Below are 57,671 nucleotides of genomic sequence, written 5' to 3'. Positions count from 1 at the left end.
CCGTCTTGGCCGGGTCCCGCTCGGTGATCGGGTCGACGATCTCGTCGATCGCCTTGAGCAGGTCGGCGTCGAGCTTCACCCCGGCCGCCGCGACGTTGCCGTGCACCTGGTCGGGGCGGGAGGCACCGATGATCGCGGAGGAGACGTTCGGGTTCTGCAACACCCAGGCGATGGCGAGCTGCGGCATGGTCAGCCCGGCCTGCTCGGCGAGGGGCTTGAGCCGCTGGACCCGGGTCAGCACGTCGTCGTCGAGCCACCGGGCGATGAAACCCGCGCCGGACTTCTCGTCGGTGGCCCGGGAACCGGCCGGTGGCGGCTGCCCCGGCAGGTACTTGCCGGACAGGACCCCCTGGGCCATCGGGGACCAGACGATCTGGCCGAGCCCCAGCTCCTCGCTGGTCGGAATGACCTCGGCCTCGATGACCCGCCAGAGCATCGAGTACTGCGGCTGGCTGGAGACCAGCGGTACGCGCAGCTCCTGGGCGAGCTGGTGGGCCTGGCGGATCTGCGAGGCCTTCCACTCGGAGACGCCGATGTAGTGGGCCTTGCCGGAGTGGACCACGTCGGCGAACGCCGACATCGTCTCCTCCAGCGGGGTGTGGTAGTCGTACCGGTGGGCCTGGTAGAGGTCCACGTAGTCGGTCTGGAGTCGACGCAGCGACCCGTTGATGGACTCCATGATGTGTTTGCGGGACAGCCCTCGGTCGTTGCGGCCGGGACCGGTGGGCCAGTAGACCTTCGTGAAGATCTCCAGCCCCTCACGGCGCTCACCGGACAGCGCCCGGCCGAGGACCTCCTCGGCCCGGGTGCCGGCGTACACGTCGGCGGTGTCGAAGGTGGTGATGCCGGTGTCCAGGGCGGCCCGCACACAGGCGAGTGCCGCCTCCTCCTCGACCTGGGAACCGTGGGTGATCCAGTTCCCGTACGAGATCTCGCTGACCATCAGGCCCGAGCGGCCAAGGTGTCGGAATTCCATGCCTGCGACCCTAGTCCCGGTCGGGCCGACCTTCGACCCACAGCGGCGTCACCCGTTCCGGCGACCGGTGCGGTGACGCGGCGAGCGGATGCCTCGGTGCCTGTCGTAGGACCGGCGACGGCGCTGTTCAGAGCACCGGTGAGGCGTCGGCGAGCAGTTCGTCGATCGCGGCAACCACCCCGGCCTGGTCCCGGTGGGTCGGTGGGATCAACAGCTCCCCCCGCCGGTCCAGCGCCCCCCACCGTTCACCGTCACCGACCAGGAAGGCGACCGGGTGGATGGCCAGCACCGGATGGGCCGGGGTGAGGACCATCCCGCCGTCGCGGTCCAGTACCCCACGTCGGCCACCGACCACCACCACTGCCAGCCCCTCGTCGCTGAACCCGTCGATCCGACGACCGTCGGCGAAGGTGGTGTCGAACCCGTCCAGCCGGGTCGGCACCACCAGCTCGCCCTCGGTGTCGACGGCTCCCCAGCCGTTGCCCATCCGTACGATCGCCCGTCCGGCCCGGAACGGGCGGATCTCGTCGAAGCCGTGCGCCACCACCACCTCGCCGTCCGGGTCGACGGCCATCCAGGAACTCGCACCGTCGGTCGACACCCAGGCCAGCCCGTCACCGAACGGACGGACGTACGGCCAGGTGGATTCCAGTCGGGGCGTGCCGGAGGGGTCGAGAAGCGTCCACCCCACCGAGTCGGGTCGCCGCGCCCAGGCCAGCCCCTCGTGGAACGGCTGCGCGACGGCGTACTCGGGGTCGATGGCGAACTCGCCGTCCGGGGCGGCGTACCCCCACCGTTCCCGGTCGCCGTCCTGGGCGGGCACCGGGACGCGGGGCTGTTGCAGCAGCTCGTCCCGATCACGCGGGTACGGCCCGAAGTCGTTCTCCTCGGCCCGACGGGCGACCGCGTCCAGGGCCTGACCGATCCGGGCGGTCATCCCGTCGTCGCCGTCGCCGCGCAGGTCCAGTGCCCGCTCGAAGTGGTGGCACGCCTCGATCAGCCGCCCCTGGTCGTAACAGGACCGCCCGGCGTGCTCGTGCAGGGCCGCCCGCAGCCGGTCCGGCAGCTCCGGGGAGTCCGCCTCGGCAAGCAGCCTGTCGGCCTCACCGAACTCGCCCCGCCATCGCAGCACGTTCGCCAGCCGGGCCTGGACCAGGGCGGTCCGACGCAGCTCTCCGGTGGCCTCGGCGTACGTCAACGCCAGTCGCCCGTCGTCGAGGGCGTCGTCGAGGTCACCGAGCAGCCGGGCGGTGACCGCCCGCAGACTGAGCAGTCGGGTACGGGTCCGGTTGTCCAACGTCGTACCGAGTTTCGCGGTGATCTGCCGCCGGATCGTCCACAGCTCGGCCGGGTCGTGCACCACCTCGCGGAGGGTCTCCCCGTCGAGTTCCCAGCGGTATCCGCGCAGCGCCGCCTCGGGGTCGGCGTCGGTGGCACCGGACCGTTGCGCAGGTACGGCCGCCGCGTCCTCGCGGCTCTCGTCGGCACCGGGCCTCCCGGGTGGCTCCGCCGACCCGGGGGCGGGCGGACCGGAGACCGGCGAGGGCGACGACACCGGCGGCCCCGAAACCGGTGCCGGTGGTGCGGAGACCGGTGCTGGTGGTGCGGAGACCGGTCTCGGTGGCCCGGAGATCGGTGCCGGTGGTCCGGAGGTCGGTGCTGGTGGTGCGGAGACCGGTGCCGGTGGTCCGGAGGTCGGTGCTGGTGGTCCGGAGACCGGTGCCGGTGGCGCGGAGGTCGGTCTCGGTGGTCCGGAGACCGGTGCCGGTGGTCCGGAGACCGACGCGGGTGGCGCGGAGACCGGTGCCGGTGGGGTGACGAGCGGTGGGCCGGAGGTCGGCCTCGGCGGTGCGGAGATCGGCGGTCCCGAGATCGGCGCTGGTGGTCCCGAGACCGGTGCCGGTGGTGCGGAGACCGGTGCCGACGACGCGGGAGTCGGTTGGTCGGCCGGGTCGGGGCCGACGGCAGGTGGGACCGAGACGGGGTGGTGGTCCGTCGGCTCGGACCGGTCGCCCCCGGACGGCGGGGACGACTCGGGGGTCGGTTCCGGCGGAGTCGGCCTCTTGGGACGGAACCAGGCGTCCGCGCCACTGACCGAGGGACGGGTCGGTGCCGGGGCGGCGGCCCTCCGGTCGTCTGGGGCGGTCGTCTTCGGTGGGGCGGCGTCGGCGGGCGGGGTCTCCGGTTCGGCGTCCGCGTTCCCGGTGTCGCTCTGCCCCCGTCCCGTCCCGGTCGTCCCTGAAGCCCCGGTCGTACCGGTCGTCCCGGTCCCTTCGGGCGCCCCGGTCGCCCCGGTCGCCCCGGTCGCCCCGGTCGCCCCGGTCGCCCCGGTCGCCCCGGCAGTCTCCGTCGTCCCGGAGGCTCTGGTCGTCCCGGACGTCTCGGTGGTCTCGGAGGCCCTGTCCGTTCCGGGAGTCCTAGCCGTTTCGGTCGCCTTGTCGGGACCGGTCGTCCCGGATGGCCCGTCTGCCCCGGCGGACACTGTGGTCTCGTCCGTCGACACCGACGGTGCCGGGTCCGACGGGCGACGGTACTGCTCGTAGGGGTCGTCGTCCCGGACCGTCTCGCCGTCCCGGACCGTCTCGCCGGAGTCGGGGCGGGTGGTCCGGTCCGGGCCGACGGTCACCGTGGGGGACACGACCGGCGGTGCCTGTGCCGGTACGCCCGTCCGCGCCGACCGGGACTCGTCGGTCACCGTCTGGTCGTGCGCCGGGACCGGCTCCGGTCCGGCCGGCTCCGGCGCGGGCACCACCGGCGGACGGGGTGGAACGGGCGGGCGCGGCGGTACGGGCGGCCCTGAGGTGGGGCGCTCACGCGGCGGTACGGGCGGGCGTTGCGGGGCCTGCTCGGCGGGTTCGAGCGGGGGCACCAGCCGTAGCCGGGGTCCCGCATCGGCGGGCACCGGTGGCCGGGTCGGCTCGCTCGACCGGTGTGGCTCGCGCCGGTCCGCCGGAACGGGTGGATGCTCCTGCCGCTGCTCCTGCTGCCACGCGGGTCGGTTGGGGTCGCCCGGCGGGCGCTGGTCGGGTCGGCGTCCCTCGTCCGGGCGGATCGGGCCGGGCTCCGGCCAGGGCAGCCGGTCGTCGCGCCGGGGGGCCTGATGTGCTGCGGCCTGACGGTACGGCTCCGGACGTCGCCGACCCGGCTGCTGGTCAGGACGGAACGGACCCGGCTGCTGGTCGGGGTGCTGGTCGGGTCGGGTCGGCCCCGGCTGCTGGTCGGGGCGGAACGGACCGGGCTGGCCACCGCCGACCCGACGGTCCGTACGGTCCCGGTCGCCGGGGTGGTTCCGCCGGTCGTCCGGGGTCCGCCGGTCGTCGGCGTCCCACCTGTCGGCTCGGCCCCGTCGGTCGTCGACGTCCTCCTGACCGGCGTACTCCCAGCTGTCCTGGTCGTCCCAGAGGTCGGGGTCCCGCTGGATGCTGTGGTCCCAGGGGCTCTCGGGACCCACCGGGCGGGGTACGTCGCTGCGGTCGAGCCGGTGCGGGTGGGCCGCCGGACCGTCCTGGGGGTGAGGACTCCAGTGGTGCGGCGGCAGCACGTTGTCGCCGCCCGACCGATCGGGCCGACGGGCGCGGTCGTGCTCCGCCGGGGGCCGTTCGGGGCGGGCCGGTGGCCTGGCGTACCCGTGCCCGGCCCGGCCGTTACCGGCAGCGGGACGCTCGTACCCGGGACCGGGCCGGTCGTCGCTCGCGGCGGGGCGCTCGTAACCGGAGCCGGGTCGCTCCTGACCGGGGGCGGGGCCTTCGTGTGTGGAGGGGGGCCGCTCGCCCGGGGCGGGGCGTTCGTATCCGGCGGGGGGCCGCCCGTAGACGTTTGCCGGTCGTTCGGGGCCGGGCCGCCCGAAGTCGGCGGCCGGGCGGTCACGGCCCGGGCCGGGCCGGTCGGGGTGAGCGCCGGGCCGGGACCCGCGCCGCTCGTCCGGTTCGGGCACCCAGCCCGGCTCCGGCCTCGGTGCCGGTGAGACGGGGCCGTCGTCGTAGTTGCGGCGTCCGCCTCGGGGTGCGGGTGAGACGGGGCCGTCGTGGTGGTCCCGGCGTCCGCCTCGGGGTGCGGGTGAGACGGGGCCGTCGTGGTGGTCCCGGCGTCCGCCCCGAGGCGCGGGGGAGACGGGTCGGGACGCGGGGGAGACCGGACGGGGAGCGGGTGAGACGGGGCGGCCGTACTCGGGTCGTTCCGGGCGGCCGTACCACTCCTGTTCCCGGTTACGGTCCTGGTCCGAGCGGCGGTCCGGGGCCGGGCCCCGGCCGTGGTCGGGTCGGTGCCCGGGATCGGTCCGCGAGGTGTCCCACGCCGGTCCAGCCGGTCGGCGACCGTTCCGCTCGGGTCCGCCGCGTCGGTGCCCCTCGTCGGGTCGACGGAGGTCGTCGGGGTGCCGCCGGTCGGGTTCGCCGTCTCCGCGCCGTCGTCCCGCCTCCGGCGGGGGTGTCCGACCCCGCTGTCCGGTCGGTTCGGCGTGCGGTCGGCGGTACATGTCCTCGTACCACCGGTCGTCGCGGGGAGCGGGACGGCCGTCCCAGGACGACGCCGCCGGCTCCTCGGGCTCCTCCTCGTCCCAGACGTAGCCGACCCGGTACGACCCGTCGGACTTGGTCGGGGCCAGGGGTGGCACCTCGGCCCGCCCCCGGACGGCAGCCCGGCCGGTGGGCGGGGGAGCGTACTGCATGCCGATGTCGCCCGGGTAGCGCTGACCGGGGAACTGCGGCTGCCACTCGTTGGTCGGGGCGACCTTCCAGGACGGCTCGGCCGGGTCGCGCCACCGGTCGTAGTCACCGCGACTCATCGGCAGGCCCCGTCGCCGCCCGCGTGGCGCGTCCCGGTGGCGGGCTCGTATCGCTCGCTCACGGCGGTGTCACCTCGTCGGAGTATCGTCGCGCTGGGCGGCCGCACCCAACCGGTCATGTCACGCGTCCGGTGCGGAATGGCTGCGCATGGAGGGTAGCGGCGTGGGCTCGGTCACCGCCACTGTGACGTCGCTGACGGGCCCAAACGTTATCCTACGGATCCGGACATTCACCGCGATAGTCGGATCGTGTTTCCGGCGATACTCGACAAACTGCCCCGTCGCCGGGGGATCCCGGCACTCCGCGCCCCGATCGCCGACGCGGACCGTAGTCGCCCCGCTCCGCCCTCCGTCGGGCAGCCCGGATCCCAGGAGGCCGACCGGAGCCCATGGGTCCACAGGCCGACCGGAGACCACCGGCCGACCGGAACCGGCGACCCCGGTGGGGTGGGTCAGACGGGGTCGCCGAGGTTGACCCGGGGTTCGGGGGCACGCATCCGGCGGAAGGTGATCGACCGCATGATGGCGTACAGGTAGAGCGAGCCCAGCCGCTGTTGCGTCCGGGGGAAGCGCTCCCGGACCAGCTTCTTGATCTTGCGCGAGATCAGGATCGAGTCGATCACCACGCCGAGGGCGAGCGCCCCCCACAGCAGGTTCGAGACCAGCCGGACGACCGCCGGCATCGCCGCGTTCGACCCGATCAGCACGATCAGAGCTCCACCGAAGAACCAGGTGCCGACGGTACGACGGGAGTCGACGACGTTCCGGGCGAGCAGCCGCTCCGGACCCCGGTCGCGGGGGCCACCCTCACGGCGGAACTCGGCGGCGGCCTCGGCGCGTACCTGCCGGCGACGCTGCTTCGCCTCCTCCTTCGTCAGCGGCGGCCCCGCCCCACCGGGACGGCGGGCCGCGCCGGGGCGCTTCGGCGTCTCCCGCCCCTTCCCCGGGGTGTGACTACGAGCATGGGTGACTGGCGTCTCGTCGGCCGGCGCGGAGGCGGCGGACTCGTCGACGACGTCGGTGGACTTGCGGCGGAAGAGCGACGGCACGCGGCAAGGGTAGCCAAACGTCCGCGCCCGGTGCACATCGCGGTGCACCGGGCGCGGACGCGGGTCGGTCGGTGGTCTCCTCCCGGTGACGTACGAGGTCACCCGGGTCGGGAGGGCAGCGGGTCAGGGACGCTCGACGTGGGCACCGAGGTCCGACAACTTCGCCTCGAAGTCCTCGTACCCCCGGTTGATCAGGTCGACGCCGTAGACCCGGGAGGTGCCCTCGGCGGCGAGCGCGGCGATCAGGTGGCTGAACCCGGCCCGCAGGTCCGGGATGACCAGGTCGGCGGCGTGCAGCTTGCTCGGACCGGCGATGACCGCCGAGTGCTTGAAGTTGCGTCGGCCGAACCGGCACGGGGTGCCGCCCAGGCAGTCCCGGTAGACCTGGATGTTCGCGCCCATGGTGTTGAGCGCCTCGGTGTAGCCCAGCCGCTGCTCGTACACCGTCTCGTGGACGATCGACAGGCCCCGGGCCTGGGTCAGGGCGACCACCAGGGGCTGCTGCCAGTCGGTCATGAAACCGGGGTGGACGTCGGTCTCCAGGGCCACCGACTTCAGCTCCCCGCCCGGGTGCCAGAACCGGATGCCGCCCTCCTGGCCGGGCTGCCCCAGCCGAGGCGGACGGACGTCGGTGACCTCGTACTCGCCCCCGACCGAGCGGAAGATGTTGAGGAAGGTCATCATGTCGGCCTGTTGCGCGCCGAGGACCTCGACGTGTCCCCGGGTGGCCAGCGCCGCCGCCGCCCAACTGGCCGCCTCGATCCGGTCCGGGATAGGCCGGTGGTTGTAGCCGTGCAGCTTCGGCACACCCTGGATCTCGATGACCCGGTCGGTGTGCACCTTGATGATCGCGCCCATCTTCTGCAGGATGCAGATCAGGTCGATGATCTCCGGTTCCACCGCCGCGTTGCGCAGCTCGGTGACGCCCTCGGCCATCACCGCGGTCAGCAGCACCTGCTCGGTGGCGCCGACGCTCGGGTACGGCAGGGAGAACTTGGTGCCGTGCAGGCCGTTCGGCGCGGACAGGTGCAGCCCCTCGGGCCGCTTCTCGACGGTCGCCCCGAACTCCCGCAGCGCCTGCAGGTGGAAGTCGATCGGACGGGGGCCGATGTGGCAGCCGCCCAGGTCCGGGATGAAGGCGTGGCCCAGCCGGTGCAGCAGCGGGCCGCAGAACAGGATCGGGATCCGGCTCGACCCGGCGTGCACGTTGATCTGGTCGGTGCTGGCGCTCTCGACGTAGGCCGGGTCGAAGACCAGCTCGCCGTCCTCGTCGCCGTCGGTCACCTTGACCCCGTGCAGGCCGAGCAGCCCGCGGACCACCTCGACGTCCCGGATCCGAGGCACGTCGTACAGCCGGCTGGGGGTGTCACCCAGCAGGGCGGCGACCATCGCCTTGGAAACCAGGTTCTTCGCGCCGCGCACGCGGATCCGCCCTTGCAGCGGACTTCCTCCGTGTACGACCAGGACGTCGTCGGTCAACGCAACCTCCAGCGCGTCGGTGCTGCCGTGTTGGATCGGGCCTGCGATGGACATCGCTACCCCGGTAACGCGGCCACGTCAAAAGAAGCCGCCTCGTTTCGTCGCACCCGGCAGCATAGCCCTCGGTGACCACGATGAGTCGGTCACACCGCCTGGGACGGCATGAATGGGTGAAACAGGTGTGTTAACGTACTGGTTCGATCACTCAGGGTTGTGACCCTGCGGGCGGGGGTGCAGGCGCGGGCGGGGGTACAGGTGCTCCGCCCGGCAGGGCGAGCATCTGGTCCAACGCCACCCGGGCGTGGTGCGCGGTGTCCGGGTCGACGGTGATCTGGTTGACCACCCGCCCCGCGACCAGCTCCTCCAGCGCCCAGACCAGGTGCGGAAGGTCGATCCGGTTCATCGTCGAGCAGTAGCAGACCGCGCGGTCCAGGAACATGACCTGCTTGTCCGGGTGGGCCAGCGCCAGACGGCGTACCAGGTTCAGTTCGGTCCCCACCGCCCACGCCGAACCGGCCGGGGCGGCCTCGATCGCCTTGATGATGTATTCGGTGGAACCGACCTGGTCGGCGGCGTTCACCACCTCGTGCCGGCACTCCGGGTGGACCAGGACGTTCACCCCCGGCACCCGGCGCCGGACGTCCTCGACGCTGTCGAGGGTGAAGCGACCGTGCACCGAGCAGTGCCCGCGCCACAGGATCATCTTCGCGTCCCGGACCTGCTGGGGGGTCAGCCCGCCGCCCGGCTTGTGCGGGTCGTAGAGCACGCAGTCGTCGAGCGACAGCCCCATCTCCAACACGGCGGTGTTGCGACCCAGGTGCTGGTCGGGCAGGAACAGGACCTTCTCGCCCTGCTGGTACGCCCACTCCAGGGCGCGCTGCGCGTTGGACGAGGTGCAGACCAGGCCGCCGTTACGCCCGACGAAGCCCTTGATGTCCGCCGAGGAGTTCATGTAGGTGACGGGCACCGTCGAATCGGCCACACCCAGGTCGGTCAGGACGTCCCAGGCCTTCTCGACCTGCGACAGCACCGCCATGTCCGCCATCGAACACCCGGCCGCCAGGTCGGGCAGGACCACCCGCTGCGCGTCGGTGGTGAGGATGTCGGCGCTCTCGGCCATGAAGTGGACGCCGCAGAAGACGATGTACTCCGCGTCGGGGCGGGCCGCCGCCTCCCGGGCCAGCTTGAACGAGTCGCCGGTGACGTCGGCGAACTGGATCACCTCGTCGCGCTGGTAGTGGTGGCCGAGCACGAAGACCTTCGTGCCCAGGGCCGCCTTCGCGGCCGTCGCCCGGGCCACCAGATCGGGGTCGCTCGGGGCGGGTAGCTCACCGGGACACTCCACGCCACGCTCGGTGGCAGGGTCGCTGCCTCGGCCGAGAAGCAGCAGGGCAGTCGCTGTGTTCGAGGGTTCCACCCAGGTCGAAGTCACCAGCCCATGGTCGCACAGCGGGGCCGCCGTGGAAGTTCCACCAGTGTGTCCTGTCACACTCATCGGCATGCGCGTGCTGCTCTGTCCGGACAAGTTCGCCGGCACCCTGCCGGCCCAGGAGGTGGCCGCTGCGGTCGCCGACGGCTGGCGGGAGGTGACCGACGGTGACGAGCTGCTGATCCGACCCCTGGCCGACGGGGGGCCGGGGTTCGTCGCGGTCCTCGCCGAGGCGCTCGGCGGGCGGCGGATCGCGGTGTCGACCGTCGACCCCCTGGGCCGCCCGGCAGCCGGTGAGTTCCTTCTCACCCCCGACGGTTCGACGGCGTACCTGGAGAGCGCCCAGGCGTGCGGGTTGCACCTGCTGACCGTCGAGGAACGCGACCCCAAGGCCACCACCTCGTACGGGCTCGGCCTGCTGATCGCCGCCGCCGTGGAGAGCGGGGCACGGACGGTGGTGATCGGGCTGGGCGGGTCGGCCACCAACGACGCCGGCGCGGGCATGCTCACCGCCCTGGGCGCGACCCCGCTGGACGAGACCGGCCTCGCCCTGCCGTACGGGGGTGCCGCGCTGGCCGCCGCCGTGGCCCTGGACGGTACGCCCCGACTGCGCGGGGTCCGGTTGGTCGCCGCCACCGACGTGGACAACCCCCTGCTCGGGCTGCACGGTGCCAGCAACGTTTACGGCCCGCAGAAGGGGGCCTCCCGTGCCGACGTCCTGCTCCTCGACGCCGCACTGGAGCGCTTCGCGGGCGTACTGGAGCGGGATCTTCCGGGCTGTCCGGCACAGCTCGGGCTCCAGCCCGGCGGCGGTGCGGCGGGTGGCCTGGGGGCGGCCGTACTCGCCCTCGGTGGGCACTGCGAATCCGGCATCGGGCTGGTCACCGGGGCGATCGGGCTCGACGCCGCACTCGACGAGTGCGACCTGGTGATCACCGGGGAGGGCTCGTTCGACCACCAGTCCCTGCGCGGGAAGGTCGTCGCCGGGGTGGCCGGTGCCGCCCGGGACCGGGGGGTCCCCTGCGTGGTGGTCGCCGGTCGGGTCAGCACCGGACGTCGGGAGTCCGCCTCGGCCGGGGTGACCGACGCGTACAGCCTGGTGGAGCACTTCGGCGGGGAGGAGCGCGGCGGCGTCGAGGCGGCCATGGGGCGACCCGCGCAGGGCCTGCGTGAGCTGGGTGCCCGCCTGGCCCGCCAGTGGAGTCGGTGAGCTGCGCCACCGGTCCCCGGACGGTTGTACGTCACGACGGTGACGTCAGCGGGGAGCGGCCTACAATTGCTGTCGGACCGCAGTGGGAATCACTGGACCGGCGGCTGACGTTGGCCAGGACGACCACACCTACGCGTGCAGGGAGAATTCCACGTGACCACGCCAGCGCAGACCGAGTCGACCGAGGCCACGGCCCCGGTATCCGTCGTCCTCACCGACGCCGCGGCGCAGAAGGTCAAGGCCCTGATCGAGCAGGACGAGAGCGGCAATGACCTGCGGCTGCGGGTGGCGGTGCAGCCCGGCGGCTGCTCCGGCCTGCGATACCAGCTCTTCTTCGACGAGCGTTCCCTCGACGGCGACGTCGTCAGCGACTTCGGTGGCGTCGAGGTCGTCGTCGACCGGATGAGCGCCCCCTACCTGGCCGGCGCGACGATCGACTTCGCCGACCGGATCGACGCCCAGGGCTTCACCATCGACAACCCCAACGCGGGCAACTCCTGCGCCTGCGGCGACTCGTTCAGCTGAGTCGACGCCTCCCGCGACACCAGGGCCGACGTCCGTACGGACGTCGGCCCTGGTCGCGTCCGTGGCCCGGATCTGGACGCCGACGACTCCCGACCGGGGGAGGGTGGACGATCCGGCGACCCTCGACCGGCCCGCGAGACGGGCCGGTAGGCTGACCCGGCCGTGCCGCCGAACCCGAGGGTTGACATGAAGATCGCCGTTACCGGCTCGATCGCCACCGACCACCTGATGAGCTTCCCCGGTCGCTTCGCCGACCAGTTCATCGCGGACCAACTCGACAAGGTGTCACTCTCCTTCCTCGTCGACGACCTGGTCCTGCGCCGGGGCGGGGTCGCCGCGAACATCGCCTTCGGGATGGGGCAGCTCGGGCTGCGCCCGGTCCTGCTCGGCGCGGTCGGCGCCGACTTCGCCGACTACCGCTCCTGGCTGGAGCGGCACGGCGTGGACTGCGAGTCGGTGCACATCAGCGAGATCGCCCACACGGCCCGCTTCGTCTGCACCACCGACACCGACATGTGCCAGATCGCCTCCTTCTACGCCGGGGCGATGGCCGAGGCCCGCAACATCGAGCTGGCCCCGGTCGCCGACCGCCTCGGCGGACTGGACCTGGTCCTGGTCGGTGCCAACGACCCGGAGGCGATGCTGCGGCACTCCACCGAGTGCCGGGAGCGGGGGTACGCCTTCGTCGCCGACCCCTCCCAGCAGCTCGCCCGGATGGAGGGCGAGGACGTGGTCGGGCTGATCGAAGGCGCCGACTACCTGATGACCAACGACTACGAGAAGTCCCTGCTGCAGAGCAAGGCCGGGCTGACCGACGACCAGCTCCTCGAACAGGTCAAGATCCGGGTCACCACGCTGGGCAAGCGCGGGGTGGAGATCGTCGGGCGGGACATCGACCCGATCCACGTACCGATCGCCAAGGAGTCCCGCGTCATGGACCCCACCGGCGTCGGCGACGGGTTCCGCGCCGGTTTCTTCGCCGCCCTCTCCTGGGATCTGGGGCTGGAGCGCAGCGCCCAGGTGGGTTCGCTGCTGGCCACCCTGGTCCTGGAGACCGTCGGCACCCAGGAGTACCAGGTCCGCCCGGACCTGTTCGTCAAGCGTCTCGCCGAGTCCTACGGTGACGCCGCCGCCGACGAGGTCCGCGCCCACCTCCTCGGCTGACCCGCCGCCGTCAGCTGCCCGCTGCCCGCTGCCCGCTGCCCGCTGCCAGCTTTCAGCTGCCCGCTGCCCGCTCTTGCTCGGCTGCCCTTTCTGCTCGGCTGCCCCGCCGCAGCCCACCCGCAGGAGATCCTGGGATCAGGTGGCCCCTTTTGGGGGGGCCGATGTGTTCCAAGATCTCCTGTCGCGGGGGAGGAAGCCGCTCAGCGCGGGTGGGGCACGGCGTGGACGAAGGCCGCCCACTGGCGCGGTGCGAAGGTCAGGCTCGGGCCCGACCGGTCCTTGCTGTCACGGACCGCCACCGGGTCGGGCAGGTACGCGCACCCGACGCAGTCGCCGTTGTTGGTGCTGCGGCTACTGGTGAACCACTGGGCGGTGGCGAGGTCAGGGTGTCCACGGCGGCCTCCGGGGTCATGCGCCGGCGGCGTACTCCCGGATCAACGCGTGCGACTCGGCGGGTGAGAGAGCGACCTGGCGCAGGTTGTCGGAGACCATGCTATGGGTCCGGACCCCGTCCGCATCCTGCACGTACGTCGCCCCGTCGAGCAGTTCGGTGTAGGCGATCGGCGGGACGTGGGCGAAGTCCAGGACGACGAATTTGCCCACCGGCGTCGCCGGATGGGACCTGTCCTGCGGTCGGAGCACCTGGACGGTGACGTTCGGCAGTTCCGACATGGCCGCGAGGTGACGCAGCTGACCCCGCCGGGTCTCGTCCCCGTTGACCCGCAGCTGCACCCCCCGGGTCTTGTCCCCGTTGACCCGCAGCCGCAGCGCCGCCTCACCGATCACCGCGTGCAGGGTCAACGGCTCGTCGTCGGTGAGCCGCCTCGCCCGGGCCTGCCGGAAGGAGACGAACCGTTCGGCGTGGTCGGGGCGGACGAAGCCGGTGCCCAGGGTCAGCGCCTGGGCGTACTCCTCGGTCTGGAGCAGTCCCGGGATCACCATGGACTCGAAGACGAACGCCTCGTCGGCCAGCCCCTCCAGTCCGACGTACGTCCTGAACCAGTCCGGCATGACGTTGGCCCAGGGTGCCCACCAGCTCCGTGCGTCGGGCGCCCGGCCAGTGCGGTGAGTCGGTCGACCGCGGACTGATCGGCACCACAGGAGTGCAGGACCGCCGCGATGTCCTCGGGGAACTGCTGGTACCGGCCCATCTCCATGTGCCCGAGCTTCGGTTGGCCGAGGCCGGTGCGTCGGGCGAATTCACTCAACGACATCGGCACGTCGCGTCTACGACTGCACCCCCTCGACGGTGATGTCTTCGCCTGGGGGCTGGCGTTCGACGACCACACCCTCCTGTGCGGGGACGACCGCCGGTCGACAGGCACTTCCACCCACCCCGAGCAGGCCGTACGTCTGTTCGCCCGGGCCGGTCGACGGCTCCGCCTGCTCTGGCTGGACTGAACCGCTCCCCGGCCTGCGTCGCTCCCCGGCCTGCCCGGCGTTGCCCGTGGTGAGAGGGGTGCCCCTCTCTACCGTAGGCGTTAACAGGGGGCCCTTCCTTGCGCTTCAGTGGGTGCGGCGGACGTCGTAGGCGGGGCCGTCGGGGCCGGTGACGGTGCCGAGGAACTCCTGGCCGCGCATCCGACACCAGGCGGGGAGGTCCACCGCGGCGGCCGGGTCGTCGGCGAGGACCCGGACGACTGTGCCCACCGGCAGGTCGGGGAGTCGACGGGCGACAGCGATCACCGGCAGCGGGCAGCGCTGGCCACGACAGTCGAGCAGTTCGGCCGGGATCGTCACAGCCCCGTCACCCCGGCCTCGGCCCGCAGGTCGGCCACGATCCCCGGCAGTTCGGCCAGGAACCGGTCCACCTCGGCCTCGGTGGTCTCCCGGTGCAGGCTGACCCGGACGTTGCCGTGCGACAGCACCCCCATCGCCTCCAGGACGTGCGACGGGCGCAGCGTCGAGGAGGTGCACGAGGAACCCGAGGAAACGGCAAAGCCCCGCCGGTCCAGGGCGTGCAGCAGCGCCTCCCCGTCGACGTACAGGCAGGAGAAGGTGACCAGGTGGGGGAGACGGTCGGTGGGGTCGCCGACCACCTCGACGTCGGGCACCTCGGCGGCGACCCGGGTCCGGATCCGGTCCACCAGCGGGGTCAGCCGGGCGGCCTGTGCCGCCGCGTCGCCCGTCACCGCCCGCAGGCTCGCCGCCGCCGCCACCACCGTCGGGAGGTTCACCGTCCCCGGGGCCCGCCCCGACTCCCGTTCGTCGGTGGGCCAGGGCGACTCCCAGCGGGTCCCCTTGCGGACCACCAGCAGCCCGACCCCGGCCGGTCCGCCCCACTTGTGGGCGCTGGCGGTCAGGATCGACCAGCCCGTCGGGACGGGTACCCGACCCACCAGTTGGGCGGCGTCGACGTGGAGGGGGACGTCGGCGGCGGCGCACTCGGCCCCCGCCGCCTCGACCGGCTGGACGGTGCCCACCTCGTGGCTCGCCCCGATCAGCGTCGCCAACGCCACCCCCGGCGCGGCGACCGCCGTCGACCAGGCGTCGCGGTCCAGTCGACCCCACCGGTCCACGGGTACGCCGACCGCCTCGCCGCCGTCTGCCACGTGCCGCTGCGCGGCATGCAGGACGGCCGAGTGTTCGATCGTCGAGTGCACCAGGACCCGGCCGACCCGGTGCCGTCCACGCAGGCCCCCGAGGACGGCGGCGTGGGCTGCGGTCGTACCGCTGGGGGTGAAGGAGAGCTCGTCGGGTCGGACCCCCAGGGTCTGCGCGGTGGCCTCCCGGGCGGCGTCGAGGAGTTGCCGGGCCCGGCGGGCCTGGGTGTAGAGCCGGGCCGGGTCGGCCCAACCGTCGTCCAGGGCGGCCAGCAGCGCCTGTCGGGCGACCGGATGCAGGGGTGCGGCGGTGGCCGTGTCCAGGTAGACCGGGGGAGCGCTCACAGGAGGCCACGCTACCGGGCGGAGCCGCCACAAGATCCCCCGACGGGACGGACAACCACCCCCAAGACCGTCCAGTCCCGCTTGGTCGAGTAATCTGCGACCGTCGGTGACGCCTTTGCCGCAGGTGTTCGAGGGGTTCAACCCGCCGCGGCGCGCTAGGGAGGCAGGACCAGGTGGTCGCAGGGAATTCGGAGGTACGGCCCGTGGCCGTGCGGCACGACGCTTCTCCGGGAGCCGGTCGACGGCGTGGTGCTGGCCGGGTCGCGGGGCTCGGTCTCGGCGCGGTGGCGCTGCTGACCACGCTCACCGGCTGCGACGTCGGTGCGGCGTTCGGCGGCTTCGGCTGGCCGCAGGGGGGTATCACCCCCGAGTCGCAGCGGATGTACGACCTCTGGATCGCCTCCTGCATCGCGGCGCTCGCCGTCGGTGTCTTCGTGTGGGGCCTGATCTTCTGGTGCGTCGTGCGCTACCGCAAGCGGGGCAACACCCTGCCGGTGCAGACCCGGTACAACCTGCCGATGGAGTTCCTCTACACCATCGCGCCGATCCTGATCGTCTCGGTGCTCTTCTACTACACCGCGATCGTGCAGACCGACGTGAACCGTGAGTCGGAGAACCCCGACGTCACAGTCGAGGTCGTCGCCTTCAAGTGGAACTGGCAGTTCAACTACCGCGACGGTCAGGGCGTCGAGGCCAACACCGTGGCGTCGACGCTGGGCACCAGCGAGGTCATCCCGGTGCTGGTCCTGCCGACGCAGCGTTCGATCCGCTTCGAGGAGACCAGCCGCGACGTCATCCACTCGTTCTGGGTGCCGGAGATGCTGTTCAAGCGGGACGTCTTCCCGGGTAACGTCCGGAACACGTTCGAGGTCTCCGAGCTGCGCACCGAGGGGGCGTACGTCGGTCGTTGCGCCGAGCTGTGCGGCAGCTACCACGCCTTCATGAACTTCGAGCTGCGGGTGGTCTCGCCGGAGCGTTACGACCAGTTCCTCGCCGCGAAGCAGGACGGCTCGTCGACGCAGGAGGCCCTCCAGGCCATCGGCGAGGAGCCGTACGCCGTCACCACCCGGCCGTTCGAAACCCGCCGTACGACGAGCAACTTCAACCCGGACAACGCGCCGGCCGGCTCGGGAAGCTGAGGGGTCAACCGATGAAGACCGAGTGGCGGATCTTCCTGATCATCGCCGCCTTCCTGGCCGGCACCGCCGTTCTCTACGGTGCCTGGACGGCGGGGGACGGCGGTGAGGTCGAGTGGATCGGTACCACGGCCCTCACCCTGTCCTTCCTGCTCTGCTCGATGTGCGGCGGCTTCTTCTGGTTCGTGTCCCGCCGTATCGATCTGCGGCCCGAGGACCGGCCCGACGGTGAGATCGCCGACGGCGCCGGGGAGATCGGCTTCTTCAGCCCGGGCAGCTACTGGCCGTTCGCGATCGCCCTGTGCACCTCGATCACCGGCCTGGGTCTGGTGTTCTGGCAGCTCTGGCTGGTCGGCACGGGTCTGGTCGCGGTGACCCTGGCGACCGCCGCGATGCTCTTCGAGTACTACAGCGGCACCCGGCGCACCGCCGAGCACTGAGTCGGCGTCGCCCGAAGCCCGCCCCCCGGTCCGTCCGGTGGCGGGCTTCGGCGTGTGTGCGTCGTGTGGCAGAGGCCCCGGGGCGTCGGACGGGCCGGGCGCAAGGACATGGCCGGACCTGTCGTCGGGTCGCGTCGGAGTGGCCTGGTCAGGCGCGCAAGGACCGGGCGGGGGAGGAGAGCCGGGTCAGGCGGAGGGGGCGAACTCGACCCACCGGTCGAGGACCTTGGCGGCGGCCCCGGAGTCGATCGCCTCGGCGGCCCGGGTCAGCCCGGCGCGCAGCACCTCCACGAGGTCCCCGTCGAGGGGACCCTGGGTGGCCAACGCCACCGCCGTGTTGACCAGGACGGCGTCGCGGACCGGCCCCGGCTCCCCGGCGAGGAGCCGCCGGGCCACGTCGGCGTTGTAGGCGGCGTCGGCACCCCGCAGGTCACCGGGGGTGCAGCGGGGTACCCCGAGGTCGACGGCGTCGAGGAGGGCCTCCCGGACGGTGCCGTTCTGGGCGACCCAGATCCGGGTGGGAGCGGCGGTGGTGAACTCGTCGAGCCCGTCCTCGCCCCGCATCACCACGGCGGAGTCCCCCCGGGCGGCGAAGACACCTGCCATCACCGGGGCCATCCGCCTGTCGAAACAGCCCACCGCGCCGGAGCGGGGGCGGGCCGGGTTCGTCAGGGGACCGAGGAAGTTGAAGGCGGTGGGTACGCCCAACTCCCGGCGCACCGGACCGGCGTGCCGCATCCCCGGGTGGAACCGGGGGGCGAAGCAGAACCCGATTCCGACCTCGGTGACGCAGCGGGCCACCTGCTCGGGGTCGAGGTCCAGCGGAACCCCGAGGAATTCGAGCAGGTCGGCGGTGCCGCAGGAGGAGGAGGCGGCCCGGTTGCCGTGCTTGACCACGCGTACCCCAGCCCCGGCCACCACCAGGGCGGTCATCGTGGAAATGTTGACGGTGTGGGCGAGGTCACCGCCGGTGCCCACCACGTCGAGGGCGGTGGCCCGGACCTCCTCGGGGAGGTCGACGGGAACGGACCGGGTGAGCATCGCCTCGACCAGTCCGCCCAACTCCGCCGAGGTCTCACCCTTGGCGCGCAGCGCCACGGCGAAGCCGGCGATCTGGGCCGGGGCCGCACCGCCGGACATGATCTCGTCCATCGCCCAGGCGGTGTCGGCGGTGGCGAGTTCTTCGCCCCGCAGCAGCGCGGCGATCAGGTGCGACCAGGTCCGTTCGCCCATGGTGGGCCTCCCGAGCGGGCGTGAGGTGCGTGTGGTGGCTGGTGCCGGCCGCCGGTCGGGCGGTCCGGGGGAGTCCGGCGACGCCTGCCGGTACCGGACCGGCCGGGCGTCGCCGTGGGGCGACTCAGGCCGGGGCGTAGGTGCGCAACAGTTGGGCGACGGTGGCGCCGGTGGTCACCGGGTCGAGCGGGTGCACCAGGGTCGCCTCGACCTCGGCGTACGCCGCGAGCCATCGGTCCGCCGCCCGGGCGATCACCAGGCAGACCGGGGGGGAGTCGTCCCGGTCGTCCTTGACCTGACGGGCCACCCCGATCCCGCCGGCCGGGGAGGCCTCCCCGTCGAGCAGCAGCAGGTGGATCTCGTAGGTGTCGACCAGACGGATGCACTCGTCGAACGTGGCGGCCTCGATGAACTCGACCTGGAGGTCGGCCGCGGGCCGGGTGCCGACGGCCAGCCGCATCTGGTCACGGATCTTCTGGTCGTCGCTGTAGAGCAGGACGGTGTAAAGACGATCGCTCATCGCTGGCTGGCTCCCACCTCGTAGCTGCCCGCCGATCGTACCGGTCGCGGTGACCGGCATCGCCCCCCGCCCGGGTGCGGGCGGGTCAGCCCGCCGTCGGCGCGGTCGGTTCCCCGGCCCTGGCTCCGGCGGGTCGCCCGACCTCCGATCCGGCGTCCGCCCCGACCTGCGCCCCGACCTCCGACCCGGGGTCGGTCCCGGTCGGGGCCTCGGGGGACGTCGCGGCGGGTCCCGGCGGGGGTTCCTGCGCCGCCGCCCGGGCCTCCTGTCTGTCGAGTTCCCGGTCGACGCGGCGGGCCTCCCGCTCGGACTGGCGTACCCACTGGACCACCAGGACCGCGAGCATCGTCACACTGACGAACTCGCCGCCGGCCCAGAGGATCCCCCCGGCCAGCACCTGGTCCTCCCACGGGTCGGCCCAGGAGAGGTTGAGGGAGGAGTACCAGTCGCCGCCGAAGAGGGTGCTGCTCTGCATCACTGTGAGGCCGAGCACCGTGTGGAACGGCACCGACAGCAGCATCAACAGCGCCCGACCGGGGTACGGCCACCGGGTGGGCATCGGGTCGAGGCCGAGCAGCGGCCAGAAGAACACGCAGCCGGTCATGATGAAGTGGGCGTGCGTCAACTCGTGCGCCCAGGTGTGCTCCAGCGTGTACCGGTACAGGTCGGTGAAGTAGAGCACGAACGGGTTGACCACGAAGATGGCGAACGCCACCAGTGGATAGCTGTAGACCTTGGCCACCCGGCTGTGCAGCACCGCCAACAGGCGTCGACGGGGGGCCAGCGGAAGGGTCCGCAGGGCCAGGGTGACCGGCGCACCCAGGGCCAGGAAGATCGGCGCGATCATGGACAGCACCATGTGCTGGACCATGTGCACCGACAGCAGGACCGTGTCGTAGGCGTGCAGCCCGCTGACGGTCACCGAGGCGATGCCGCCCAGGCCGGGGCCGATGAAGAAGACGGTCCGGGCCACCGGCCACCTGTCGCCCCGCATTCGCAGGCGGTACACCCCGTAGAGGTAGATCCCGGCGGCGAGGACCAGGCCGAGGGCCAGCCAGCTGTCCAGCCGGGTCTCGGTGAACACGGCCGTGACGGAGAACGGGGGCGGGCCGGGATCGGCGGGCGCGGCCGTCAGCTCCGGGGTGGCGGCGGCTGCCGAACTCGCCGGACCGACGGCCAGGGTCGACACGGCCTGTCGGGCGGCGGTGAGGATCGGATCGACGTGCAGCACGCTTTTCAGGCTAGGCCAGGCGAACCGGACGCCCCCCGGCGGGCCTCCAACGGCACGTCAGAGGGACAGGAGGGCGACCCCGCTGATCGCCGATCCCGGTCACGGGCAATAATGACCGCGTGACTGCGGCCCCAGCCATTGACAAGAGCCGGATCCACTCTCTGACGCGCCCCAACATGGTCAGCGTCGGCACGATCGTCTGGCTCTCCAGCGAACTCATGTTCTTCGCGGCGCTCTTCGCGATGTACTTCTCCATCCGCGCGGCGGCGCCCGAGCAGTGGGCGCAACACACGCCCGAGCTCAACATCCCGTACGCGACGACCTTCACGACGATCCTGGTGCTCTCCTCGATCACGTGTCAGATCGGCGTGTTCGCGGCGGAGCGGGGTGACGTGCACGCCCTCCGGCGCTGGTTCACGATCACCTTCGTGATGGGGTTGATCTTCCTCATCGGCCAGGTGAACGAGTACGTGACCCTGGTCAGCCACGGCATCAAGATCAACGCAGACGGGTACGGGTCGGTCTTCTACCTGACCACCGGCTTCCACGGACTGCACGTCGCCGGTGGCCTGGTCGCCTTCCTCATATTCATGGTCCGGACCACCATGGGCCGGTTCACCCCGGCCCAGGCCACCTCCGCGATCGTCGTGTCGTACTACTGGCACTTCGTGGACGTGGTGTGGATCGGGCTGTACGGCATGATCTACTGGCTGCAGTGATCTTGGCGCGGTCGTCGCGTGCCGCGCCGCTGCTCCCCTCCCGAAGCAAGGTCCCACCGGTTAAGGACACAGGTCATGACTTCTGACAACGACCGCCGAGGCGGTCTGCTCGCGCGGCTGCGCCGCGGGCGGTCCGCAGCGCCCAGCAGGGGTCGCCGACGGCTGGGCGCCGCAGTCCGGCTGATCGCCGCCCTGACCCTGGCCGGCGGCGCGTACACGCTCTTCGCCCCCGGCGTGCAGGCGCAGGAGAACCCGCCGCTGACCGGCGCCGCAGCCGAGGGCAAGGCGCTGTTCGACGTGAGCTGTGTGACCTGCCACGGGCGTAACGCGCAGGGCGTCGAGGACCGCGGACCGAGCCTGATCGGGGTGGGTGCCGCCTCGGTCGACTTCCAGGTCAGCAGCGGTCGGATGCCGATGGCCCGCCAGGAGGCCCAGGCGGGACGCAAGCCCCCGGTCTTCACCGACGAGCAGACCCGTCAGCTCGCCCAGTACGTCCAGGAGCTCGGCGGCGGTCCGGTCGTCCCCGAGGGTGACCTCTCCCGCGGTGCCGACCTGGCCGTCGGCGGAGAGCTGTACCGGATCAACTGCTCCCAGTGCCACGCCTTCTCCGGCGGCGGCGGGGCGCTCTCCTCGGGCAAGTACGCGCCGAGCCTGATGCCGGCCAGCGACCGACAGATCTACGCCGCGATGCTCAGCGGCCCGCAGAACATGCCGGTCTTCGGTGACAACCAGCTCTCGCCGCAGGAGAAGGCGGACATCATCGCCTACATCCAGCAGAGCCTGCAGAACACCCAGGACCCGGGTGGCTTCAACCTCGGGCGGTACGGGCCGTCCACCGAGGGTGTGGCCATCTTCCTGGTCGGGATCGTGGCGCTGGTCTTCGCCGCGCTGTGGATTGCAGGGAAGTCGTGATCAAGCAGATTCGTGGTGGCACTGCCGAGGTGCCGGCTGCCGGCACCGGCCGTAGGGAGGTGACTGCGTGAGCGCCCAGACCCAGACCTCGGCGCCGGGTGAACAGTTCGACGTGAACGACCCCGAGGCGACCCGGTTCGACATCCTGCGGGAGGGCGCTCGTCGGGACGACATCGAGATCGTCCACTACGAGCCGCAGTACGCCCCGGGGAGCAAGGCCGAGCGTCGACTGGTACGCGTCGTCGTCGGTCTCTTCCTGCTCACCGGCCTGGCCGCGACCGCCTTCCTGGCGATCTACATCTGGTGGCCCTGGGAGTACAGCCTGAGCCAGGGCGGGGACAGGTTCTACACCCCGCTGCTCGGGGTGACCCTGGGCGTCGCACTGCTCGCGCTCGGGTTCGGCATCCTCACCTGGGGCAAGAAGCTGCTGCCCAAGGAGGTGTCGATCCAGGACCGGCACGAGGGCGTGTACTCCGAGGAGGACCGCCGGATCACCGGCGAGACGATGCTCTACATGGCCGACGAGCTGGGGGTGCGCCGCCGTCCGCTGCTGGGCATCTCGCTGCTGGCCGGGCTGGCCCCGGTGGCGGCCGTCGCCGCCGCCCCGATCGTCGGTGGTCTGATCAAGGACCCGCACAAGAGCGGCCAGCTCACCACCACCGGGTTCGCCCCGGCCGACGGCGAACTGATCCGGTTGATCCGGGAGGACGGCCGTCCGCTGCGTCCGGCCGACATCAGCGCCGGTGGTCAGATCACCGTCTTCCCGGGGGTCAGCCACGGGGTGAGCAACCAGTACGCGAACTCGCCGACCCTGCTGATCCACCTCCGTGAGGAGGACGCGATCAAGTCGCGGGAGGCCAACGACCAGGTCGGCCACAACGACTACATGTGGGGCAACTACGTCGCCTTCTCCAAGATCTGCACGCACGCCGGCTGCCCCGCCAGCCTGTACGAGCAGCAGACCAACAGGCTGCTCTGCCCGTGCCACCAGTCACAGTTCCTGATCACTGACAACGCCAAGCCTATCTTCGGCCCGGCAAGTCGGCGGTTGCCGCAGTTGCCGATCACGGTCGACTCCGAAGGCTTCTTCGTCGCGAAGTCCGACTTCACCGAGATCGTCGGCCCGGACTTCTGGGAGCGTCCATGAAGCGTCGTAAGCTAGACGTCGCCGCGGTACCGGGCAAGGCTGCCCGGGAGCTGGACGACCGGTTCCAGGCAGCGACCCCGCTGCGGAAGCTGCTGAACAAGGTCTTCCCCGACCACTGGTCCTTCCTGCTCGGTGAGATCGCGCTCTTCTCGTTCGTCATCCTCCTGCTCACCGGCGTCTTCCTGACGTTCTTCTACGAGCCGGGGATGACGGAGGTGATCTACAACGGCAGCTACGCGCCGCTGCGTGGCACCCCGATGACTGCGGCGTACGCCTCGACCCTGGACATCTCGTTCGACGTCCGGGGCGGTCTGATCATGCGTCAGATGCACCACTGGGCGGCGCTGCTGTTCATGGCGTCGATCATCGTGCACATGATGCGGGTCTTCTTCACCGGCGCGTTCCGTAAGCCGCGGGAGACCAACTGGATCATCGGTTCGCTGCTGTTCTGGGTCGGGTTCCTGGCCGGCTTCACCGGCTACTCCCTGCCGGACGACGGCCTCTCCGGCACCGGCCTGCGGATCGCCTCGGCGATCATGCTCTCCATCCCGGTGGTCGGCACCTGGGTCACCTCGTCGGTCTTCGACGGGGACTTCCCGGGGACCATCATCATGAGCCGGTTCTTCATCGCCCACGTGCTGCTCATCCCGGGTCTGCTGGTGGCGTTGATCAGCGTCCACCTCGGGCTGGTGTTCAAGCAGAAGCACACCCAGTGGCCCGGTCCCGGCCGGACCAACAACAACGTGGTCGGCGAGCGGATGTTCCCCCGGTACGCGATCAAGCAGGGCGGCTTCTTCATGGTCGTCTTCGGCGTGGTCGCCATGATGGGTGGTCTGTTCCAGATCAACCCGCTCTGGTACTTCGGCCCGTACGAGGCGTGGGTGGTCTCGGCGGCCAGCCAGCCCGACTTCTACGTGATGTTCCTGGACGGGTCGACCCGGTTGATGCCGGCCTGGGAGCTGCACATCCCGATCGGCGACGGATACGTCATCCCACCGCTGTTCTGGCCCACCGTGGTGCTACCGGGGATCCTTGTCGCCCTGTCCCTGCTGTATCCGTTCCTGGAAGCCAGGCAGACCAAGGACTACCGCAGCCACAACCTGCTCCAGCGGCCCCGGGACGTTCCGGCCCGCAGCGGTCTCGGCGCGATGGCCCTGACGTTCTACATCATCCTGACGCTCTCCGGGGCGAACGACGTCATCGCCGACAAGTTCCACATCAGCCTGAACGCGATGACCTGGATCGGCCGGGCGGGTCTGCTCCTGCTCCCGCCGTTGGCGTACTACCTGACCTACCGGATCTGTCTGGGTCTGCAACAGCACGACCGGGAGGTTCTGGCGCACGGTGTGGAGACCGGCATCATCCGGCGGCTGCCGGACGGTCGGTTCGAGGAGGTGCACCAGCCGCTCAGCATGGGCCAGGACGGCCACGGCGAGTTGGACTACGCCGGCTGGGTGGTGCCGAAGAAGATGAACCGGCTCGGGGCGCTCGGCCCGGCCATCCGGGGCTTCTTCTACCCGATCGAGAAGCCGGCGGAGGCTCCGGTCTCACCCGGGCATCCGCCGGTGGAGCCGCGTCCCGACCGCGAGAAGATCGGCAGCGGCGACACCCGCCCCTGACCGTCAGCGACACCCCGACGGCGCCCACCGGGACCCATCCCGGTGGGCGCCGCCGTATCCGGCGGATGGCTCCACCGGGTGGTGGTGCGGGGGATCGCAGGAATATCCCGGGCCAGTGGGGTATCCGTGCGGTCCAACGAAAAGGGGGGGAAACATGTTGGGTCTCAAACGCCTCGGGCTCCTGACCGCCATGGTGGTGGTCGGGATCGCGCCGGCCGCGTCGGCTCAGGCTGCGGTGCAGCCGTCGACGCAGGACACCCAGTACCTGCAGGCGGTGCACCAGGTCAACCTGTTCGAGATCGCCTCGGGTGAGCAAGCCCAGGAAAAGGGCCAGAACCAGCAGGTCAAGGACCTGGGTAAGCAGTTCGTGACGGACCACACCGCGCTGGACGAGTCGGTGCGTAACGTCGCCAAGCAGCTCAACGTCGAGCTGCCCAACGAGCCGACCGCCGACCAGCAGGCAGTGCTGGACGAGCTGAACGGTCTCAGCGGTGCCGAGTTCGACAAGGCGTGGGTGACCGCCGAGCTGGCCGGTCACGTCCAGGCGATCCAGGCCACCCAGACGGAGATCTCGCAGGGCTCCGAGCAGTCGGTGGTCCAGCTGGCACAGGACGCCCTGCCGGTCCTCCAGACGCACTACGACGCGCTGGTGGCGCTGGCCCAGACCCTGGGCATCCCGGTTCCGCAGACCAGCGCCAGTGGCACGCCCAGCCCGGGTGCCACCACCGAGGCTCCGGCTCCGGGGGAGACCACCACCGAGGCTCCGGCCCCGGAGGGTACGGTCACCGAGTCCCCGGCCCAGCCGGAGACCACCGAGACCCCGGCGCCGGCCCAGAGCTGACGCCCCGGTCGACGTGTGGCCGGTCCACCCCGAACGGGGTGGGCCGGCCATCGCCCTGTCGGGGCGGTGTCAGTCGGCGTTGGCACCATCGCCCTGTCGGGGCGGTGTCAGTCGGCGTTGGCCAGGCCGATGGCGAAGGCCTCTTCCAGGTCGTGCTGGGAGTAGGCCCGGAAGGCGATGTGCGACTCGGTGTCGAGCACCCCGGGGACCTTGGAGATGCGTCCGGCGATCACCTGGGCGATCTGCTCGAACTCCCGGACCCGGACCACGGCGATCAGGTCGACGTGCCCGGCGACCGAGTAGACCTCGCTGACCCCGGGCAGTGCGGCCAGTGCCTCGGCCACCTCGGGGATGGAGTCGGTGGCGCAGTCGATCAGTACGATCGCGGTGATCACTGGTCCGCCCTTCGTCGTGCCCGTTACGGCCTCGGCGTGGGTGCCGACGCCGTTGACCATGCTAGACGTCCGGCGGGGGCGACGACCCGGTACCGGCCGTCGTGCCGTCCCGGGCGACGTGGGACGGGGCGGTCACTGCCGGACGGCGACTGTGAGGTCGGCCGACACCCGGATCGCGTCCCGCAGCACCTCGCCGGGGCGGACCGTCGCCCCCGGCCACACGACGGTGCGCAGGACGTCCCCGGCGATGTGGGCCCCGGCCCCGACCACCGACCGGCGGCACCGCCCGGTGACTGTGGCGCTCGGGTCGACGAGGGCGGCGTCCCCGGCGGCGTGCAGGTTGGCGGCGAGGTAGTCGGCGGGGGTCCCGGTGTCATAGAAGGCCCCCCGGTACGGCACCACGCTCAACGATCCGGTCGCCTCGGCCGGTCGCCACACCGCCCGGACCAGGTCGGCGAAGGTGGGGGGCAGGTCCCGGACCAGCCGCCAGGGCAGGACGGAGAACCCGACGAAGTGGTGGCCGTCGAAGGTGCCCGGTTCGGTGGGGTTCGGGGCGGGGCGGCCCAGCAGGCGTACCGTCTCGCCGTCCCAGCCGTCGAGGAGTGCGGCGACGTCCGGGCCGGGGTCGGCCTGCGGGTCGGCCAGGTACGCGTCGGCGTTGCCGACCAGGACGCCCCGTCCGCCGATCCAGTCCCGCAGGTTCCCGATCCCCCCGGCGGTGCCGAGTGGATCGCCCCGTTCCACTGACAGGTGGGCCCGGTGCCCGACCTGCTCCACCACCTGGTCGCCGAGGTAGCAGGCGTTGACCGCCACGGACCGGGGGCCGGTCAGACCCAACCCGGCCAGCCGGGCCAGGGCCCGGTCCAGCAGGGTGACGTTGCCGACCGGGCAGAGGGCCTTGGGCACCCGCTCGGTGAGGGGACGCAACCGGGTGCCCTCTCCGGCGGCCAGGACCACCGCGCAGACCTCCGGTGGACCGCCGGTGGTGCTCTCGCCCCCGGTCACGGTGTCGTGTCCGGCAGGGGAGGTGGGAAGTTGCCCGCCTCCGGGCCGATGCCGTAGTACCCGAGCAGGCGGGCGGTGGGCCAGCTCAGTCGGGGCAGGTCGTCCAGGGGATGCCAGGCGGCCTCGAAGACCTCGGCCCCGTCGACCTTCAGGGCGGTGGTGGAGGCGGGGACCTCGACCTCGAAGACCATGTCGACCCAGCCCTTGGCGTGCACGATCGCGTTCGGCGTGGCCGGGCGCAGCCGGGTCGGGGGCAGCCGGATCCCGGCCTCCTCGTACAGCTCCCGGGCGGCCCCCACCGCCGGGGGCTCGGCCTTCTCCAGCAGCCCGGCCGGCAGGGTCCAGCTGTGCCCGGGCGGCTGACGCAACATCAACAGCCGGCCGGCTCCGTCGGCCTCGGTGTCCCGGACCAGGGTGACCGCCCCGATGACGTACTTCGGGACGGCGAGTCGAACCAGCCGGCGGCGCACCGGGAAGGGCAGCCGGTAGAAGAGCTTGTACCCGAGGGCCCGTCCGGTGGCGCGGGTGCGGGGGATCATGCTCTCAGGCTAGTGGGGGTCCCGCGCCGTCCGGGGGGCCGGGGAGGGTTGCGACCCCCTCGGGGTCACTGCCGGTAGTCGACGAGGTCGATGAGCTGGCGAACCACCTCGTCGGGCTCCACCGTCCGGTCGACGACGGCGACCAGGAGGGTCTCCAGGTCGGGGTAGCCGAGTTCCTCGGAGAGGCGCAGCAGGGGCAGGTCGCTGGCCAGGCCCCGGTCGTGTTGCCGCAGGGCGAGTCCGATGGTGGCCCGACCGAGGCGTACCTTGTCGGCGATCGAGATCCCGGGCTCGGTGTGCTCGGCGAACCACCTGTTGATCTGCATCTGGGCGTGCGGGGACTTGACGAACTCCAGCCACTCCCGGCGTGGACCCCGGGGGGCGGCCTCGGCCTCGAACCCGCTCTGGGACCCGTTCTCGGTGAAGATCTCCACCACGTCGCCCTCGTCAAGTTCGGAGGAGAGCGGGGCCAGTCGGCCGTTGATCCGGGTCGCCAGACAGTGGTCCCCCCGGTCACTGCCCAACTCGTACGCCAGGTCGACCGGGGTGGCCCCGGCCGGCAGGAGAACCTGTCGGCCCTCGGCGAAGACCTGGATCTGGGCCTCGGCGAGGTCACACCGCAGGGATTCGAGGAACTGGGCCGGGTCCGGGGCGTCCTGCTCCCAGTCGAGCACCCGCCGCAGCCAGTCGAGCTGGTCGGCCTGGGCGGCGGCCCGCCCCTTGGCCTTCGGGAACCGGAAGTCGGCGGCGATGCCGTACTCGGCCGACCGGTGCATCTCGGTGGTCCGGATCAGCACCTCGACGGTCCGGTTCACCGGCCCGCAGACGCTGGTGTGCAGGGACCGGTAGAGGTTGTTCTTCGGCGAGGCGATGAAGTCCTTGAAGCGTCCCGGCACCGGGCGCCACACCCCGTGGATCGCGCCCAGGGCGGCGTAACAGTCGGTCGCCGGGCCGTCCACCACGACCTCGATCCGGGGCAGGTCGAAGGGGATGCCGTGCCCACCGGCGACGGTGTCCTTCCAGATCGAGTAGAGGTGCCGGGGGCGGGGGGCGACCTGGGCGGTGACCCGGTCGCGGCGCAGTGCCGCCCGGGCCCTGGTGACCACGTTGCCCAGGTACGAGTCCCAGCCGGGCCGGTCGTGCACGTGCCGGGCGATCCGGGCGTGCTCCTCGGGCTCCAGGTGCAGCAGCACCACGTCGTCAAGCTCCCGTTTGAGGGTCTGGATGCCGAGCCGGTCGCAGAGCGGCACCAGCACGTCCAGGGTCTTGCGGGCGATCCGTTCCCGACTGGCCGCCGAGCGGACCCCGAGGGTACGCATGTTGTGCAGCCGGTCGGCCAGCTTGATGATCAGCACCCGGACGTCCTTGCCGGCCGCGATGATCATCTTTCGGGTGGTCTCGGCCTCGGCGGCCTTGCCGTAGAACGCCTTGTCGAACTTGGTCACCCCGTCGACGAGGTGGGCCACCTCGGGGCCGAAGTCGTCGGCGAGGGCCTGGAGGGTGTAGCGGGTGTCCTCGACCGTGTCGTGCAGCAGCGCCGCCACCAGGGTGGTGGTGTCCATGCCCAGGTCGGCGCAGATCTCCGCGACCGCCAACGGGTGGGTGATGTACGGCTCGCCGCTCTTGCGGAACTGCCCCCGGTGCATGTTCTCGGCGATCGAGTACGCCCGACGCAGCACCGACGCGTCGGCGCTGGTGTGGATGCCGCGATGGGTGCGGACCAGGTGGTGGACCGGCTCGGCCTCGTTGGTCGGCCAGGTCAGCAGCGAACGTAGGCGGCGTGTCAGGGGCAGCTCACCCGGCTGGTTGGACAACGCGCCACCCAGGGCGGCCCCGCGTCCGGCGTCGACGTCCACGTGGGACACCTCCTCACCCCGCCCCGGCCCACCGGACTCCGGTAACCGGAAGCAGGCCCACGAATCGGGCAGGACTGCACTCTCTTAACAGCCTAAGTGAGTCGGGGTCGTCCGAATGGTCACTTGCTCATGGGCGTTCGGTCGAGACTTTGGTGGGATCCGGCGGCCTCCGCCCTGACCAGCAGTTCCCGGAACCGCCCCGCCCCCGCCACCGGCGAGGCCCATCCCGAGGTCATCTCCACCAACCGGGTCTCGGGCCGCTCCAACCAGGACAGGATCCGCTCGGACTCCTCGGCCGTGGCGGCCGGCACCGGGCCATGGCCGGGCGACACCGTCTCCGCCGTCGCCCTGATCACCTCGAAGGGGCGTCGCGGGTGGACACCGGCCGGACAGATCCCGGCTCCGGCGAGCCGACCGTGCCGGACCAGCGCCAACTCCCAACCGCCCCCGGGGGCCGGACGGGCGGCGGCCACCTCGGCGATCCCGGTCAGCGCGGCCAGGCGCTGCATCCGTACCGCCGCCCGTAGGACCGCCACCAGGCGGGACCGGGTCACCCCGGCCTCCTCGTACCGCTGGTCGGCGCTGAGCCGTTCGATCCGGGCCAGCAGCGCGGTCACCACCGGCTGCGGGTCCCCGGTGGTGGCGGTGCGGAACGGGTCGACGGCGCTGTGGGCGTACTCCTGCGGGGTGATCCGGTGCTCGCAGGGGGCCGGGCAGCGACCCAGCTCGGCCAGCGCGCACGCCGGGGTGACGGTCCGCAACGACAACCGGTGGGTGCACTGGCGCAGCGCGAGGGCGTCGTGGAACCCGGCCGCCGCCAGTTCCGCGGCCCGCCGGGAACCGAACGGTCCGAGGTAGGCGTCGTCGCCGGGGGAGATCCCCCGGGCCACCGACAACCGGGGGTACGGCCCGTCGGTCAGCTTCAACCAGACCGCCCGCTCCGGGTACTTCGAACGTCGGTTGTACGGCGGTGCGTGGGCGGCGATCAACCGGAGCTCCCGGACCTCCGCCTCCAGGGGGTGCGCGCACTCCACCGCCTCCACCCGCTGCGCGGCGGCGAGCATCTCCGAGATCCGGGCCCGTTTCTCGCCGGCGGTGAAGTAGCTGCGGACCCGGGTGGCGATGTCGCCGGAGGTGCCCACGTAGAGCGGTCGGTCGTCGGCGGCCCGGAAGATGTAGACCCCGGGGACCTTCGGCAGCCCCTCGGCGAGGTGCCGCTTGCGCCGCTGGGTCGGGGTGACCGCCCGGGCGAACTCGATCGCCTCGCCGATGGTGTCCACCCGGTGTCCGCCGAGGCGGGCGATCAGCCCGTGCAGGACGTCGACTGTGGCCCTGGCGTCGTCGAGGGCACGGTGGGTCGGCTGGGTCGTCGTCCGGAAGTAGGCAGCCAGGGTGCCGAGCTTGCGGTTGGGCACCTCGTCGCGGGTGAGCACCCGCCGGGCCAGGGCGGCGGTGTCCAGGACCCGGGGGTTGGGCCACCGGTGACCGTGCCGGGCGCAGGCGGCCTTGAGGAACCCCACGTCGTACGGCGCGTTGTGGGCGACCAGTACCGCGTCGCCGAGGAACTCCAGCAGGCTCGGCAACACCTGCTCGACGGGGGGCGCCGGCAGCAGCATGGCCTGGGTGATACCGGTCAGGACGGTGATGAACGGCGGGATCGGCACCCCCGGATCGACCAGGGTGGCCAGCACCCCCAGTTCCTCGCCGCCACGGACCTTCACCGCGCCGATCTCCGTGATGCCCCCGCCGTCCGGCGCGCCGCCGGTGGTCTCCAGATCGAGGACCACGAAGGTCGTCGCGTGCAGCGGGAGCGCCGGATCGACCCCGGAGCCGTAGGGGTCGACACCGGCGAGGGTCTGCTGGACGTACTCACCACCTGTCACCTGCGGCACCGTAACGCCCTGGTCCGACACTCCTGCCCCACCGGTCCCGCAGACCCCACAGGTATACGATGAGAGATCGGCTCACTCACCGGGCGGTGGGCCCTGCCCCGGTGGGAGACTTGCCAGATGCCCCTCACCGAGCCTCACGACGACAACCTCGACCCCGACCCGGTCGAGCCGGAGTCGGTGGCCGAGCAGGTGACGGGGGCGCACGAGGCGGAGCCGGTGCTGCCCGAGCCGGTCCGGCAGCGGATCATCGCCCTGACCGCCACGGTCCTGCCCGGTCTCCCCGGCGACGAGGTGCCGGTGCCGCTGCGCCGGGTGGCGAAGTTCGCCCCGAACCGACGGGCCCGACTCGGTGCCTCGATGATCGCCGCCCAGCTCACCGGCGACCCGCTGTTCCGGCAACGGGTCGCCACCCGGGTCCTCACCGAGGCCGGTGACCTGGGGGCGGCGGTCGTCGAGGGGACCGCCCCGGCCGCAGCCGACCCGGTCGAGGTGGCCGCCCTGGCCTACCTGGCCAGGCCGGCGGGGTGGCGGGACCTGATCGAGTCCAGCGGCGCGGCGGTCCGGGCCGAGTCGGACAGCGCGGTCGTCGCCGAACTGGTCCGGGAGGCCGAACAGCGGGCCACCCGGGCCGAACACGACCGGACCGTGGCCCGGGTCGAGGCGGACAAACTCCGCGACGAGCTGGCCCGGGTCCGGGAGGAACTGGGGCAGTTGCGCGAGGAGTCCCGGCAGTTGAGCCGTACCCTGCGGGAGACCCAGGGTCGGGAGCGCAAGGCCACCGAGCTGCTCGCCACCGAGCGGGGCCGGGCCGCCCGGGCGGCGGCCGACGTCGACGCCGAGCTGCGCCGGGTCCGCGCCCGGCTGGCCGAGGCCGAGGCTGCCGCCGGGGTGGCAAAGGCCAACGCCAAGGAGGCCCGGTCGGTCGACGACGCCCGGCTCTGGCTGCTGCTGGAGACGATCGGACAGGCAGCCGTCGGGTTGCGCCGGGAGCTGGCCCTGGACCCGGTCCTGAAGCTGCCCGCCGACTTCGTGGCCGAGAGCTGCGCCGAGACGACCGGCGCCAACGCGTCGGCGGACACCCGTGCCCGGGACACCGACGACCCCGCCCGGCTGGACCAGCTGCTCGCCCTGCCCCGGGCGCACCTCGTCGTCGACGGGTACAACGTCACCAAACGCGGTTTCGGCGAGATGTCCCTCGAACAGCAGCGCAAGCGGTTGATCACCGGGTTGGGTGGCATCGCCGCGCAGACCGGCGACGAGATCACAGTGGTCTTCGACGGTGCCGAACGGATCCACGGGCTGCCCCCCACCCCACGCGGGGTCCGGGTGCTCTTCTCCCGCAAGGGGGAGACAGCGGACGAGCTGATCCGCCGACTGGTGCGCGCCGAACCGTCCGGCCGACCGGTGGTGGTGGTCTCCTCCGACCGGGAGGTCGCCGACGGGGTACGCCGACACGGCGCGTACCCGTTGGGGGCGGACTCCCTGCTGCGGCGGCTGGCCCGCTCCTGACCGCCCGACCGGCCCGGGAGTCCGGCCCGTGCGGGGCGTCTCCGGGGTCCACCCGGCGGGCAATAGGATGGGCGCTCACGGCAGGAGGAGCGGCATGACCCGGGTACGGCGCGACGGTGACGGACCCGTGTCCGGCGGGGTGCCGAGGTGACCCCCCGAGGGTGGGCCCTGCTGACCCTCGCCGGTCTGGTCGTGGCCCTGGCCGTGGTCGCCGTCGTCCTGGTGCCCTGGAACAGGCCACCCGCCCCCCGGGCCGACCAGCTCGCCGCCCTGCGTGACCTCCCCGCCGACCAGGTCGCCCACGCCCGCACCTTCCGGGGCGACCTGCGGCCCGGCCGCTACCTCGGGCTCGCCGTCGGGCTCCTGGCCGCCCTGGCGCTCGGCCTCACCCCGCTGGGCAGCCGCCTGATCGACCTGGTCGGGCGTCCCTTCGGCGGACACTGGGTGGCGCAGGCGGTACTCGGTGGGCTGGTGGTGGTCCTGGTGGTCGACCTGGTGACCCTGCCCTTCGCCGCCTGGCGGCACTCTGTCCTGCTGCGGTACGGGCTGAGCACCAACGGCTGGGGTGGCTGGACCGTCGACCTGCTCAAGTCGTACGCGGTCAGCGCGGTGATCGGTGCCGTCGCCCTGCTCGGCTTCTACACAGTCGTCCGGCTGGCCCCCAGGTGGTGGTGGGCGGTCGGCGCGGTCGGGGCGGCCGGTCTGGTGACCCTCCTGTCGTTCGTGTTGCCGGTGCTCGTCGAGCCGGTCTTCAACAGGTTCACCCCGATGGAACCGGGGCCACTGCGGACCGAGTTGACGAACATGGCCGCCCGCGACGGCGTACCGGTGAAGGACGTGCTGGTCGCCGACGCGTCCCGGCGGACCAAGGCGGTCAACGCGTACGTCTCCGGGCTGGGCCCGACGCGGCGGATCGTGGTCTACGACACCCTGCTGCGGGAGGCGACCCCGGCCGAGGTGACGAGTGTGGTCGCCCACGAGTTGGGACACGCCAAGGACCGTGACGTCAACGTCGGCACCCTGACCGGGGCGTTGGGGGCCGCCGCCGCGGTGGTCGCCCTCTACCTGCTCGGGTCGGGCGGCCCCCTGCCCCGACTGGCCGGGGTGGACTCCTTCGCCGACCCCCGTGCCTTCGCGCTGCTGTTCGCACTGGTCACCCTGGCCGGACTGGTCGCCGGCCCGGTGCAGGCCGCGGTGTCGAGACGGGTGGAGGCCCGGGCCGACGCCCATGCGATGGCCCTCACCGGTGATCCGGCGACCTTCGAGGCGATGCAGCGCCGACTGGCCGGGATCAACCTGGCCGACCCCGATCCGCCCCGGTGGGAGTACCTCTGGTCGGCGTCGCACCCGTCCACCGTGGAGCGGATGGCCGCCGCCCGCGCCTATGCCAGGGAGACCGGCCGATGAGCCGTACGCTGCTGATCACCAACGACTTCCCGCCCCGCCCCGGCGGCATCCAGTCGTTCGTGCACAACCTGGCCCTGCACCAGCCCTCCGACTCCGTCGTGGTGTACGCCTCGACCTGGCGCGACGCCGACAAGTTCGACGCCGACCAGCCGTTCGAGGTGGTCCGCGACCGGACCCGGGTGCTGCTGCCCACCCCGCTGGTGGCCCGCCGGGCCGCCCGACTGGCCCGCGAGTACGACTGCGACACCGTCTGGTTCGGGGCGGCGGCCCCGCTCGGGCTGCTCGCGGCCGGGCTGCGCCGCCGGGCCGGCATCCGGCGGGCGGTGGCCCTCACCCACGGGCACGAGGTGGGCTGGGCGGCGCTGCCCGGAGCCCGTGCCCTGCTGCGCCGGATCGGGCGCGGGGTCGACGTCACCACCTACCTCGGGGAGTACACCCGGGTCCGGCTGGACCGGGTCCTGAACGGGCTGACCGACCTGCAACGGCTGGCCCCCGGGGTGGACGTGGAGACGTACCACCCGGACGTGGACGGCGAGCCGGTCCGCCGCCGGCTCGGCCTGGCCGACCGGCCCGTGGTGGTCTGCGTCTCCCGACTGGTGGCCCGCAAGGGGCAGGACCAGCTGATCCGGGCGCTGCCGGAGATCCGTCGTCGGGTGCCGGACGCGGCGCTGCTGGTGGTCGGCGGTGGCCCGTACCGGGACACGTTGGCCCGGCTGGCGCGTCAGCACGGGGTGGAACGGGACGTGGTCTTCACCGGGTCGGTCCCGGCGGCGGAGCTGCCCGCGCACTACGCCGCCGGGGACGTCTACGCGATGCCCTGCCGGACCCGCAACCGGGGGCTGGACGTGGAGGGCCTCGGCATCGTCTACCTGGAGGCGTCGGCGACCGGGCTGCCGGTGGTGGCCGGTGACTCCGGCGGGGCACCCGACGCGGTCCGCGAGGGGGAGACCGGTTTCGTGGTCCAGGGTCTGGACGTGGCGCAGCTCGCCGACCGGGTGGCCACCCTCCTCTCCGACCGGGACCTGGCCCGCCAGTTCGGGGCGGCCGGACGGGCCTGGGTGGAGCGCGAGTGGCGCTGGGAGACCCAGGCCCGACGGCTGACCGACCTCCTGGGTCGCTGAGCCGCCGGGCACCGGTGTCGGCGGGGTCAGGGGAGGCGGGCCAGGAGCCGCTCGGGTGGGCCGGGACGGCCGAAGTGCCAGCCCTGCCCGGCGTCGCAGCCGATCTCCCGCAGGCGTTCGGCCTGGTCGGCCGTCTCCACCCCCTCGGCGGTGACCGTCAGGTCAAGGTCGTGGGCGAGGGCGACGAGCGAGGTGAGGATCCGCTCGTTGGTCCGATCGGCCCGGCCGTCGACCGGAGACCGCAGCCCGGTGACGAAGGAACCGGCCACCTTCAGCTCGGTCACCGGCAGGTCCCGCAGGTACGCCAGGTTGCAGTAGCCGGTGCCGAAGTCGTCGATGGCGATCCGTACGCCCAGGTCGGCCAGGGTACGCAGCGCCCGGGCGGGCTCCTCGGCGGTGGTCATCATGGTGCTCTCGGTGATCTCCAACTGGAGCCGGTGCGGTGGCAGGCCGGTCCGCTCCAGCAGGTCCCGGACCTGGTGCACCAGGTCGGGGGTGTGCAGTTGCCGGACCGCCAGGTTGACGCTGACGAACGGTGCCGGTTCGGGCCACTCCCGGGCCTGTCGGCAGGCCTCGGCCAGCACCCAGGCGCCCAGCCGGACGATCAGCCCGGTCTCCTCGGCCAGGCCGATGAAGCTGTCCGGGCCCAGCAGCCCCAGCTCCGGGTGCCGCCACCGCACCAGCGCCTCCACGCCGAGCACCGTGCCGTCGCGCAGCGACGTCAGGGGCTGGTAGTCCAGGAAGAACTCCTCCCGGTCCAGCGCGCCGGGCAGCGCGGCGGAGAGGGCGTGCCGGGCCAGTTCGAGGCGGTTGCGTTCCGGGTCGAACAGGGACCACCGGGCCCCGCCGGCCAACTTGGCCCAGTGCACGGTGCTGTCGGCAGCCCGCATCAGCTCACCCGAGGCGGCGTCGACGACCGGCACCTCCACGATCCCGGCGCTCGCCGAGACGGTCAGCTCCTGGCCGTCGACCAGGGCGGGTCGGCCGACGGTGGCGATCGCCGCCTCGGCGACCTCGACCACGTCGTCGGTGCTCCCGGTCCGTTCCACAAGGATGCCGAACTTGTCCCCGCCGAGCCGGGCGACGAGGTGTCCGCCCAGGGCGTGGCGTAGCCGACGGGCCACCGACACCAGCAGTTGGTCACCCACGCGGTGGCCCAGGGAGTCGTTGACCACCTTGAACCGGTCCAGGTCCAGGAAGCAGACGCCGATGCGTTCGGTGCCCGTCCCGGGGTCGCGGATGACGTCGGTGAGGCGTTCGTGGAACGACGTCCGGTTGGGCAGGCCGGTGAGGGGGTCGTGACCGGCCTGGTGCCGGAACCGGGCCTCGCTCTCGCGTAGCCCCCGTTCGGCCTGGTCCCGGGCCGACAACGCGGCCCGACGCATCTGTTCCTGCTCGTCGAGGGTCCGGTCCCGCAGGGCGTGCGCGAAACCGGTGGCCATCGCCCCGACCAGCCGGGCCAGTCGAGTCTCGGCGTCGGCGGTCTCCATCGCCAGGTCCCGCAGCAGGCGGAGCTGGACGACCTCGACGCTGCGCCCCAGTCCCTCGGGGGCGCAGACGTGGGCGACCACCAGGTCGGCGCCGACCCGGGCACCGGGCCGTACGTCGAAGGGCTCGGCGACCAGGGCCGCCGCCAGTCGTTCGGTGAGGCGACCGAGGAACTCCGTCAACTCGGCGCGGCTCATCGGGATGTAGCTGGTCCCGGTGACCGCCCGGGCCCAGCGGTGGGCGAAGGTCGTGGGTCCGGAGGGGACCCCGACGGCCAGGGCGGTGCCGTACCGACTCGCGGTGTGGTCTGCCATCGAGGTCCGCGAGCCCTGCCGGGGGTCAGTCACTGAGACGCCCGACGCCGCCCCGGAATGCCGCCCGCTCCGCGTCGCCGGCGCTCTCGGTGCACTCGGGGTGCCACTGCGGCACCCAGACCACCCCGGGTTCCAGCAGGTCGAAGCCGTCGAAGAGGGCGGTCAGCCCGGCCCGGGTGCGCACGACCAGCCGGTTGTCGGTCAGCTGGTACACCCGCTCGGCCTCGTGCTGCTGCGGACTCGCGTCGTCGGTGTCGTCGCTGACCTGTGACAACACCAGGTGGCTGCCGGGCGCGAGCGCGGTCCGCAGCGTCCGGAGGATCTCCGCCGGTCGGTCGGAGTCCGGGACGAAGTGCAGCACCGCCACGATCAGGACGGCCACCGGCCGGCTGAAGTCGAGCAGCTCGGTGACCTGGGGGTGGGTGAGGATCCGCTCCGGGCGGCGCAGGTCCTCGCGGATGACTGTCGCCCGGTCGTTGTCGGCCAGGATCTCCCGGCTGTGGGCCACCGCGATCGGGTCGACGTCCACGTAAACGACCCGGGAGTCGGGGGCCGCCCCCTGGGCGATCTCGTGCACGTTGCCCACTGTGGGGATCCCGGACCCGATGTCGAGGAACTGTCGTACCCCGGCGTCGATCAGGAACTGCACGGCCCGGCGGAGGAAGGCCCGGTTGGCCTGGGCCATCAGCGGGGCGTCGGGGACCGCCGCCAACACCGCCCGGGCCGCCTCCCGGTCGGCGGCGAAGTTGTGGGAGCCGCCGAGGTAGTAGTCGTACATCCGGGCCACGCTGGGGCGTTCCATGTCGATGGTCTCGGGGCTCCAGTCGGGCCGCCCCGGGCTTGCGTCCGTTTTGCCGATAACGCGAGAATCATCACCTGCGCGGGTCACCCGGGTATTCTGCCCCTCCTGTGCCCGGGTGAGAAGAGCGGGAACCCGATCGTCGCCGTCGGTGACGAGGACCCGGCCCGCCGTGGCGGACCGGGTCCTCGAACGCAGTGGCAGATCAGAACTTGGGGGCGTCCGGCGCCTCCAGCAGACCGAGCCGCAGCGCGGTCATCAGCGCCTGTGCCCGGTTCGCGGCACCCAGCTTCTCGTAGAGCTTCGAGATGTGGGTCTTGGCGGTCGACTCGCTGACGAACAGCTGCTTGGCGATCCCCGCGACGCTCATCCCGTCGGCGAGCAGCCGCAGCACCTGGCCCTCCCGGGGGGAGAGCTGCGGACCCGAGGGTGCCAACCGGCGCTTCATCGCCTCGGCCAGGTCGGCGGCGGTGAAGGCGCTGGGGGAGGAGGCGGCGTGCCGGGCGGCGGCCACCACCTCGTCGGCCGGGGCGGTCTTCGGCACGAACGCGCTCGCCCCGGCCTCCAACGCACCGAACAGCTGGTCGTCACCGGCGTACATGGTGAGCACCACGATCCCCATCGTCGCGCTGGACTTGCGCAGGGCGCGGGTCGCCTCCAGGCCGCTGCCGTCCGGCAGCCGCAGGTCCATGATCACCACGTCCGGCTGGAGGGCCCCGGCCTGGCGTACGCCCTCCGCCGCCGTCGCGGCCTCACCGACGACCTCGAACTGCCGGTCGCGCTCGAAGGCGTGCCGTAGGCCCTTGCGGATCAGGTCGTGGTCGTCGACCAGGAGGACCTTGGTACGGGTGGCCGGTGTCGGAGTGGTCATCCTCGGGTTACTCCCCTTCTGCTGCGGCTGCTGCTGCGCTACCGCGCACGTTATCGCGCCGGGGTGGGGAGCCGACCACCACCGCCACGGTCGTCCCACGGGGTTGCCGTGGCCTGATCTCCAACCGGCCCCGGATACGTTCCGCCCTCTCGGCCATGATCGCAAGACCATAGTGCCCCTCGGCGCGCTGGTCACCGATGCCGTGACCGTCATCCGACACTTCGATCTGCGCGTACGGCGGGTCGACCTCACAGGTGACCCAGAGATTGGCCGCCCCGGCGTGCTTGCGCGCGTTCGTCACCGCCTCCTGGGCGATCCGCAACAGTTCGGCCTCGGTCGCCGCCGGCAGCCGAGCCGTGGACTCGTCGAGCGACAGGTGCACCCGCAGCCCGCCGGAGGCACCCACGGTACGGGCGTACTCGGCGATCGCGGCGGCCAGTCCGCCGTGCCGGTCCACCTCGCTGCGCAGCTCGAACAGGCTCAGCCTCAGCTCCGTGATCACCCGGGTGACCTCGTGGCGCAGGGTACGCAGCGACTCGGCGGTCTCCTCGGCGTCCTCGTGCACTGTGGCCAGGGCGTTGTCGATGCCGTACCCGACCATCACCAGCTCCTGGGCGACCCCGTCGTGGATCTCCCGGGCGAGCCGTTGCCGTTCCTCGTTGGTGGCCAGCGACCGTACCTCGTCGAAGAGCAGCGCCGCCTCCAGCCGTAGCGCCGCCGGGCCGGTCAACGCCGTCACCCGGGACACCACCGGAGCCGGGTACGCCAGCGCGGTGTCCGCCTCCACCACCACCAACCCGACGGTCCGCACCCCGGCGACCAGCGGCACGATCAACGCCGAGACGTTCCCGCCGGTGTGCGAGCGGGCCTGGGAACGGGCGGCGGTGTGCGGCTGCTGGCTGGCCCAGGCGTCCGCGATCGCCGAGTCCGCGTCCAGGGTCGTCTCCCAGTCCACCCGCTCCGCGCCGACCTGGGCGAGCACCACCAGTCTGCCCCCGCCGCTGGCGGAGAGGACCGCCGCGCGGTCGGCGCTGGCGACCGTCCGCAACTCCTCCAACAGGTGCTCGGAGATGCCGCCCGGGTCCAGGGTGGCGCCGGGCAGCTGCCTGGCGACGGTACGGAGCTGGGTCAGCAGGCGGGTCGCCTCGGCGTACGGCTGGGGCTCGGTCGGGGTACGGGCGCGGACCAGCTGCTGCAGGGCGTGGGCGGTGAAGAGCCCCAGCCCGGCCAGCAGCAGCCACTGGCCGCAGACCGCGAGGTAACCGATCTGGAGCAGTTGCCGCTCACCGTCGACGCGGGTGACCACCCCGCAGATCAGCAGGGTGGTGGTGGTGACCCCGAGCAGCACCGCGCCCTCGACGAAGCGGCGGCGCAGCGCGGTGACGGTGACCGGGACCGCCAGGTACGGCAGCACCGCCGAGGCGCCGAGCCCGTCCACCGACCCCCCGAACCCGGCGACGGCGGCGACCTGGCTGGCCGCCAGCCCGAGCACCATCGCCTCGGCGATCCGGCTGAGCGGGGCGAGGAGCCGGTGCTGGGGGGCCAGCAGCGCGGGCACCCCGGCGGCGGCGAGCAGCGCCACCCACCACAGCTGGCGGGGGTCACCGGTGGCGAGCAGGGTCAGGGCCGCGACCAGCGCGAGCATCACCAGCCGGGCGGTGACGGCCAGGGGGTGAGGGGGGCGGGATGAGGTGGAGGCGGGCACGTGACGGATCGTAGTCAGCGCCGGTAGATGTCGGCGATCTCCGCCGCGTACTTGTCGTGCACCACCTGCCGCCGCACCTTCATCGAGGGGGTCATCTCCCCGGTCGCCTCGGTGAAGTCGCTGGGCAGGATCGTGAACACCTTGATCGCCTCGGCCCGGGACACCTCCTGGTTGGCGGCGTCGACGGCGCTCTGGACCTCGGCCCGCAGCTTCTCGTCGTCGCGCAGGTCCGCCACCGTCGCGTCGGCGGGCAGCCCGGCCGACTCCCGCCACGCGGGGAACGCCTCCTCGTCGATGGTGAGCAGCGCCGACACGAACGGCTGCCGGTCGCCCACCACCACACACTGGCTGACCAGCGGATGTGCCCGGACCTTGTCCTCCAGCACGGCCGGGGCGACGTTCTTGCCCGCGGCCGTCACGATGATCTCCTTCTTCCGGCCGGTGATGCTGAGGTACCCGTCGGCGTCGAGCTGCCCCAGGTCACCGGTGCGGAACCAGCCGTCGGAGGTGAGCACCTCGGCGGTGGCCTCCTCGTTGTGCCAGTACCCGCCGAAGACCAGGTCACCGGCGATCAGGATCTCGCCGTCGTCGTCGATGCGGATGGCTACGCCGGGCAGCGGACGGCCCACCGTGCCGATCCGGGTGGCGTCGGGCAGGTTGGCGGCGGCGGCGGGGGAGGTCTCGGTCAGGCCGTACCCCTCCAGGACCGTGACCCCGATGCCGCGGAAGAAGTGACCGAGCCGGGCACCCAGCGGCGCCCCGCCGGAGATCGCGTCCCGGCACCGTCCGCCCAGCGCCGCCCGCAGCTTGCCGTAGACCAGCCTGTCGAAGAGGGCGTGCTGTAGGCGCAGACCGAGGCCGGGTCCGCCGGGGGCGTCCTGCGCCTCGCTCCAGGCGATGGCGACCTTCTCCGCCCGGTCGAAGATCCGTCCCTTTCCGGCGGCCTCGGCCTTCTGCCGGGCGCCGTTGTGGACCTTCTCGAAGACCCGGGGTACGGAGAGCACGAAGGTCGGCCGGAACCGTTGCAGCTCGGGCACCAGTCGGGTGGGGTCGGGGCAGTGCGCCATGGTGGCCCGGGCCTGCACCACCCCGATCTGGATCAGCCGGGCGAACGCGTGGGCCAGCGGCAGGAACAGCAGGGTGGCGGCTCCGGCGTTGAACAGGTTCGGCAGCACCGGCACCGCGTTGGCGATGTCGGCGTACATGTTGCGGTGGGTCAGGATGCAGCCCTTGGGGCGGCCGGTGGTGCCACTGGTGTAGATGATGGTGGCCAGGTCGTCGGCGCGCAGCGCGGCGCGGCGCTTCTCCACCTCCACCGGGTCGACCGACTCGCCGGCGGTGACCAGGTCGGTGACCGCGCCCAGGTCGATCTGCCACACCTCGCGCAGGTCGGGGGTGCGGTCCCGGACCCCGGCGACCAGGGTGGCGTGCGCGTCGGTCTCGACCACCACGGCGACGGCGCCGGAGTCGGCCAGGATCCAGGCCGCCTGCTCGGCGCTGGAGGTCTCGTAGATCGGCACTGTCGCCGCCCCGGCCGCCCAGATCGCGTAGTCGAGCAGGGTCCACTCGTAGCGGGTGCGGCTCATCAGGGCGACCCGGTCGCCGGGGGAGACACCGGCCGCGACCAGTCCACGGGCCACCGCGACCACCTCGTTGCGGAACTGCAGGCAGGTGACGTCGACCCAGGTGGCATCCGGCCCGTCGGCTCCGGCCGGTTCGGGGCGGACGAACTGGACCGCGTCCGGGGCGGCCTCGGCGTTTGCCCAGACCGGGTCGGTCAGGTCGGCCGAGTCGCCGATGGTGACGATCGGCGGGACGGAGAACTCGCGCACCTGACACTCCCTCGTGCTCGTACGTGGTCCGGTGCCGGGGGCGGGGGCTGCCCCGGCTCTCGAGGAAACCTACCTGCCCGAACGGTTCGGGCGGACAGGCAGGCCCGAGGGGTGGCACCGGGCGTGGCCCGGGCGGTACGGGTAGCCTCCCCCCATGGCGGACTCCTCCACCCAGTCGATCGTCGTGGCCGCGTCACCGGCACAGGTGGCGGCGGTGATCTGCGACTTCCCCCGGTACCCGGAGTGGACCGAGGCGCTGCGCCGGGCCGAGGTCGTCGAGGAGTACACCGACGGGTACGCCAGCCAGGTGCGGTTCACCGTCGACGCGGGGGTGATGGCCGACGAGTACACCCTGGCGTACGAGTACGCCGAGGACCTGTCCCGCATCGAGTGGCACCTGGTCGAGCCGTCGAAGATGCAGCGCTCCCAGCAGGGGTCGTACGACATCGTCGGCAACCCGGACGCCACCACCACGGTGACCTACACCCTGGCGGTGGAGCTCTCCGTCGGGATGCTCGGGATGCTTCGCCGCAAGGCCGAAAAAATGATCATGGACACGGCGTTGAAGCAGCTCAAGCGCCGGGTAGAAGCATCCGGCGCCGCGCAGTGACGCGCCCGACGGCACGTTCACCACGGTAGGGGGCCCACCATGGGGGGTACGGAACCGGGTTCGGCCCGGGAAGAGGCGGAGCGGCTGGTCGCCACGCTGCTCGCCGCCGCGCGGGTGGCCTCGGCCGGGGCCCGGGGACAGTCGCCCTGGGGGCCGCTGGGTGGGATGCTCTCGGGTGTCCTCGGTCACAGTGGCGGCCCGACGTCGGCGAAACGCGAGGCGTCCGGCGTCGGCGGTTTCGCCACCGGTGCGCCGGAATGCTGCGTCTGCCCCCTCTGCCGGGCCATCACCGCCCTGCGTGATCCGAGCCCGGAGTTCGCCGAGCGGCTCGCCACCGGTGCCGGTGATCTCGCCGCCGGTGTGGCCAGCATGATGCGCGCCTTCACCGAGCCCGAGGATCGACGGTCGTCGTCGGACGCCCCCGCCCCGGCCACCGAGTCCGGGCGACCCGCCGAAGCCGACCGGCCCGACCGGGCAGAGGGGAAACCGGATCACATCTGGCGCGAGGCCACCCGCACCGGGCATGATTCTGCCTCGGCACCGGAGCACGACGTCTGGTCCGCCGCGACCCGTGCCGGGGACGAGGCTGCTCGGGTCGCCACCGTACCGCCCGTCGACGGCGATGGGCCAGGCGAGCCGGAGACGGCCCGACCGTCGGTCGACCGCTGCGCGGTGCCCGCCTCGCGGGCCCCGCAGGAGAACGGGGACGCACCGGACGGCGGGGTCTGACCACCGGACACCCCGCTTCCGACCGGCCCGACCGGCCGGGGGCGGGCAGTACAACGGAAGGGGAGTGGCAGCGGTGACGCTGACCATCGGAGTCGACGTCGGTGGCACGAAGGTGGCGGGCGGTGTCGTCGACGACACCGGCGCGGTCCTCGTGCAGGTCCGACGGGACACCCCGGCCGAGGACGTCGGCAAGACCCGGGACGTCATCATCGAGGTGGTCAGCGAGCTGGCCGCCGGCCGGACCGTCGACGCGGTAGGCATCGGCGCGGCGGGTTGGATCGACGCGAGTCGTTCGACAGTGCTTTTCGCCCCCAACCTCGCCTGGCGCGACGAGCCGCTGCGGCAGTACGTCAGCGCCGCCGTCGGCCTGCCGGTGATCGTGGAGAACGACGCCAACGTCGCGGCCTGGGCCGAGTTCCGGTACGGGGCGGCCCGCGACGCCGACGACTCGATGGTCATGTTCACCATCGGCACCGGTGTCGGCGGCGGCATCGTCCTCGGCGGCGCGCTGGTCCGGGGCGCCCACGGCATCGCCGCGGAGCTGGGCCACATGCTCACGGTGCCGGACGGACACCAGTGCGGTTGCGGCCGGCTCGGCTGTATCGAGCAGTACGCCAGCGGCAACGCCCTGGTCCGGTTCGCCCGCGCCGGTGCCCGCCAGGAACCGAACCGGGCCGCCGCCCTGCTCGAACTGTCCGGGGGTGACGCCGAGGCGATCACCGGACCGATGGTGACCGCCGCCGCCCAGTCCGGTGACCCGGTCTCCTGCGAGGCGTTCGCCCAGATCGGCCGCTGGCTGGGCACCAGCCTCGCCGACATGGCCCAGATCCTCGACCCCCAGGCCCTGGTCGTCGGCGGCGGGGTGATCGACGCCGGTGACCTGCTGCTCGGCCCGACCCGTCGGTCCTTCGCCGATGCGCTGGCCCAGCGGGGCCGGCTCCCGGTGGCCGACATCCGCCCAGCCGAGCTGGGCAACAGCGCGGGTGTCATCGGCGCCGCCGACCTGGCCCGCCTCAGCTGAATCGATGGGAGAACACTCGGTGAACGCGTCGACGGGCGACGGGGTCCGGTTGCGGGTGGTGTCGTACAACATCCACGGCCAGCGCGACGACACGGCAGCGTTGGCCGCCGTGGTCCGGGAGGCCGCGCCGGACGTGGTGATCGTGCAGGAGGGGGCCCGCCGGTTCCGGTGGCGGCAGCGCAACGCGTCGCTGGCCGCCTCGTTCGGCCTGGTCCTGGCCGCCGGCGGGCTGCCGTCGCTGGGCAACGTCCTGCTCACCAGCCTGCGGGTCCGGGTCCGCGACACCCGCGACCGTCGGTTCCCGCTGACCCCCGGTCGGCACCTGCGGGGGGCTGTCCACGCCGACTGCCAGGTCGCCGGGGCCCGGTTCACCCTCGCCGGGTCGCACCTGTCCACCGACCCGGCGGAGCGTCCCGCCCAGGCCGAGTTGCTGCGCAAGGACCTCGCCGAGGCGCGCTGGCCGCTGGTGTTCGGGGCGGATCTCAACGAGGGCCCGGAGGGTCCGGCCTGGCAGACCCTCGCCGACGGGTTCACCGACACGGCGGTGGCGATGGACCGGGCGGACCGGCTCACCTTCTCGTGCACCGACCCGCGCCGCCGCATCGACGCGCTCTTCGTCGACCCCCGGATCACCGTCGTCGACTACGACGTGGTGGACACCCCGCAGACCCGGCGGGCCAGCGACCACTTCCCGATCCTGGTCGACCTCCTGCTACCCGGCGAGGACTGACCTCGGGTCGACGAGACCGCGTGGCGGGGCTGGACAACCGACTCCATTGTGGAGAAGATTTCGCATCGACCGGCCCGAGCGCCGTACAGAAGGAGTCTCTTCGGTGTCCTCCTCCACCGACCACGGCCGCCCCGAGCACGAGACGGCACCCGCACCGCCCGCCGGGGGGCGGGCGATCTCCGACCGGGGCGACACCGTCTGCGTGATCGGGGCCGGGGCCAGCGGGCTCGCCGCCCTCAAGAACCTGCGGGAACACGGGTTCGGCGTCGACTGCTACGAACGGGAGACCGGCGTCGGCGGCGCGTGGAACTGGCGCCACGACCGGAGCCCGGTGTACGCCAGCACCCACCTGATCTCGTCGCGTCCGCTGACCCAGTTCCCCGACTTCCCGATGCCCGACGACTGGCCGGACTACCCGCACCACGCCCAACTCCTGTCCTACTTCGAGCGCTACGCCGACCACTTCGACCTGCGGTCGCACATCTGGTTCGGCACCGAGGTCGTCCGGGTCGAGCCGGTCGACGGCGACCGGTGGGACGTGACCACCCGCTCCACCGGCGGGTACGGCCCGGAGCGCACCTCCCGGTACGCCGCCGTCCTGGTGGCCAACGGCCACAACTGGTCGCCGAACCTGCCCGGATACGAGGGGCTGGAGCAGTTCCGGGGCGAGGTCATGCACTCCTCGTCCTACAAGGACGCCACCCAGCTGCGTGGCAAGCGGGTGCTCGTGGTCGGCGCCGGCAACACCGGTTGTGACCTGGCCGTCGAGGCCGCCCAGCAGGCCGCCCAGTGCTGGCACTCGACCCGGCGCGGCTACTGGTACGCCCCGAAGTACGCCTTCGGTCGACCGATCGACCAGGTGAACGACACCCTCCTGCGCCTGCGGGTGCCGTTGCGGATGCGACAGTGGCTCTACCACCGGACGCTGCGGTTGACAGTCGGCGACCTGACCCGGTTCGGCCTGCCCCGCCCCGACCACCGGGTCTACGAGACCCATCCGATCGCCAACAGTCAGCTCGTCCACTACGTCGGACACGGCCGGATCACCCCGGTCCCGGACGTCGCCAGGTTCCACGCCACCGCCGTCGAGTTGGCGGACGGCCGGCGGATCGAACCCGAGCTCGTCGTCTTCGCCACCGGCTACCTGCCGCGCTTCGAGTTCCTCGACCCGACGGTGCTCGGCGGCACCGAGGCCGAGACCCGGCCCCGGCTCTGGCTCAACGCCTTCGTCCCGGGACGACCGACCCTCGCCGTCGCCGGACTGGTGCAGTCGGACTCCGGTGTCTTCCCGCTGACGCACTGGCAGACCGTCCTGTTCGCCCGGCTGCTGAAGCTCCGGTCCGAACGCCCCGACCGGGCCGAGGCGTTCGCCGCCCGGGTCCAGGCCGGTGCCGGTCAGCGGTACGCCGGCCGGGTCGTCCCCACCAGTCGGCACTGGTTCGAGGTGGCCCACGTCGACTACCTGCGCGCCCTGCAGCGTGCCCTGCACGAGCTGGAGGCGAAGTGACGATGCAGACCGACCGGGTGCGGGTCGTGCGGGCTCGGGAGTGGGCCGATCCGGTCCGTCCGGCCCGCCGGGAGGTGCGCAGCGCCCAGCCCGAGTTGGAGGAGGGGAAGCCGCCGCTGCTCTTCGTGCCCGGCTTCGGCCACGGGGCGTGGACGTTCGCCGAACACTGGCTGGGGCACGCCGCGCAGCGGGGGTTCCCGGCGTACGCGCTCAGCCTGCGCGGGCACGGCGAGAGCGAACCGGCACCGGAGGCGACGCTGTCGGCGTACGTCCACGACGTGACCCAGGTGGCGGCGGGGCTGCCGCGCCAGGCGGTGCTGGTGGGGCACGGTGCCGGGGCACTGGTGGTGGCGCACGCGCTGGCCCGCTACCCGGCCCGGGCGGCGGTCCTGGTGGCTCCGGTCTTCGGCGGCTGGGCAGCCCTCGGTTCGGCGCTGCGGGCCAACCCCGCCGGCACCCTACCGGCGGTCTTCGGTGGGCCGCTGCGCCTGGACCGGCGGCAACTGTTCGGCCCGGACCTGCCCGAACCGCAGGCCCGTGAGTACGTCTCCCGGCTCGGCCGCGCCGGTCGGCGGGCCCAGTGGCAGCTGCTCACCGCCCCGGAGCCGGAACCGCCGGTGGGTACGCCACCGGTGTTGGTGCTGGGCAGCCCCGACGACCGGGTGGTACCGCCGGCCGCGCTGACCCGGGCGGCCGGTCGGTACGGTGCCGCGCCCCTGCTCTTCCCCGGGATGGGACACGACCTGATGCTCGACGTGCGGTGGCAGGAGCCGATCGACGCGATCCTGGACTGGTTGGGCAAGAGCTGACCGGCCCGGTACGGCCGGTGCCGGTCAGGCGGTGCCGCCGAGCCGGTGCAGCAGGGAACCGTTCTCGTCGAGGGCGCTCAGGTAGGACCGGGCCCAGGCCCGGATGTCATGTCGACGTAGGTGCTCCCGCATGCCCCGCATCCGGGTCGCGACGTCGGCGGGGTCGGCCTGCAACGCGGAGAGCAGCCCCTGCTTGAGCCCCTCCAGGTCGTGCGGGTTGACCAGGTACGCCTGGGACAGCTCGGCCGCCGCGCCGGCGAACTCGCTGAGCAGCAGCGCCCCGGTGTCGTCGACCCGGGCCGCCACGTACTCCTTGGCGACCAGGTTCATCCCGTCGCGCAGCGGGGTCACCGCCATCACGTCGGCGACCCGGTAGAGGGCTGCCAACTCGATCCGGTCGAAGGGCTGGGTGAGGTAGTGGATGGCGGGCTCACCCACCCGGCCGAACTCGCCGTTGATCCGACCCACCTCGCGTTCGACCCGGTCCCGCAGGATCTGGTACTGACCGACCCGCTCCCGACTGGGGACCGCCACCTGGACCAGCACCGTGTCGCGGACCTTGATGTGCCCGCTGGCAAGCAGCTCGCTGTACGCGGTCAACCGCTGCTCGATGCCCTTGGTGTAGTCCATCCGGTCGACGCTGAGGATGACCCGTTCCGGGTCGCCGAGATCCCGACGGAACCGTTGGGCACGCTCGGCCACCTCGGTCCGGGCCGACAGCGCCGACAGCTCGTCGGTGTCGATGGAGACCGGGAACGCGCCGATGCGTACCACCCGGTCGTCGACGGCGATCCGGCGGTCGGTGGCGGAGACCCCGAGCACCTTCGTGGCCAGCTGGGCGAAGTTGTGCGCCGCCTGGGCCCGCTGGAACCCGACCAGGTCCGCGCCGAGCATGCCGTGCAGCAGCTCCGCCCGGCGGGGCAGCTGCATGAACAGCTCCGGCGGGGGGAACGGCACGTGCAGGAAGAACCCGATCCGCAGGTCGGGGCGGAGCCGCCGGAGCAGGCCCGGCACCAGCTGCAGGTGGTAGTCCTGTACCCAGACGATCGCGCCGGGCTCGGCGACGGCCGCCGTCGCCTCGGCGTACCGCTGGTTGACCCGCTGGTACGCCTCCCACCACCGGCGGTGGTGTTCGGGTTGCTCCACGGCGTCGTGGTAGAGCGGCCAGAGGGTGGCGTTGGCGAACCCCTCGTAGTGGTCGCGCAGGTCGTCCCGGGTCAACGGGACGGTGTGCAGGCGTACCCCGTCCACGTCGGGCAGGCTCGGCGCGGGACCACTCCCGCCGGCCCAGCCCACCCAGGTGGCGGGGGTCTGTCTGAGCAGGGGGTGCAGGGCGCTCACCAGACCACCGGGGCTGCGGCGCCACTCGCAGGCGCCGTCGAGCGCCACACTGTCGTCTATGGGGAGGCGCATCGCCACCACCACGAGGGAACTCTGTCGCATCTGGGGGCATTCCGATCAGCCGGGACCGACCGCCCAGAAGGGGGAGCGCCGGGGCAGTCGGTGCGGGAGGGAAGTGACGGACAGCGGAATTCCTACTGACGGTAAGTTACACCACTGTGACCCTCGTCCCGGAGGTGGGCCGCGCACCGGCGTACGGCCGGACGGCGGTGACGCTGCGTCGACCGCCCCGAGGTCAGACGACCGCGCCGTCGTCCGGGTCGTCATCGGCGTCCCCGGGACGCAGTCGCCAGATCAGCGTGACGAACCCGGCGAGTATGCCGGTGAACCCGAGCAGGGTGACCACCGAGCGGTCCACCGGCAGCAGGGTCGGGAAGACGAAGAGCACGAAGCCGAGGACCAGGGCCAACACCCCGACCACCGCGTACTTCGACATCCGGGGCAGCGGTGGTGGGGGCGGGGGGACGTACCGGTCGTCGGTGTCGTCGTCGGGCAGCTGCGCGCCGAAGGTGTCCAGCCCGTCGAGCAGCGACGGCTCGTCGCCCCGGTCCCGGGGGCCGACGGAGATCCCGGAGACGTCGGCGGCGTACGGCAGTCGGCGCACGTCGGTGGCGGTCGGGGCACCCGCGTCCTCGGTGCCGTTGCGGGTCGACGAGCCCGCCACCGGCCCCGGCTCGTCGTCGTCCACGTCCTCGGCCGCCGGCCAGGAGCGCCGCTCCGGTGCTGTGGACTCGTGGTAGCCGGCCACGATCCGGGCCCACTCGGCGTCGACGTCCGGTTCCTGTCGGGAACGCCCCGGCGAGGTCTCGTCGGTGAGCTGGGTGAGGTAGTCGCGGGCGGTGGTCAGGTGGGACCTGTCGACGTAGAGGCGGTCGACCGGGCGGGCCGGCACGGTGGTGGTCCGGGTGACCGGGTTCAGGTCGGCGGAGGGTTGCAGGTAGGCGGCGATCCCCCCGGCGGCGAGCACGTCGAGGAGGTGCTCGCCCACGCGCGGATCCACGTCGCCGGCGACGGCGTACTCGCTCGCGTCGAGCCCGTTGTCCCGCCGTCCCCGGCGGGCCCCACCCGATGACACCCGGACATCCTCCTCACCGCGCTTCGCGGCGCGCCCCGCGTCCAGCCCTGCGCATCGACCCACACCCCGTGCCCTGAATCGTGACACGACCGGGCGACTTCCGGGAGTGCCTTGTGTCGCGTCTGCCAAAACTCGACGGGTCCGGATCCGCGCCACCCCGTCTCCCCGGGGAGCCCCCGGGTGCTCGACACCGGCCGGGACCGTGACAGGACCCGGAGCCCGACCGCCGCCGGAGCCCCGGCGACAACCGGGGCGGAAGTCCGTTTTGTCGGAATACCCGCGCCCGGGTCGCGCGGGTGCCGGTCACCACCTGTCGGCAGTGGCGAGCCGGACCAGTCCCGGCACGTCGTGGCGGTCGGCGAAGGTCCGTACCCGCAACAGGGCTGCCGTCGCCGCCGCCGGACGACCGGCCGCCGCCAACACCGGCACCGACAGGGCGCTGGTCAGGACCAGGTCCGTCACGTCGGCCATCCGGCCGTAGCTGCGCAGCGCCCGGCTGAACAACTCACCGGCGGTCCGTCGATCCCCGGCCTCCCCGAGCCGGGTCGCCTCGGCGACCTGCCCCGCCGCCTCGGCCCACGGGGTCATCCGAGGCGCCCGGGTCAGCAGCCGACCCAGCAGCCGGGCGGCCTCCCCGCCGAGCACCGCGGCCACGTGACCCACTGTCGGCACCCACTCGGCGAACGGGATCATCCGGGTCCGCCGCCAGTCCTCGTCCAACTCGACGAGGAGCCGCAGCGCCTCGACCCGACGCCCCTGCACCGCCCGGCAGAGCGCGGCGTGCGCCAACGTCGAGTGCAGCACCCGGTGGAAGCCGCTGCGGCGGGCGGCCGACAGTGCCTGCTCCAGGTGCGCGTCCGCCGTCGGGTCCCCGGCGTCGCCCGGCCCGGTCCGCAGCGCCCGCATCCAACCCGAGACCGCCACGATGTGCAGGTCCCACTCCGCTGTCGGGCGGCGGGTCGACTCGTCGGCCAGGCCCAGAGCCGTCGTCCAGTCACCCGCGTGGTACGACCGGCTCCACTGGTCGTCGAAGCTGGTGGCCAGGCTGTGCCCGCCCGCCGGGTCCAGCGAACGCTCCTCCTCCACCAGCCGCGCCGACCCGGCGAGGTCGCCCTCCTCCTGCAAGGCCCAGGCCAGGTTGTGCACCGCCCGCCGTCGACTGGTCAACCGCTCCACCCGGCAGTGTTCGGTGACCTCGGCCAGCTCCCCGTACGCCTCGGCGACCCCGCACAGGTAACGGGAGACGGCCAGGGTGATCCGGGCATTGGCCTGGGCCTCCCGCAGTTCGAGCCGTTCGGCGAGGTCGGCGGCGGCCCGGGCCGCCGCGCAGGCAGCGTCGGTCTCGGCGTTGAGCATCCGGACCCGGGCCAACTCCAGCAGCGCCTCGGCCTTCTCCCCGGTGTCCGGCAACTCGTCGTAGAGCCCGATCGCCCGGTCCAGACAGCGCATCGTCTCGGGCCGGTCCGCCCGGCTCCACGCCGCGATCGCCAACAGGGTCCAGGCCCGGGCGGTACGCGGCCGGTCCCCGGCCAGGGTCAGCTGGTCGACGAGACGGGCCAGCCGACGCTGCCCGTCCGAGGCCAGGAACGCGTCCCGGTCCCGGTAGAGCGCCAACTCCGCGTCGAGCAGCTCCAACGCCGGGTCCGGCTCGCCGGTCAGGTCGAGCGCCCGGCCGACCAGGGTCGCCGCGGTGTCCAGCGCCGGCAGCTCGTACGCCCGTCGGGCGGCCCGGTACAGGGCGGCCCGGGCGGGTGCCGTGTAACCCGCCGGGTCCAGCCCGATGGTCCGGGCGATCTCGTGGGCGGTCCACCTGTGGTTGGCCAGGACCTCGGCCAGGTCCTCCTGCCGACCGTCGGCCCGCTGCTCCAACCAGTCCGCGGTACGCCGGTGCCGCTGGACCCGCTCGGCCCGGGGCAACCGCTGGTAGCACACGTCGCGTACCAGGATGTGCCGGAACCGGTACTCCGGTTGACCCGGCATGCTCGTGGTGGGCTGCTCGTGGATCAGGTCGCGGCGTTGCAACCGGGTCAGGGCGCGCTGCACCCACTCCAACGGGCGGCCCAGCGCGGTGGCCACCGGCCCCGGCCAGAACTGCACGCCGACGACGGCGGCGGCCTGCAACACCGCCCGGTCGGCCGGATCGAGCAGGTCCAGCCGGTTGGCGATCACCGCCTGCACGGTCCGGGGGATCTCCGGCCCGGCACCGGGATCGGGCCGACCCAGCCGGTCGGCGGGACCGAGGAGCCCCCCGTCGAGCAGCATCCGGGCGTACTCCTGGGCGTAGAGCGGGTTGCCGTCGGCGAACTCGATCAGCGGGGCCCGGGCGGTGGCCGGCAACACCGCCTGGCCGAGCAGCAGGGAGTAGAGCGTGTCGATGTCCTCGTCGTGCATCGGGGGCACCGAGATCGACATCGCCCCGCTGATCGTCCCCGTCCAGGCCGGGTGCCGTTCCCGCAGCTCGGGTCGGGCGGTGGCGACGATCAGCAACGGTACGCCCCGGGCCGCCGCGCCGAGCTGCTCGACGAAGGCGAGCATCGCCTCGTCGGCCCAGTGCATGTCCTCGAAGACGAGCACTGTCGGACCGGTGGTGGCCAGGGTGAGCAGGAAACGCCGCCAGGACGCCTCGGCCGCCCCGGGCTGGAGGCGCTCGCCGGGCAGGCCGATCAGCGGGCCGATCACCTCGGCCAGCCGCAGTGGGGACGCCCCGGGCAGCTGCCCGAGGCGCTGACGCAGCCGCTCCCGCAGGGCCGCCGGATCGTCGTCGGCGGGCATCCCGACCCAGCCCCGGACCACGTCGGCGAGGGCGGCGTACGCGACGTTCTCCCCGAAGGGCGGACACTGGCCGACCAGCCAGGTGACCGGGGGACCGGGCAGGCTGGCGGCGTGTCGGGCCAACTCGCGCAGGAGTCTGCTCTTGCCCACCCCGGCCGGACCGAAGACGGTCACCAGCTGGGCGGTGCCCTCGGTGACGGTACGGTGCAGGGCGCTGACGAGCAGGCCCCGCTCGTGCTCCCGGTCCACCATCGGGGTCAGCTCGCTGGTCCGCGGATCGGGCTGCGGCCGGACCCGGACCGCCAGCCAGATCCGGCTCACGGCCGACCGTCCGCGCAACGTCACCGGCGGCCGGTCGGCGTACTCCATCTCGTGCCGGGTGGCCGAGAAGGTGCTCTCGTCGACCACCACCCCGCCGGGCGGGGCGAGGCCCTGGAGCCGGCTGGCGGTGTTGACCACGTCGCCGGTGACGAAGGCCTGTCCGCCGTCGCGGGTGGCGGTGAGGTCGACGAGGGCCTCCCCGGTGGCGACGCCCACCCGGAAGGTCAGCGGCTGCTCACCGGTGGTCTGCCGACCCAGGTTGCGCTGGAGCTCCAGCCCGGCCCGTACGCACCGCAGGGCGTCGTTGTCGGTGGCCACCGGTGCCCCGAACAGCGCCATCACCGCGTCCCCGATGTACTTCTCGACCACCCCGCCGTACTGGTGCACGAGTCGCCGTACGGTGGCGAAGTAGGTCTGTTGCAGGGCCCGGGCCTGTTCGGGGTCGGCGCGCTCGGCGTACGTGGTGAAGTCCACGATGTCGATGAAGAGCACGCTGACGTGTCGACGGTCCTCCTGCACCACGGGTACCTGCTCACGCAGCGGTTGACCGCAGTTGGTGCAGAAGTTCGCCTCGGCGCCGTTGGGGTGTCCACAGGTGGCGCAGGGGACCACCATCGCCCGTCCACAGCCGCCGCAGAAGCGGTCGTGGGGGCCGGCCGGCTGGGAGCAGTGTCCGCACTTGAGGTCGATGACCCTGAAGTCCTTTCTGGTCGCTCAGTCAGGTACCCGACGTGCAACAGGACCGTCATGCAGATCGACTGCGATTAGTCTTCCCTACGCAGTGGTTCGTTGTCAGGAGGATGCCGTGCACGTACGACTGTCCACCCCGTGGACCGACCCGCAGGGGACGCTCCGCGCTCGTGGCGAGACCGTCGACGTCGACGCGGTGACGCTGGCCAGACTGGAGGAGCAGGGCATGGTGGAGAACCCGGACGGCCAGTCGGTCGACCCGCAGAAGATCGGTCCCGGTCCCGGTGCGCCCCCGGAGAAGATCGGTCCCGGACCCGGCGCCCCGCCGGAGAAGATCGGTCCCGGTCCGGGCGCTCCGCCCGCCGACGGCGCCGGGAGGTGACCGACCGGCGTGGACCGGCCGGGCGACGGCCCGCCGGTCCGCGCCGTCACACCACCCCGGAGGATCGCTCCGACGGGTCGGGTCAGCGGTCGTTCATCCCGGCGCGTCGGCGCAGCGCCGCCACGTCGGTGACCACGATCCGCCGGCCCTCGGTGCGCAGCCAACCACGGCTGGCGAACGATCCGATCGCCTGGTTGACGCTCTGCCGGGAGCCGCCGGCCATCTCGGCGAGCTGGCTCTGGTTCAGTTCGATGGTGATCATCGGAGCCTGGCTCTCCCCGGCCAGCCGGACCAGGGTCTTTGCCACCCGGCCCGGCAGGTCGAGGAAGACGTGATCGGCGTTCTGCTCGGTCAACCTGCGGATCAGCGCGCCGAGGGAGCGCATCACCGCGTCGAGGATGCGCGGGTTGGAGTGAACCAGCTCCATGAAGGCCGGTCGCGACAGCGCCAGCGCGGCACAGTCCTCGATGGCCTCGGCGGACGCCGACCGGGTGGAGGCGTCCAGGAGGGAGACCTCGCCCAGGACGTCCGGCGGGCGGACCACCGACAGGACCGCGCGCTCGCCGGTCGGGGCGGTCCGGAAGACCGCCACGGCACCGCGCCGGAGCACGATCAGCGACTCACCCGGGTCGTTCTCGACGAAGAGCAGCTGACCCTTGCGGTACGTTCGTGGTACGGCAGCCGCGATCACCCGTTGGCGGACCTCCGGCTCCAGGCCGGCGAACAGGTCGACACCCGTGAGCGCGTCACCCGGCTCCGGCAGGCGCATCTCCACGTCCTGACCCCTCCCCGGTAAAGGACCAATTGGCAGCCGGGTGAACCTGACAGCCCCCGGTGCGAGGCGATCTGAACCGGTTCGGCGTCCGGTAGCGTTACACATCAGATCATGACGCCCCGGTCGCTTGCTGTACACCCCTGGAGCCACTTCCGTTACAGCCCCGACCAGCGCCGCGACCCGCAACGACCATCCGTGTGGGCATTTCCGGACCGACGGTGGTCCGCCGACGGCCGACCGCGTGGGGCGGGCCGACCGACCGGGCCGGTCGGGTCGCCCGAACCGCCTGTCCCGGTGGCCCGACCGGTGGGGCACGGCGAGGTCCGGTACCCGGCGTGCGGACGCCGCAGGGCGTGGGCCAGGATGGTCGGGATGGTCTACCGCTATTTCTACGACTGTGAGTTCATCGAGGACGGCACCGTCGTCGACCTCGTCTCGATCGGTGTCGTCGACGAGTACGGCCGCGAGTTCTACGCCGTCTCCACCGAGTTCGACGACGCCCGGGCGGTGCCCTGGGTCCGTCGTAACGTGCTCGACAAGCTGCCCTCTCCGGCCGACCGGGCCTGGCGCTCGCGGGAGCGGATCCGCGACGAGCTGTACGAGTTCCTCGTCGAGCCGATCCGGGGGCGTCCCGGCGAGCAGCTGGAGCTGTGGGCCTGGTACGCCGCGTACGACCACGTGGTGTTGGCGCAGCTGTGGGGGGCCATGCCGGCCCTGCCCCGGGAGATCCCCCGGTTCACCAAGGAGCTGCGCCAGCTCTGGGACGACAGGGGTCGGCCGACGCTGCCGGAGGCCGCCTCGGCCCGGCACGACGCGCTCGTCGACGCCCGGCACAACCTCGCCCGGTGGCGGGCGATGACCGGCGGCTGAGCCCGTCCGGTCGACGGGCGACCCGGCCGGTGTCCGAAAAGTTGACCCCTCACAAGTTTGACCACTTCTGCCCTGGGCACCGGTTGGATTTTCGCCGACGACGGAGAAGGGGTCCAGCAATGAGCCAGGAGTCGACAAGCGCCGCCGAGGCTCGCCGCCGAGTCACCGAGATGATCCGGGCGGCGCGGATCTGCATGCTGACCACGACGTCAGTCGATGGTCACCTGGTGAGTAGGCCGATGGGGTTGCAGGAGGCGGAGTTCGACGGGGACCTGTGGTTCTTCACCTCCACCGACTCCGCCAAGGTCCGTCAGCTCCGGGTCAACCCGGAGGTGAACGTGACCTTCGCCGACCAGCAGAACAAGTCCTGGGTCTCGCTGACCGGTACCGCCACCGAGGGGTTCGACAGGGAGCGGGCGGAGTGGCTGTGGAGTCCGTTGCTCAGCGTCTGGTTCCCGGACGGACTGGACACCCCCGGGCTGACCCTGGTCAAGGTGCACGTCAGTGCCGCGGAGTACTGGGACTCGCCGAACAGCACCGTGGTCAACCTGCTCGACTTCGCCCGTTCGGCGGTCGCCGGTCGACCACCCCGCAGCGGTGAGAACGAGTCGGTGCGGTTCTGAGACCTGCCGCCGGTCCCGGGGCGCGCTGTCGGCCGATGGTCAGGGCGACTACAGTTCGAACTGACGGCCCGCCCCGGGCCGGCAACGGCGCCGACGGTCTGACCTGACCCAATATCCTGGGGCAAATCGGGCTTAACCTGATTCCTCAGGAGGATGAGCAGATCATGCGTATCGGCGTGCTCACCGGTGGTGGCGACTGTCCAGGTCTGAACGCGGTCATCCGGGCGGTGGTCCGTAAGGGTGTCGGCACCTACGGTCACGAGTTCGTGGGCTTCCAGGACGGGTGGAAGGGCCCGCTGGAGGGCCTCTCCAAGCCCCTGGGTATCGCCGAGGTGCGCGGCATCCTGCCGCGCGGCGGCACCATCCTCGGCTCGTCCCGGACCAACCCGTTCAAGATCGAGAACGGGGTCGAGCGGATCAAGGAGAACCTCGCCGCGCAGGGCGTCGACGCCCTGATCGCGATCGGCGGCGAGGACACCCTCGGTGTCGCCACCAAGCTGCACGAGCTGGGCGTCAACGTCATCGGGGTGCCGAAGACCATCGACAACGACCTCGGTGCCACCGACTACACCTTCGGGTTCGACACCGCTGTCAACATCGCGATGGAGGCCATCGACCGGCTGCACACCACCGCCGAGAGCCACCACCGCACCCTGGTGGTCGAGGTGATGGGTCGGCACGCCGGGTGGATCGCCCTGCACGCCGGCCTGGCCGGTGGCGCGAACGTGATCCTGCTGCCCGAGCGCAAGTTCGACGTCGAGCAGGTCGCGGGCTACGTCAACAAGCGGTTCGACCACCAGTACGCCCCGATCGTGGTGGTCGCCGAGGGCGCCCAGCCGATCGACGGCCAGATGGTCCTGCACAACCAGGAGCTGGACTCCTTCGGTCACGTCCGCCTCGGCGGCATCGGCCAGTGGCTCGCCGAGCAGCTGGAGGCCAAGACCGGCAAGGAGGCCCGGACGGTCGTCCTCGGCCACATCCAGCGCGGTGGCACCCCGACCGCCTTCGACCGGGTGCTCGCCACCCGGCTCGGTCTCCAGGCGATCGACGCCGTGCACGAGGCCGACTGGGGCAAGATGGTCGCGATGCAGAGCACCGACATCGTCCGGGTGCCGCTGGCCGAGGCCACGGCCGAGCTGAAGACGGTTCCCCTGGAGCGGTACGCCGAGGCCGAGGTCTTCTTCGGTAGCTGAGGCGTCGAACCGGCGACGCGGGGGGGGGGGGGGGGGCCCGCCGGCGGGCCCACGCGGCAAGGGGGGGCCGGGGGGGTGAAACCAAGGGCGAAAACGTGGGACAAAAAGGTAGAGTGGGGGGTGGGGGGA

49 protein-coding genes and 2 pseudogenes (1 of these 51 running past the window's edge) are annotated in these 57,671 nt (G+C 72.4%); 24 read left to right on the top strand and 27 right to left on the bottom strand.

Annotated features, from left to right (window positions below; all coding sequences use genetic code 11):
• The 5 genes from ABT336_RS08130 to nadA form a co-directional block, all read right to left on the bottom strand.
• Positions 1–976, bottom strand: partial view of an aldo/keto reductase family protein gene (locus ABT336_RS08130; protein ID WP_350895800.1) — the 5' portion only. The gene continues 23 nt to the left of window position 1, outside the view; the window shows 976 of its 999 coding nt (coding positions 1–976); it begins with the start codon at positions 974–976; its stop codon lies beyond the left edge, outside the window.
• Positions 977–1,103: 127 nt separating this feature from the next.
• Positions 1,104–5,759 carry a WG repeat-containing protein gene (locus ABT336_RS08125; protein WP_350895799.1) on the bottom strand — a complete coding sequence of 1,552 codons (4,656 nt, stop codon included), beginning with the start codon at positions 5,757–5,759 and terminating at the stop codon, positions 1,104–1,106.
• Positions 5,760–6,211: 452 nt separating this feature from the next.
• A complete protein-coding gene (locus tag ABT336_RS08120; protein WP_350895798.1) occupies positions 6,212–6,808 on the bottom strand; it encodes a DUF3043 domain-containing protein in 597 nt (198 codons plus the stop codon).
• A gap of 123 nt (positions 6,809–6,931) precedes the next feature.
• Entirely contained in the window at positions 6,932–8,341 is a 1,410-nt protein-coding gene (gene murA, locus ABT336_RS08115) for a UDP-N-acetylglucosamine 1-carboxyvinyltransferase (protein ID WP_502891132.1), read from the bottom strand.
• A 151-nt stretch (positions 8,342–8,492) separates the two neighbouring features.
• The gene (gene nadA / locus ABT336_RS08110; RefSeq protein WP_350895797.1) at positions 8,493–9,719 is read right to left on the bottom strand and encodes a quinolinate synthase NadA; all 1,227 of its coding nucleotides are present in this window, start codon (positions 9,717–9,719) and stop codon (positions 8,493–8,495) included.
• Between the two features lie 67 nt (positions 9,720–9,786).
• On the opposite strand from nadA, the gene ABT336_RS08105 reads away from it, so the two are divergent.
• From ABT336_RS08105 to ABT336_RS08095, 3 genes are all read left to right on the top strand, one after another.
• Positions 9,787–10,926: a glycerate kinase family protein gene (locus ABT336_RS08105; protein WP_350895796.1), complete on the top strand. Its 1,140-nt coding sequence runs from the start codon at positions 9,787–9,789 to the stop codon at positions 10,924–10,926.
• Between the two features lie 153 nt (positions 10,927–11,079).
• The gene (erpA, locus tag ABT336_RS08100; protein ID WP_350895795.1) at positions 11,080–11,451 is read left to right on the top strand and encodes an iron-sulfur cluster insertion protein ErpA; all 372 of its coding nucleotides are present in this window, start codon (positions 11,080–11,082) and stop codon (positions 11,449–11,451) included.
• 186 nt (positions 11,452–11,637) lie between these two features.
• Positions 11,638–12,615: a carbohydrate kinase family protein gene (locus ABT336_RS08095; RefSeq protein ID WP_350895794.1), complete on the top strand. Its 978-nt coding sequence runs from the start codon at positions 11,638–11,640 to the stop codon at positions 12,613–12,615.
• A 200-nt stretch (positions 12,616–12,815) separates the two neighbouring features.
• Here the strand turns inward: ABT336_RS08095 and ABT336_RS08090 are convergent.
• From ABT336_RS08090 to ABT336_RS27490, 3 genes and pseudogenes are all read right to left on the bottom strand, one after another.
• Positions 12,816–12,974, bottom strand: a pseudogene (locus tag ABT336_RS08090) (DUF397 domain-containing protein); the annotation flags it as partial.
• Between the two features lie 49 nt (positions 12,975–13,023).
• A complete protein-coding gene (locus ABT336_RS08085; protein WP_350895793.1) occupies positions 13,024–13,626 on the bottom strand; it encodes a DUF5753 domain-containing protein in 603 nt (200 codons plus the stop codon).
• A complete protein-coding gene (locus tag ABT336_RS27490) occupies positions 13,551–13,829 on the bottom strand; it encodes a helix-turn-helix domain-containing protein (RefSeq protein WP_502891135.1) in 279 nt (92 codons plus the stop codon). The genes ABT336_RS08085 and ABT336_RS27490 overlap by 76 nt, the downstream gene beginning before the upstream one ends.
• Between ABT336_RS27490 and ABT336_RS08080 the strand changes: the two genes are divergently transcribed.
• Positions 13,735–14,016, top strand: coding sequence for a hypothetical protein (locus tag ABT336_RS08080; RefSeq protein WP_350895792.1), 282 nt, complete (start codon positions 13,735–13,737; stop codon positions 14,014–14,016). The genes ABT336_RS27490 and ABT336_RS08080 overlap by 95 nt on opposite strands.
• Before the next feature lie 105 nt (positions 14,017–14,121).
• On the opposite strand, the gene ABT336_RS08075 is transcribed toward ABT336_RS08080, so the two are convergent.
• Positions 14,122–14,355 (bottom strand): sulfurtransferase TusA family protein, encoded by a 234-nt coding sequence (locus tag ABT336_RS08075; protein ID WP_350895791.1) that lies wholly within the window; start codon positions 14,353–14,355, stop codon positions 14,122–14,124.
• Complete coding sequence (locus ABT336_RS08070; protein WP_350895790.1) at positions 14,352–15,503, bottom strand: cysteine desulfurase family protein; 1,152 nt, start codon at positions 15,501–15,503, stop codon at positions 14,352–14,354. The genes ABT336_RS08075 and ABT336_RS08070 overlap by 4 nt, the downstream gene beginning before the upstream one ends.
• 173 nt (positions 15,504–15,676) lie before the next feature.
• Between ABT336_RS08070 and ctaC the strand changes: the two genes are divergently transcribed.
• The gene (gene ctaC / locus ABT336_RS08065; RefSeq protein WP_350895789.1) at positions 15,677–16,642 is read left to right on the top strand and encodes an aa3-type cytochrome oxidase subunit II; all 966 of its coding nucleotides are present in this window, start codon (positions 15,677–15,679) and stop codon (positions 16,640–16,642) included.
• 11 nt (positions 16,643–16,653) lie between these two features.
• Complete coding sequence (locus ABT336_RS08060) at positions 16,654–17,079, top strand: cytochrome c oxidase subunit 4 (RefSeq protein ID WP_350895788.1); 426 nt, start codon at positions 16,654–16,656, stop codon at positions 17,077–17,079.
• Positions 17,080–17,265: 186 nt separating this feature from the next.
• On the opposite strand, the gene trpD is transcribed toward ABT336_RS08060, so the two are convergent.
• From trpD to ABT336_RS08045, 3 genes and pseudogenes are all read right to left on the bottom strand, one after another.
• Positions 17,266–18,312 carry an anthranilate phosphoribosyltransferase gene (gene trpD, locus ABT336_RS08055; RefSeq protein WP_350895787.1) on the bottom strand — a complete coding sequence of 349 codons (1,047 nt, stop codon included), beginning with the start codon at positions 18,310–18,312 and terminating at the stop codon, positions 17,266–17,268.
• Between the two features lie 124 nt (positions 18,313–18,436).
• Positions 18,437–18,832: a hypothetical protein gene (locus ABT336_RS08050; protein WP_350895786.1), complete on the bottom strand. Its 396-nt coding sequence runs from the start codon at positions 18,830–18,832 to the stop codon at positions 18,437–18,439.
• Between the two features lie 241 nt (positions 18,833–19,073).
• Positions 19,074–20,012: pseudogene (locus ABT336_RS08045) on the bottom strand (cytochrome c oxidase assembly protein); the annotation flags it as partial.
• Between the two features lie 170 nt (positions 20,013–20,182).
• Between ABT336_RS08045 and ctaE the strand changes: the two are divergent.
• From ctaE to ABT336_RS08020, 5 genes are all read left to right on the top strand, one after another.
• Entirely contained in the window at positions 20,183–20,782 is a 600-nt protein-coding gene (gene ctaE / locus ABT336_RS08040; protein WP_350895785.1) for an aa3-type cytochrome oxidase subunit III, read from the top strand.
• Between the two features lie 75 nt (positions 20,783–20,857).
• Positions 20,858–21,694, top strand: coding sequence for a cytochrome bc1 complex diheme cytochrome c subunit (qcrC, locus tag ABT336_RS08035; protein ID WP_350895784.1), 837 nt, complete (start codon positions 20,858–20,860; stop codon positions 21,692–21,694).
• Between the two features lie 67 nt (positions 21,695–21,761).
• Positions 21,762–22,841, top strand: coding sequence for a cytochrome bc1 complex Rieske iron-sulfur subunit (gene qcrA, locus ABT336_RS08030; protein ID WP_350895783.1), 1,080 nt, complete (start codon positions 21,762–21,764; stop codon positions 22,839–22,841).
• A complete protein-coding gene (gene qcrB, locus ABT336_RS08025) occupies positions 22,838–24,460 on the top strand; it encodes a cytochrome bc1 complex cytochrome b subunit (protein WP_350895782.1) in 1,623 nt (540 codons plus the stop codon). The genes qcrA and qcrB overlap by 4 nt, the downstream gene beginning before the upstream one ends.
• A 154-nt stretch (positions 24,461–24,614) precedes the next feature.
• Positions 24,615–25,301 carry a DUF4142 domain-containing protein gene (locus ABT336_RS08020; RefSeq protein ID WP_350895781.1) on the top strand — a complete coding sequence of 229 codons (687 nt, stop codon included), beginning with the start codon at positions 24,615–24,617 and terminating at the stop codon, positions 25,299–25,301.
• 107 nt (positions 25,302–25,408) lie between these two features.
• On the opposite strand, the gene ABT336_RS08015 is transcribed toward ABT336_RS08020, so the two are convergent.
• The 5 genes from ABT336_RS08015 to ABT336_RS07995 form a co-directional block, all read right to left on the bottom strand.
• Positions 25,409–25,696 carry an Lrp/AsnC family transcriptional regulator gene (locus ABT336_RS08015; RefSeq protein WP_350895780.1) on the bottom strand — a complete coding sequence of 96 codons (288 nt, stop codon included), beginning with the start codon at positions 25,694–25,696 and terminating at the stop codon, positions 25,409–25,411.
• Positions 25,697–25,828: 132 nt separating this feature from the next.
• Entirely contained in the window at positions 25,829–26,701 is an 873-nt protein-coding gene (locus tag ABT336_RS08010; protein ID WP_350895779.1) for a nucleotidyltransferase family protein, read from the bottom strand.
• Positions 26,698–27,240 (bottom strand): NUDIX hydrolase, encoded by a 543-nt coding sequence (locus tag ABT336_RS08005; RefSeq protein WP_350895778.1) that lies wholly within the window; start codon positions 27,238–27,240, stop codon positions 26,698–26,700. The genes ABT336_RS08010 and ABT336_RS08005 overlap by 4 nt, the downstream gene beginning before the upstream one ends.
• A gap of 65 nt (positions 27,241–27,305) precedes the next feature.
• Entirely contained in the window at positions 27,306–29,096 is a 1,791-nt protein-coding gene (locus ABT336_RS08000) for a RelA/SpoT family protein (RefSeq protein ID WP_350895809.1), read from the bottom strand.
• A gap of 119 nt (positions 29,097–29,215) precedes the next feature.
• Positions 29,216–30,979 (bottom strand): DEDD exonuclease domain-containing protein, encoded by a 1,764-nt coding sequence (locus tag ABT336_RS07995; protein WP_350895777.1) that lies wholly within the window; start codon positions 30,977–30,979, stop codon positions 29,216–29,218.
• 186 nt (positions 30,980–31,165) lie between these two features.
• On the opposite strand from ABT336_RS07995, the gene ABT336_RS07990 reads away from it, so the two are divergent.
• The 3 genes from ABT336_RS07990 to ABT336_RS07980 all read left to right on the top strand — a co-directional run bounded on the left by ABT336_RS07990 (position 31,166) and on the right by ABT336_RS07980 (position 35,025).
• Complete coding sequence (locus ABT336_RS07990; RefSeq protein WP_502891134.1) at positions 31,166–32,497, top strand: NYN domain-containing protein; 1,332 nt, start codon at positions 31,166–31,168, stop codon at positions 32,495–32,497.
• A 147-nt stretch (positions 32,498–32,644) separates the two neighbouring features.
• On the top strand, positions 32,645–33,904 hold the full coding sequence (locus tag ABT336_RS07985) for a M48 family metallopeptidase (RefSeq protein ID WP_350895775.1): 1,260 nt from the start codon (positions 32,645–32,647) through the stop codon (positions 33,902–33,904).
• Positions 33,901–35,025 (top strand): glycosyltransferase family 4 protein, encoded by a 1,125-nt coding sequence (locus tag ABT336_RS07980; RefSeq protein WP_350895774.1) that lies wholly within the window; start codon positions 33,901–33,903, stop codon positions 35,023–35,025. The genes ABT336_RS07985 and ABT336_RS07980 overlap by 4 nt, the downstream gene beginning before the upstream one ends.
• A gap of 26 nt (positions 35,026–35,051) precedes the next feature.
• Here ABT336_RS07980 and ABT336_RS07975 read toward each other — a convergent pair whose 3' ends face one another.
• The 5 genes from ABT336_RS07975 to ABT336_RS07955 all read right to left on the bottom strand — a co-directional run bounded on the left by ABT336_RS07975 (position 35,052) and on the right by ABT336_RS07955 (position 42,034).
• Positions 35,052–36,827, bottom strand: a complete 1,776-nt coding sequence (locus ABT336_RS07975) for a putative bifunctional diguanylate cyclase/phosphodiesterase (protein WP_502891131.1) — start codon at positions 36,825–36,827, stop codon at positions 35,052–35,054.
• A gap of 25 nt (positions 36,828–36,852) precedes the next feature.
• Positions 36,853–37,686, bottom strand: a complete 834-nt coding sequence (locus ABT336_RS07970) for an SAM-dependent methyltransferase (RefSeq protein WP_350895807.1) — start codon at positions 37,684–37,686, stop codon at positions 36,853–36,855.
• A 145-nt stretch (positions 37,687–37,831) separates the two neighbouring features.
• Positions 37,832–38,497 (bottom strand): response regulator transcription factor, encoded by a 666-nt coding sequence (locus ABT336_RS07965; RefSeq protein ID WP_012014490.1) that lies wholly within the window; start codon positions 38,495–38,497, stop codon positions 37,832–37,834.
• A gap of 7 nt (positions 38,498–38,504) precedes the next feature.
• A complete protein-coding gene (locus ABT336_RS07960; protein ID WP_350895773.1) occupies positions 38,505–40,202 on the bottom strand; it encodes a sensor histidine kinase in 1,698 nt (565 codons plus the stop codon).
• 14 nt (positions 40,203–40,216) lie between these two features.
• Entirely contained in the window at positions 40,217–42,034 is a 1,818-nt protein-coding gene (locus ABT336_RS07955; protein WP_350895772.1) for an AMP-dependent synthetase/ligase, read from the bottom strand.
• A gap of 154 nt (positions 42,035–42,188) precedes the next feature.
• On the opposite strand from ABT336_RS07955, the gene ABT336_RS07950 reads away from it, so the two are divergent.
• The 6 genes from ABT336_RS07950 to ABT336_RS07925 all read left to right on the top strand — a co-directional run bounded on the left by ABT336_RS07950 (position 42,189) and on the right by ABT336_RS07925 (position 47,440).
• Positions 42,189–42,644 (top strand): SRPBCC family protein, encoded by a 456-nt coding sequence (locus ABT336_RS07950; RefSeq protein WP_350895771.1) that lies wholly within the window; start codon positions 42,189–42,191, stop codon positions 42,642–42,644.
• Positions 42,645–42,683: 39 nt separating this feature from the next.
• Positions 42,684–43,373, top strand: a complete 690-nt coding sequence (locus ABT336_RS07945; RefSeq protein ID WP_350895770.1) for a hypothetical protein — start codon at positions 42,684–42,686, stop codon at positions 43,371–43,373.
• Between the two features lie 73 nt (positions 43,374–43,446).
• Positions 43,447–44,394 carry an ROK family glucokinase gene (locus ABT336_RS07940; RefSeq protein WP_350895769.1) on the top strand — a complete coding sequence of 316 codons (948 nt, stop codon included), beginning with the start codon at positions 43,447–43,449 and terminating at the stop codon, positions 44,392–44,394.
• A 19-nt stretch (positions 44,395–44,413) separates the two neighbouring features.
• Positions 44,414–45,124 carry an endonuclease/exonuclease/phosphatase family protein gene (locus tag ABT336_RS07935; protein ID WP_350895768.1) on the top strand — a complete coding sequence of 237 codons (711 nt, stop codon included), beginning with the start codon at positions 44,414–44,416 and terminating at the stop codon, positions 45,122–45,124.
• A 103-nt stretch (positions 45,125–45,227) separates the two neighbouring features.
• Positions 45,228–46,631: a flavin-containing monooxygenase gene (locus tag ABT336_RS07930; RefSeq protein WP_350895767.1), complete on the top strand. Its 1,404-nt coding sequence runs from the start codon at positions 45,228–45,230 to the stop codon at positions 46,629–46,631.
• 2 nt (positions 46,632–46,633) lie between these two features.
• A complete protein-coding gene (locus ABT336_RS07925) occupies positions 46,634–47,440 on the top strand; it encodes an alpha/beta hydrolase (RefSeq protein WP_350895806.1) in 807 nt (268 codons plus the stop codon).
• Between the two features lie 24 nt (positions 47,441–47,464).
• Here the strand turns inward: ABT336_RS07925 and ABT336_RS07920 are convergent, their stop codons facing one another.
• The 3 genes from ABT336_RS07920 to ABT336_RS07910 form a co-directional block, all read right to left on the bottom strand.
• The gene (locus ABT336_RS07920) at positions 47,465–48,883 is read right to left on the bottom strand and encodes an alpha,alpha-trehalose-phosphate synthase (UDP-forming) (RefSeq protein WP_350895765.1); all 1,419 of its coding nucleotides are present in this window, start codon (positions 48,881–48,883) and stop codon (positions 47,465–47,467) included.
• 193 nt (positions 48,884–49,076) lie between these two features.
• Positions 49,077–49,916: a DUF308 domain-containing protein gene (locus tag ABT336_RS07915; RefSeq protein ID WP_350895764.1), complete on the bottom strand. Its 840-nt coding sequence runs from the start codon at positions 49,914–49,916 to the stop codon at positions 49,077–49,079.
• 303 nt (positions 49,917–50,219) lie between these two features.
• Positions 50,220–53,699 carry an ATP-binding protein gene (locus tag ABT336_RS07910; RefSeq protein WP_350895805.1) on the bottom strand — a complete coding sequence of 1,160 codons (3,480 nt, stop codon included), beginning with the start codon at positions 53,697–53,699 and terminating at the stop codon, positions 50,220–50,222.
• A 115-nt stretch (positions 53,700–53,814) separates the two neighbouring features.
• Between ABT336_RS07910 and ABT336_RS07905 the strand changes: the two genes are divergently transcribed.
• The gene (locus tag ABT336_RS07905; RefSeq protein WP_350895763.1) at positions 53,815–54,081 is read left to right on the top strand and encodes a hypothetical protein; all 267 of its coding nucleotides are present in this window, start codon (positions 53,815–53,817) and stop codon (positions 54,079–54,081) included.
• An 82-nt stretch (positions 54,082–54,163) separates the two neighbouring features.
• Here ABT336_RS07905 and ABT336_RS07900 read toward each other — a convergent pair whose 3' ends face one another.
• On the bottom strand, positions 54,164–54,856 hold the full coding sequence (locus ABT336_RS07900) for a Crp/Fnr family transcriptional regulator (protein ID WP_350895762.1): 693 nt from the start codon (positions 54,854–54,856) through the stop codon (positions 54,164–54,166).
• 372 nt (positions 54,857–55,228) lie between these two features.
• On the opposite strand from ABT336_RS07900, the gene ABT336_RS07895 reads away from it, so the two are divergent.
• From ABT336_RS07895 to ABT336_RS07885, 3 genes are all read left to right on the top strand, one after another.
• Positions 55,229–55,726, top strand: coding sequence for a polyadenylate-specific 3'-exoribonuclease AS (locus tag ABT336_RS07895; protein ID WP_350895761.1), 498 nt, complete (start codon positions 55,229–55,231; stop codon positions 55,724–55,726).
• Positions 55,727–55,845: 119 nt separating this feature from the next.
• Complete coding sequence (locus ABT336_RS07890; RefSeq protein ID WP_350895760.1) at positions 55,846–56,349, top strand: pyridoxamine 5'-phosphate oxidase family protein; 504 nt, start codon at positions 55,846–55,848, stop codon at positions 56,347–56,349.
• A 164-nt stretch (positions 56,350–56,513) separates the two neighbouring features.
• Positions 56,514–57,542, top strand: a complete 1,029-nt coding sequence (locus tag ABT336_RS07885; protein ID WP_350895759.1) for a 6-phosphofructokinase — start codon at positions 56,514–56,516, stop codon at positions 57,540–57,542.
• The last annotated feature ends 129 nt before the right edge of the window (positions 57,543–57,671 follow it).

The sequence above is a fragment of the Micromonospora sp. NPDC000207 genome (genome assembly GCF_040300925.1).
Classification (GTDB): Bacteria; Actinomycetota; Actinomycetes; order Mycobacteriales; family Micromonosporaceae; genus Micromonospora.
Note: the sequence above shows the minus strand (reverse complement) of the source record. Positions and strands in the feature narration are given on the sequence as shown.

What these genes read in the sequence shown, in the direction of transcription:
- ABT336_RS08125 (WP_350895799.1), bottom strand. Translation starts at nt 5,759, where the DNA reads ATGAGTCGCGGTGACTACGACCGGTGGCGCGACCCGGCCGAGCCGTCC.
- murA (WP_502891132.1), bottom strand. Translation starts at nt 8,341, where the DNA reads ATGTCCATCGCAGGCCCGATCCAACACGGCAGCACCGACGCGCTGGAG.
- ABT336_RS08105 (WP_350895796.1), top strand. Translation starts at nt 9,787, where the DNA reads ATGCGCGTGCTGCTCTGTCCGGACAAGTTCGCCGGCACCCTGCCGGCC.
- ABT336_RS08095 (WP_350895794.1), top strand. Translation starts at nt 11,638, where the DNA reads ATGAAGATCGCCGTTACCGGCTCGATCGCCACCGACCACCTGATGAGC.
- ABT336_RS08085 (WP_350895793.1), bottom strand. Translation starts at nt 13,626, where the DNA reads ATGCCGGACTGGTTCAGGACGTACGTCGGACTGGAGGGGCTGGCCGAC.
- ABT336_RS08080 (WP_350895792.1), top strand. Translation starts at nt 13,735, where the DNA reads ATGTCCTCGGGGAACTGCTGGTACCGGCCCATCTCCATGTGCCCGAGC.
- ABT336_RS27490 (WP_502891135.1), bottom strand. Translation starts at nt 13,829, where the DNA reads ATGTCGTTGAGTGAATTCGCCCGACGCACCGGCCTCGGCCAACCGAAG.
- ABT336_RS08060 (WP_350895788.1), top strand. Translation starts at nt 16,654, where the DNA reads ATGAAGACCGAGTGGCGGATCTTCCTGATCATCGCCGCCTTCCTGGCC.
- trpD (WP_350895787.1), bottom strand. Translation starts at nt 18,312, where the DNA reads ATGGGCGAACGGACCTGGTCGCACCTGATCGCCGCGCTGCTGCGGGGC.
- ABT336_RS08050 (WP_350895786.1), bottom strand. Translation starts at nt 18,832, where the DNA reads ATGAGCGATCGTCTTTACACCGTCCTGCTCTACAGCGACGACCAGAAG.
- qcrC (WP_350895784.1), top strand. Translation starts at nt 20,858, where the DNA reads ATGACTTCTGACAACGACCGCCGAGGCGGTCTGCTCGCGCGGCTGCGC.
- qcrB (WP_350895782.1), top strand. Translation starts at nt 22,838, where the DNA reads ATGAAGCGTCGTAAGCTAGACGTCGCCGCGGTACCGGGCAAGGCTGCC.
- ABT336_RS08020 (WP_350895781.1), top strand. Translation starts at nt 24,615, where the DNA reads ATGTTGGGTCTCAAACGCCTCGGGCTCCTGACCGCCATGGTGGTGGTC.
- ABT336_RS08005 (WP_350895778.1), bottom strand. Translation starts at nt 27,240, where the DNA reads ATGATCCCCCGCACCCGCGCCACCGGACGGGCCCTCGGGTACAAGCTC.
- ABT336_RS07980 (WP_350895774.1), top strand. Translation starts at nt 33,901, where the DNA reads ATGAGCCGTACGCTGCTGATCACCAACGACTTCCCGCCCCGCCCCGGC.
- ABT336_RS07975 (WP_502891131.1), bottom strand. Translation starts at nt 36,827, where the DNA reads ATGGCAGACCACACCGCGAGTCGGTACGGCACCGCCCTGGCCGTCGGG.
- ABT336_RS07965 (WP_012014490.1), bottom strand. Translation starts at nt 38,497, where the DNA reads ATGACCACTCCGACACCGGCCACCCGTACCAAGGTCCTCCTGGTCGAC.
- ABT336_RS07950 (WP_350895771.1), top strand. Translation starts at nt 42,189, where the DNA reads ATGGCGGACTCCTCCACCCAGTCGATCGTCGTGGCCGCGTCACCGGCA.
- ABT336_RS07945 (WP_350895770.1), top strand. Translation starts at nt 42,684, where the DNA reads ATGGGGGGTACGGAACCGGGTTCGGCCCGGGAAGAGGCGGAGCGGCTG.
- ABT336_RS07925 (WP_350895806.1), top strand. Translation starts at nt 46,634, where the DNA reads ATGCAGACCGACCGGGTGCGGGTCGTGCGGGCTCGGGAGTGGGCCGAT.
- ABT336_RS07920 (WP_350895765.1), bottom strand. Translation starts at nt 48,883, where the DNA reads ATGCGACAGAGTTCCCTCGTGGTGGTGGCGATGCGCCTCCCCATAGAC.
- ABT336_RS07895 (WP_350895761.1), top strand. Translation starts at nt 55,229, where the DNA reads ATGGTCTACCGCTATTTCTACGACTGTGAGTTCATCGAGGACGGCACC.
- ABT336_RS07890 (WP_350895760.1), top strand. Translation starts at nt 55,846, where the DNA reads ATGAGCCAGGAGTCGACAAGCGCCGCCGAGGCTCGCCGCCGAGTCACC.
- ABT336_RS07885 (WP_350895759.1), top strand. Translation starts at nt 56,514, where the DNA reads ATGCGTATCGGCGTGCTCACCGGTGGTGGCGACTGTCCAGGTCTGAAC.